Here is a 55,126-nt window from a genome sequence, read left to right on the forward strand (position 1 = left end):
CGATGGTAGTGTGGGGTCTCCCCATGTGAGAGTAGGGAACTGCCAGGCATCAAACAAGTGAAGAGGCCATCCGCAAGGATGGCCTTTTTGCGTTTCTACACCTGCTTCCTTTCCATAAACAAATCACCTATCCCCCCATATATACGGTAAACTATCCCGGTTTTTGCATCAGGATAGCGTCTATGAATCACTCCCTTAAGCCCTGGAATACCTTTGGTATTCAACGGAATGCTAATCAAATTGTACGTGCCGAAAGTGCTCAGCAGTTGCTGAATGCATGGCAAAATGCAACAGGAAACGGTGAACCCGTACTTATTCTGGGCGAAGGAAGTAATGTCCTGTTTCTCGATGATTTTGCGGGGACGGTAATCGTCAATCGCATCATGGGGATTGAGTGTAAAGAGAGCGCTGAAAGCTGGCATTTACACGTGGGTGCTGGCGAGAACTGGCACCATCTGGTGCAATATACCCTTGAAAAAGGGATGCCCGGACTGGAAAACCTGGCCCTGATCCCGGGCTGTGCAGGATCATCTCCTATTCAAAACATCGGTGCCTACGGCATCGAACTGAAACACGTCTGCGAATATGTCGATTGCATCGAACTCGCGACCGGAACGGCGAAGCGCCTGACCGCAGAGCAGTGCCGCTTTGGTTATCGCGACAGCATTTTCAAGCACGATTATCAGGATCGTTTCGTCATTGTGGCCGTTGGTCTGCGCCTGGCGAAAGCCTGGAAACCCGTTCTGACTTACGGCGATCTGACCCGTCTTGACCCGGCTACCGTCACACCGCGTGAGGTATTTGATTCCGTATGCCACATGCGCATGACCAAGCTCCCGGACCCGAAAGTCAACGGAAATGCGGGCAGTTTCTTCAAAAACCCGGTGATCAGCAGCGAAAATGCAAAAGCATTTCTCGCTGGCTGGCCAACGGCCCCGCATTATCCTCAGGCGGATGGCAGCGTGAAGCTGGCCGCAGGCTGGCTTATCGATCAGTGTGAATTAAAAGGTACTACTCTTGGTGGCGCTGCTGTTCATCGTCAGCAGGCGCTGGTACTGATCAACCAGTCCAACGCGACAAGTGAGGATGTCGTCAACCTGGCGCACCATGTTCGTCAGCGCGTGGGCGAAAAATTCAACGTCTGGCTGGAGCCTGAAGTTCGCTTTATTGGCCGAACGGGCGAAGTGAATGCCGTGGAGACCATTGCGTGAAGGACAATACTATTCCGTTAACTCTCATCGGTATCCTTGCTGATGGCGAGTTTCATTCTGGCGAGCAGCTGGGCGAACAGCTGGGCATGAGCCGCGCTGCCATCAATAAACATATTCAAACGCTCCGCGACTGGGGCGTGGATGTGTTTACGGTGCCGGGAAAAGGCTACAGCCTGCCGGAACCGATCCAGTTACTGAATGAAGAGATCATCCGCAGCCAGATTGGGCACGGTAACGTCGCGGTATTGCCGGTCATTGATTCGACGAACCAGTATCTGCTGGATCGCCTGAGCGAGCTGAAATCCGGTGATGCCTGCGTTGCCGAGTACCAACAGGCAGGACGTGGCCGCCGGGGGCGTAAGTGGTTCTCACCATTTGGCGCCAACCTCTACCTTTCCATGTACTGGAGGCTTGAACAGGGGCCAGCTGCGGCCATCGGGCTGAGCCTGGTCATCGGCATTGTGATGGCAGAGGTGCTGCACGATCTGGGTGCCGATCAGGTGCGGGTAAAATGGCCCAACGATCTGTATCTCAACGATCGGAAGCTGGCGGGGATCCTGGTCGAACTGACGGGAAAAACAGGCGATGCCGCACAGATCGTTATTGGAGCGGGGCTGAACATGGTGATGCGAAACGTGCAGAACGATGTCGTGAACCAGGCCTGGACCAACCTACAGGAAGCGGGGATCACCATCGATCGCAATACGCTTGCCGTCCGCATGATCAATGAGTTGCGTAGTTCGCTGACGCTCTTTGAACAGGAGGGGTTAGCTCCATTCCTGTCCCGCTGGGAAAAGCTGGATAACTTTATTAACCGACCGGTGAAGCTGCTGATTGGGGATAAAGAGATTTACGGCACATCACGCGGCATTGACGCGCAGGGTGCGTTGCTTCTTGAACAGGATGGTGTGATTAAGCCCTGGGTGGGCGGTGAAATTTCGTTACGAAGTGCAGAGTAACCCTCTCCCCACAGGGGAGAGGGTGTAGCAGCTCATCACTGCGGATACGGCACCCAATCCCCGGCATTCAGTCGGACATAAGGCTTATTCTGATACTGGATCACCACCGCATTGGCGTTTTCCGATACCTCCGCCGTCTGCGGCAGCCCGCTGGTGAGCTGATCCCAGTTCACGCTATCTTCCACAAACAGCTTACCGTCTACTGCGCGAGCGACCAGTTCCGAGATAGCCAGATAGCTGCTTGGCTGGGTGATCTCAACTGGCGCTCCCTGATGCGGCGCCTTCATGCCAAAGAACTTAATCCCGGCCGGAACGTTAGTGATGGACGGGCTTGGGATATCGCGCAGACCAGACACCTGCATCCTGTCGCCTTTCAACGCTCCCCCATGTTCCGGTACTACCACCACCATCACTTTGCGGCCTGATTTTTCCAGCTCGTTGAAGAACGCGTTCAGCTCGTCAAAGAACTTCTGCGCACGGGCCTTATAATCGGCCGTTTTACTCACGCCGGGATAATGGTTCCCGTCGTGCAGCGGCAGCGTGTTATAGAACGTCGCACTACGTGTCCCTTCCTCTTTGCCGACGGTATCTAACCAGCGCTGAAGCACGGCGGTATCGTCATACACCGGCGAGCCATCAAAGCCCAGCAACGTAACCGGCAGCCCTTTCTGGTCCATCAGCGGGGCCTGCATGCCACCCTGTTCACGTACTTCTTTCAGGAAGTTACCGAACTGACCGTTATGACCCATCATCAGGTGCTGGGTAAAGCCCAGTTTTGCCAGGTTATCAAACAGATAACACTGGTTAGCTGCCGGCTGGTAGAGGTTCTTATGCGAAGGCTGTCCGCAGCTGGCGCGCAGCAGGCGGATAGCCGCCGGGCCGCTGTACGACGTGGCCGAGTTGAAGTCCTTGAACTGAATATCGAAATGCGACCACAGCGGGTGCGACATCAAACCAGCCGCGTCAACGTCAGCCCAGGACAGAGAACAGATGTTAATGACCAGCAGCTCAAACGGCTGAGCATCGGCAGGCAGCGCGTCCGGGAATTTCGTCTGACGCTTATCTTCCGCAGCGTAAAAACTGGAGAGCCACGCGTTCAGGTTCGTGGATGTCGGCGGTGCAGTCTGCGCTGGAATATCCCCAACCACAGGCGTATCCCCTGCTGTCGCGACGGTCGCGGCGGCGGAACCGCCCGTGGTGGTCACGGTTGTCGTCGGCTGACCGGCTGGCCACAGCGAGAAGCTCGGGCCCGTCAGCGTCAGGACGTTAAGCCAGATCATAATCGCGACGACAAACACCGTCACCCGGATCCACTGAGACAGGAACAGCCAGGCGACCAGCAGGACAAATACCGCGCCAATCATCTGCCAGTTAATAAAGCGCTCAACCAGATCGAGCATATAGTCCGCACTGAAACCTGCGACCTGGGAGCCCTGGCTCATGATGCTTTCAGGGCCGGGCAGCCAGGTATCATGCCAGAACAGGGCGAAACCGATGGGGATAGCGACCCAGTGACGTATACGGTGCAGCCTGAGGTTCGGGATTGGCATCAGCAGGAATGCCATAAACACCAGGTTAAGCAGAGGGTGGAAATTAAGATAGCCTGCCCACAGCAGACCAAACTTCACCAGAAAGTAGAAATTCCAGCCGGACAGGCCGCGCCAGTATTGCCAGAGTGGCGATGGCGCCGAAGAGGTATAGGTAGAATTAGTCATGTTTTCGGTTTGCCTTGACGTTCGGAGCGCGACTCAGTGTTCCGGCGGGTTTAATATAGCGAGGTTTGACGAACAGTAATCTGACCGTATCGCGAATACGGCGCAGGGAATGGCGTGCATAGTAGCCAAGCGGCAAAAAAATCAGCGCGCACAGAACAACCAGTTGGATGATATCGCTGATATTCATAATGGCGCGCTCTCCTTGTTCTCATCCAGTAAGCGTAGCGGCTCAGGTACCCGACGCCAGACATGCCCGTCATGTTTCGCGTTCAAAACCGGTTTGGCACCGCTTGTCACAGGCAACGGTTTCGCCCACTTTTCAGGAGCCAGGGCACGCATCTGGACAAGCTCAGCGCTGATCAAATTATCTTCAAACCAGACCATGCGGTTCGAGAAGATATCCCCGGTAGGAAGCGGGAAGATATGGTTAAGCGCCGTATCCAGATCGTTCACCCGGCAGAAGGAGAGGAACAGCACCAGGCGGTTATCGCCAATGGTCATGATATCCCCGATACGGTTAGGGCGGCACAGAGTAAGCGCCTGCTCAACGCGAATACCCGGCACGGGGCGCAGGGCAACCATCACCCCTTTTCCGTCTGCCGGTAACAGCGTATTGCTCATCATGTTGCCCACCGCATCGCAGAAGGTGTCCCATTTCTGGTAGCCGCGCAGTTTCATCGGCTGCGTCATTGAAAGCAGGGTGCTGATATCTTCCGGAACATGTCGATTAAACTGCTGGCCCTGGATGCTTTCGATCAGCGTCAGACAGCGCGACAGGGGAGCATTCCACGGGATGACCATATTCGCGCCGCAGCCCAGTAATAAGCGCTCATCGGTGGCGCGCAGGCTGGTATTATTTTCACGCACCACAATTTTTAACGCGCTGCCGCGCTGGCGACGTAATGTGTGAATGTGCCTTGCCAGCGTTTCGATTTGGTTATTCTGGATCAACGAGAAAATAATGGTCGCCGCCTGCGTGGTGCGCGCCTCATCAAATAAGGCTTCATTGGTATCGAACAGTGACCAGTGCTCAGACAGTGCAGGCGCACCTTCCAGTACCGCAATATGGCTCAGAACGCGTTTTTCATCACTGCGTGGCTGAACTACCGTCTCTTCCTGTTGAGCAAGATGCCACTCATCCCCGACATGTTTGAGGGTAAGTTGTTGTCGGGAGCTCACCCCTTTTTCATTGCACCAGAAAGCCACGTCGTAAAGATGGCTGTCGGTCTGGACACGAATACTGGCCAGGCCATAGAGAGAACGGTATTCACTCATTAAAAGTGAAAAAAGCTTGTCATTATTACTGCCTGGGTTAACAACCAATAAGGTGCAATTTTGATTTTTTGCCCATCTGTTGATTCTTTCCAGCCATTTCAGCAGTTTTTCAGAGGGGATATTTTGCAGGCCGTTATTAGAGCATTTTAGAATCAGTAAATAGTGTTCAGGAACAATAGAACACTGAATATCGCGGGGTAAAAAGTATAGACTGTCAGCCTCCGCAGGCATGGAAAATAATCGTACTGTCTGGGGTCCACGGTCACTGTCGAGCCTGATGATTGACTTCGGCTCTTCGCCCATCGTAATTATGGCCACGCGGGAATCCTTCCCCTGCGCCGCTATCGTCTGGTTTACCAGACTGATGGCATCTTCATTACGATCCGTATTAACCCACCAGACTCCTCCGACTGGCATGTGGCGCAATTCGTCCCATAATGACTGGATGCCAATAGAAAATATGGAGTCCACGGTGTCCCTCTTTTCGTCGAATTTCTATGTCTCTCAGTTTACTAGCGAAAGCGTAGAAATAAACCTAACATTGAAATTAAAGAACATCAGATTTAGCATGTAAATGAAATTTAGTGGGCAGGACGCCTCGCTGCATCTGAATCTTATGATTTTACTCAAAGGGATGAAAAAAGAATGCAAAATAACGAACCCGCAACCCCAGTCGACTCAAGTCTGGGTTACACATTCCAGAACGATTTTTTGGCACTCACGCAGGCTTTTTCTTTGCCTGAAATAGATTACACCGATATTTCCCAGCGGGAACAGTTGGCGGCGGCTATTAAACGTTGGCCGTTATTAGCTGAGTTTGCCCAACAACAATAAGGAAGCCATTGATGGCTGTACTAGGATTACAGGGCGTCCGTGGTGGGGTGGGTACAACTTCCGTTACCGCGGCGCTGGCGTGGTCATTGCAGGTATTAGGTGAATCGGTACTGGTCATTGATGCCTGTTCCGATAATTTGCTGCGCATGTCATTCAATGTCGACTTTACGCATGCAAACGGCTGGGGACGTGCGCTTCTGGACGATAAAGACTGGCGGGATGCGGGTTTGCGTTATACCTCCCAGCTCGATTTGCTTCCCTTTGGTCAATTGACCGAAACCGAGCGCGGGAATGAAGCCGCGTACCAGCGCCTGTTCTCTCGCTTCATCACCGCATTGCAGAGCCTGAAAGAGAGCGGGCACTACCAGTGGATCCTGCTGGACCTGCCGCACGGTGCCGCGTCGTTGACCCGCCAGCTGCTGGCGCAGTGCGACCATGTGCTCTCCATCGCGAACGTAGATGCGAATTGTCATATCCGTCTGCATCAGCAGCCGATGCCTGCCAATGCCCATATTCTGATCAACGATCTGCGCATTGGCAGCCAGATCCAGGACGATCTCTACCAGGTCTGGCTCCAGAGTCAGCGCCGCCTGTTGCCGATGGTGATCCATCGTGACGAAGCGATGGCGGAGTGCCTCGCGTCCAAACAACCCCTCGGGGAGTACCGTAGCGATTCACTGGCGGCGGAAGAGATCCTGACGCTGGCCAACTGGTGTCTGCTGCACTTTGCTAAACGGCCGGAGCCTGCCGGGAGTTCAGTATGAGCCGCCTGACTAACTGGCTGCTCATTCCGCCGGTCAGTTCGCGCTTAAGTGAACGCTACCGCCATTACCGTCATCACGGCGCCTCGTCGCTGAGCGCAGCGCTGGGCTGTTTGTGGATGATTCTGGCGTGGATGTTCATCCCCCTCGAGCATCCCCGCTGGCAACGCATTCGCGCGCGCCACGGTGAACTCTATCCGCATATCAACCCTGACAAGCCGCGTCCGCTGGATCCCGCGCGCTACGCTATTCAGTCCATCTGGCTACTGACGACCTCAACGGGCGCGGAGAAAAAAACGTCCCGCTGGCGCAGCTTCGATCGTGTGCAGAACCTGCGTGAACACTACCACCAGTGGCTTGACCGGCTACCCGACCGGGTGGGCGACAAAACGGGTCATTTAGATAACCAAAAAGAGCTCGGGCACCTACACCCGGGCTTGCGGCGTTTTATTCTCGGCGTGGTTGTGGTGTTCTCGCTGATTCTTGCGCTGGTCTGTATTACCCAGCCCTTCAACCCGCTGGCGCAGTTCACCTTCCTGATCCTGCTGTGGGGCGTGGCGCTGCTGGTGCGGCGCATACCAGGGCGTTTTTCTGCCCTGATGCTGATTGTGCTATCGCTGACCGTTTCCTGCCGCTACATCTGGTGGCGATATACCTCAACGCTGAACTGGGACGATCCGGTCAGCCTGGTGTGCGGCTTAGTGCTGCTGTTTGCTGAGACTTACGCCTGGATCGTGCTGGTGCTGGGTTACTTCCAGGTTATCTGGCCGCTGAATCGACAGCCGGTGCCGCTGCCAAAAGACACGACCCAGTGGCCTACGGTGGACCTCTTCGTGCCGACCTACAACGAAGACCTGTCGGTGGTAAAAAACACCATTTACGCCGCGCTGGGTATCGACTGGCCGAAGGATAAAATCAAAATCTGGATCCTCGATGACGGTGGCCGCGCCGAGTTCCGCCAGTTCGCGGACGAAGTGGGGGTAGAGTACATCGCCCGTACCACGCATGAACACGCGAAAGCCGGTAACATCAACAATGCGCTGAAATATGCCAAAGGGGAGTTCGTCTCTATTTTCGACTGCGACCACGTGCCAACGCGCTCGTTCCTGCAAATGACCATGGGCTGGTTCCTGAAGGAGAAAGAGCTTGCGATGATGCAGACGCCGCACCACTTCTTCTCACCGGACCCGTTTGAACGTAACCTCGGTCGTTTTCGTAAAACCCCGAACGAGGGCACGCTGTTCTATGGCCTGGTGCAGGACGGGAACGACATGTGGGACGCCACGTTCTTCTGCGGCTCCTGTGCGGTGATCCGCCGGAAACCGCTGGATGAAATTGGCGGGATCGCCGTCGAGACGGTCACGGAAGATGCGCACACCTCGCTGCGTCTGCACCGTCTTGGCTATACCTCCGCCTACATGCGTATTCCTCAGGCGGCGGGGTTGGCCACGGAATCCCTGTCGGCGCACATCGGCCAGCGTATTCGCTGGGCCCGCGGCATGGTGCAAATTTTCAGGCTCGATAACCCGCTGATGGGTAAAGGGCTGAAGCTGGCGCAACGGCTGTGCTACGTCAACGCCATGTTCCACTTCCTGTCGGGTATTCCACGGCTTATCTTTCTCACAGCGCCGCTGGCGTTCCTGCTCCTTCACGCTTACATCATCTATGCGCCTGCGCTGATGATTGCCCTGTTCGTTCTGCCGCACATGATCCACGCCAGCCTGACGAACTCGAAGATTCAGGGGAAATATCGGCACTCCTTCTGGAGTGAAATTTACGAAACGGTGCTGGCCTGGTACATCGCGCCGCCAACCATGGTGGCGCTGATTAACCCGCATAAAGGGAAATTCAACGTCACCGCGAAGGGCGGGCTGGTGGAAGAGGAGTATGTCGACTGGGTGATCTCCCGGCCCTATATCTTCCTGGTGCTGCTGAATATTGTGGGCGTGATTGTTGGGATCTGGCGCTACTTCTACGGCCCGGAAAACGAAATTCTGACGGTCTTCGTGAGTATGGCGTGGGTGTTTTATAACCTGATTATCCTCGGTGGCGCGGTGGCGGTATCGGTGGAGAGCAAGCAGGTTCGCCGCGCGCATCGCGTCGAAATCAGCATGCCAGCGGCCATTGCCCGCGACGATGGACATCTCTTCTCCTGTACCGTACATGACTTTTCGGATGGCGGTCTGGGTATCAAGATCAACGGTCAGGCGAAGGTGCTGGAGGGGCAGAAGGTCAATCTACTGCTTAAGCGCGGCCAGCAGGAGTATGTCTTCCCGACGCAGGTGGTGCGTGTGAGAGGAAATGAAGTGTGTCTGCAACTGATGCCGCTGACCAAAAAACAACACATTGATTTTGTGCAGTGTACGTTTGCCCGCGCGGATACGTGGGCTCTCTGGCAGGACAGCTTCCCTGAGGATAAGCCTCTGGAAAGCCTGCTGGATATTCTTAAGCTGGGGTTCCGTGGCTATCGTCACCTTGCAGAATTTGCCCCGTCGTCGGTGAAATTAATTTTCCGGTCACTTACTTCACTGGTTTCCTGGGTCGTGTCGTTCATTCCGCGTCGACCTGAGCGAGATGAAGCGAAGCAGGCGGACCCGGTTATGGCTCAACAATGATGATAACGCGATGAAAACAAAACTTTCCTGGTTATGTGCAGTGGCAATGGGGATGAGTGCGCTCCCTGCAACAGTGGCTAACGCGGCGCCTGATAACGCAGCGACCACGCCCGCGCCAACGGTGCCTGTCGTCGCGCAAGCGACCGATCCGGCTGTGACGGCCGCGCCGGGGCAGACGGAGAACATTGTCCCGAATCAGCCGACGACGGGGAATACGCTGCCCGGCGACAACCCGGTGGTTGGGCAGGTCATGCCTGGCGTGCCGGGAGCCAGTGCGCCGGTGGTTGCCGAAAATACGCCGTCGCGTGACGTTAAGCTGACGTTTGCCCAGATCGCGCCTCCTCCGGGCAGCATGGTTCTGCGCGGCATCAACCCAAATGGCGGTATCGAATTCGGTATGCGCAGCGATGAAGTTGTGTCAAAAGCGATGCTCAACCTGGAATACACCCCATCGCCGTCGTTGCTGCCGGTGCAGTCCCAGCTTAAGGTCTATCTGAATGACGAGCTGATGGACGTCCTGCCCGTCACCAAAGAGCAACTGGGTAAGAAAACCCTGGCTCAGGTGCCGATTAATCCGCTGTTTATCACCGACTTTAACCGCGTGCGTCTGGAGTTTGTCGGCCACTACCGCGATGTCTGTGAAAACCCGGCCAGCAGCACCCTGTGGCTGGATGTCGGGCGTAACTCTTCGCTTCAGATGACCTATCAGCCGCTGGCGTTGAAAAACGATCTCTCCGCCTTCCCGGTGCCGTTCTTCGACCCGCGTGATAACCGTCCGCTGAATCTGCCGATGGTCTTTGCCGGCTCGCCGGATGTGACCGAACAGCTGGCGGCCTCTATCGTGGCATCCTGGTTTGGTTCCCGCTCCGGCTGGCGTGGTCAAAGTTTCCCGGTCATGTACGACAAAATGCCAGACAAAAACGCGATTGTGTTTGCCACCAACGCCAAACGCCCGGCATTCCTGCGTGACCATCCGGAGGTGAAAGCACCCACCATCGAGATGATCAGCCATCCGGACAATCCGTACGTGAAGCTGCTGGTGATCTTCGGCCGTGATGACAAAGATCTGGTGCAGGCGGCGAAGGGCATTGCGCAGGGAAATATCCTGTTCCGCGGTAACAGCGTTGTGGTGGATGAGGTGAAACCGCTGCTGGCGCGTAAGCCTTATGATGCGCCGAACTGGGTACGTACCGACCGGGCAATCACCTTTGGCGAGCTGAAAACCTATGAAGAGCAATTGCAGTCAACCGGGCTTGAACCTTCTCCTGTCAGCCTGTCGCTGAACCTGCCGCCGGATCTCTATCTGCTGCGCACCAACGGCATTGATATCAACCTGAACTACCGTTACACCGCGCCGGCAACCAAAGACAGCTCGCGCATGGATATCAGCCTCAACAACCAGTTCCTGCAATCGTTCAGCCTGACCAGCAGCCAGGAGACAAACCGGTTGATGCTTCGTCTGCCTGTATTGCAGGGGCTGCTGGATGGCAAAACCGATGTGTCGATCCCGGCGCTGAAGCTCGGTGCGGTGAACCAGCTGCGGTTTAACTTCCAGTATATGAACCCCATGCCGGGTGGATCGGTGGAAAACTGTATTACCTTCCAGCCGGTGCAAAACCACGTGGTGATTGGCGATGATTCCACGATCGACTTCTCGAAGTATTACCACTTTATCGCGATGCCGGATCTGCGTGCCTTTGCTAACGCCAGCTTCCCGTTCAGCCGCATGGCTGATCTCTCTGAATCGATTGTCGTGATGCCAAAAGCGGCCAACGAAGGTCAGGTTGCCACGCTGCTGGACACCATGGGCACCGTTGGGGCGCAAACCGGCTTGCCGGCTATCAACGTGACGGTGACGGATGACGGTAGTCAGATCCAGAACAAAGATGCCGATATCATGGTCATCGGCAACATTCCGGACAAGCTGAAAGACGAGAAGCGCGTCGATCTGCTGGTGCAGGCGGCTCAGTCATGGGTCAACACGCCGCTGCGTCAGACCGAGTTCCCGAGCATCATGCCGGACAGCGGCGATCGTCAGGCCAATATCAGGACGACCGTAAGTTCAACGGGTCCGATGGCCGCGATTGTCGGCTTCCAGTCGCCGTATAACGACCAGCGCAGCGTTATCGCCCTGCTGGCGGACAGCCCACGCGGCTATGAGCTGCTCAACACGGCCATGAACGACAGCGGTAAACGGGCAGCAATGTTCGGTTCCGTCTCGGTGATCCGTGAGTCGGGGGTAAACAGCCTGCGCGTGGGGGATGTCTACTACGTCGGTCATCTGCCGTGGTTCGAACGCCTGTGGTACGCCCTGTCTAACCACCCGGTGCTGCTGGCCGTGCTGGCTGCGCTCAGCGTCGTATTGCTGGCGTGGGTACTGTGGCGTCTGCTGCGAATCATCAGCCGTCGTCGTCTTAACCCGGACCATGAGTAAGCGGTGATGAAAATCTTTCGCGGGTGTGTAGTCGCAGCGTTGATGCTGACGGCGGCGAATCTTCACGCCGCCTGTCGCTGGCCTGCCTGGGAGACGTTCAAGCAGGATTATATGAGCGAAAGTGGGCGGGTCATTGATCCCAGTGACGCGCGCAAAATCACTACCTCCGAAGGGCAAAGCTACGGGCTGTTCTTTGCCCTCGCGGCAAACGATCGCAAGGCGTTCGATCTGCTGCTGGCATGGACGCGCGATAACCTTGCCGAGGGAGATTTAGCCCAACATCTCCCGGCCTGGCTGTGGGGAAAAAAGGACGACGAAACCTGGGCGGTTATCGACCCTAACTCCGCGTCTGATGCCGATATCTGGATTGCCTGGTCGCTGCTTGAAGCCGGGCGGCTGTGGAAAAATCCCGATTACACGCGCACGGGTAAGGCGCTGTTGACGCGCATTGCCAGTGAGGAAGTGGTGAAGGTGCCGGGGCTGGGTTCTATGCTGCTGCCGGGTAAAGTCGGTTTTGCCGAAGAGAGTGTCTGGCGCTTTAACCCCAGCTACCTGCCGCCGCAGCTTGCGAGCTATTTCACTCGTTTTGGCGCGCCGTGGACGACGCTCCGTGAAACTAACCTGCGTCTGCTGCTGGAGACCGCGCCTAAAGGATTTTCCCCGAACTGGGTGAAATACCAGAAAAAGGGCGGCTGGCAGCTGTCGCAGGATGCATCCCTGATCGGCAGCTACGATGCGATTCGCGTCTATCTGTGGGTAGGGATGATGAACGATAACGATCCGCAGAAAGCCCGGCTACTGGCGCGTTTCAAGCCCATGGCGACCACCACGATCAAACAAGGCTTGCCGCCGGAGAAAGTGGATGTAGCAACCGGGAAACGCACCGGAGATGGGCCGGTAGGGTTTTCTGCCTCTCTCCTTCCGTTTTTACAAAACCGGGACGCGCAGGCGGTGCAACGCCAGCACGTCGCCGATCGTTTTCCCGATAACAATGCTTATTACAGCTACGTTCTGACCCTCTTTGGACAAGGGTGGGATCAGCATCGTTTTCGTTTCACCGTGCAAGGTGAATTACTACCGGATTGGGGCCAGGAATGCGCACGTTCACACTGAATCTACTCACCTTATCGCTTGGCCTGGCGCTAATGCCCCTGGCCCAGGCCGCCAACTCCCCGCAGCAGAGACAGCTGCTGGAACAGGTCCGTCTGGGGGAATCCACCCAGCGTGAGGATTTAGTGCGCCAGTCGCTCTATCGCCTTGAGCTGATCGATCCCAACAACCCGGACGTGATTGCCGCGCGCTTCCGCTACCTGTTACGACAGGGCGATACGGCGGGCGCGCAAAAAGAGCTGGATCGCCTGAAAGGAATGGCACCCGATTCCAGTGCCTACCAGTCCTCCCGTACTACCATGCTGCTCTCCACGCCGGATGGTCGCCAGGCCCTCCAGCAGGCTCGCCTGCTTGCCACCACCGGGCACACGCAGGAAGCCATTGCCGCGTATGACAAACTGTTTGACGGTAAGCCGCCCAGCGGCGACATCGCGACGGAGTACTGGAACGTGGTGGCGAAAGAGCCAGCCCGCCGCAACCTGGCCATTAATCAGCTTAAGAAAATAAACGCCAGCAGTCCGGGCAACGTCCCGCTACAGTCCTCGCTGGCACAGCTTCTGTTCCAGAGCGGACGGCGTGATGAAGGGTTCGCGGTGTTGCAGGAGATGGCCAAATCGAATAATGGCCGCAGTCAGGCGTCGGACATGTGGTACCAGCAGATCAAAGATCAGCCGGTCAGCAGCGCCAGCGTCACCGCGCTGCAACAATACCTGAGCGTATTCAGCGATGGCGATAACGTGACGGCGGCGCGCACCCAGCTTGAAGCACAGCAAAAACAGCTCGCCGATCCGGCGTTCCGCGCCAAAGCCGAAGGGTTAGCCGCAGTGGATGCCGGGCAGGGCAGTAAAGCGGTAACGGAGTTGCAAAAAGCAGTCAGCGCCAACCACGCTGACAGTGAAGCTGTAGGCGCGCTGGGGCAGGCCTATTCTCAGAAAGGCGATCGCGCGCGCGCGGTTGCGCAGTTTGAAAAGGCGATCGCCCTCGATCCGCAGAGCGATAACCGGGGCAAATGGGACAGCCTGCTGAAGGTCAACCGATACTGGCTGCTGATCCAGCAGGGGGATAACGCCCTGAAAGCCAATAATACGACCCAGGCCGAACGCTATTACCAGCAGGCGCGCAATATCGACAATACTGACAGCTACGCGGTTCTGGGGCTCGGTGATGCGGCGGCGGCGCGCAAAGATAACGACGCGGCCGAGCGCTATTACCGCCAGGCGTTGCGGATGGACAGCGGCAACAGCAACGCGGTGCGCGGTCTCGCCAATATTTATCGCGCGCAGTCTCCGGAGAAGGCGACGCAGTTTATTCAGTCGCTCTCTGCCAGCCAGCGCCGCAGCATTGATGATATTGAACGTAGCCTGACGAACGAGCAGCTGTCAGCCCAGGCTGAACAGCTGGAAAGCGAGGGGAAATATGCGCAGGCCGCAGAAATTCAGCGCCGACGCCTTGCGCTTTCCCCGGGCGACGTGTGGATCACCTACCGACTGTCACGCGATCTGTATAGCGCGGGTCAGCGCAGCCAGGCGGATAACCTGATGCGTCAGCTGGCAAGTCAGAAACCGGGCGATCCGGATCAGGTTTACGCCAGCGGGCTGTACCTGTCCGGTAACGATCAGGACCGGGCGGCGCTGGCGCATCTGAACACGCTGCCGCGCGACAAGTGGAACGGCAACATTCAGGCGCTGGTGGACCGCCTGCAAAGTAACCAGGTGCTGGAAACCGCCAACCGCCTGCGCGACAGTGGAAAAGAGCAGGAGGCGGAAACGTTGCTTCGCCAGCAGCCTCCGTCCACCCGTATCGACCTGACGCTGGCGGACTGGGCTGAACAGCGGGGCGATCATGAGGCCGCGAAAACCGCCTACAACACCATTCTGCAACGCGAACCGCAGAACGAAGACGCGATCCTCGGCCTGACCGAGGTCTATCTTGCTCAGGGCAACAAGGACGCGGCGCGCGCGGCGCTGGCGAAACTGCCCGCGGCACAGAACGGCGAACCGCTCTCCATCAATATGCAGCGCCGGCTTGCCATGGCGCAGGCCGGACTGGGTGATCCTGCCGCGGCAGAAAAGACCTTCAACGCCATTCTTCCGCAGGCCAAATCGCAGCCGCCTTCGATGGAAAGTGCGCTGGTGATGCGCGATGCCGCCCGTTTCCAGGCACAAAATGGTCAGCCTCAGCAGGCGCTGGACACCTGGAAAGATGCGATGGTCTCATCGGGCATCACAACGACCCGTCCCACCGATAACGACAGCTTTACGCGACTCACGCGTAATGATGAGAAAGATGACTGGCTGAAGCGCGGCGTGCGCAGCGATGCAAGCGATCTTTATCGTCAGCAGGATCTGAACGTCACGCTGCAACACGACTACTGGGGCTCCAGCGGCACGGGAGGCTATTCCGACCTGAAAGCGCACACCACCATGCTCCAGGTTGATGCGCCGCTGTCGGATGGACGTATGTTCTTCCGTAGCGATCTGGTCAATATGAACGCCGGTTCCTTTGACACCGATAACGGAACTTACGATCCGACATGGGGTACCTGTGCCGAAACGCCATGTCACGGCAGCACGAACCAGTCGGCCAACGGCGCCAGCGTGGCCGTCGGCTGGCAGAACAAAACCTGGGCGTGGGATATCGGTACAACGCCGATGGGCTTCGACGTGGTCGATGTGGTGGGCAGCCTGAGCTACAGCAACGATTTAGGGCCGATTGGCTACACCCTGAACGCCCATCGCCGTCCGATTTCCAGCTCGGTGCTGGCCTTCGCCGGGCAAAAAGATCCCAATACCGACACCACCTGGGGCGGCGTGCGTGCCACCGGTGGCGGCGTGAGCATGAGCTACGACAAAGGCGAAGCTAACGGTATCTGGTCAAGCCTGAGTGCCGACAGCCTCACCGGGAAGAATGTCGAAGATAACTGGCGCGTCCGCTGGATGACCGGCTATTACTACAAGCTCATCAATCAGAACAACGAACGCCTGACGGTGGGCGTGTCCAACATGCTCTGGCATTACGATAAGGATTTAAGTGGCTATTCGCTGGGCCAGGGCGGTTACTACAGTCCCCAGGAGTATGCGTCGTTCGCCTTACCGGTGAACTGGCGTAAACGCACAGAGAACTGGTCATGGGAGCTGGGCGGCTCCGTCTCCTGGTCTCATTCAAAAACAAAAGATGTGATGCGTTATCCGTTACAGGGGCTGATCCCGGACAATGAGCCAGGCCGTTATACCGATAAAGGTGTGATGGAAACCGGAAGTAGCTCGTCAGGCACGGGTTATACCGCAAGGGCGATTGTTGAACGCCGCGTGACGTCCAACTGGTTTGTCGGTCTGGGCGTCGATATTCAGGAAGCAAAAGACTATACCCCGAGCCATGCGCTGCTCTACGTTCGGTATTCTGCCGCGGGCTGGCAGGGTGATATGGACTTACCACCGGAACCGCTGGTGCCTTATGCAGACTGGTGATCGGATTTTTACTTAATCTAATTGTAAGTCTCTCTTAAAAGTGCAGCTATCGGGTATACTCGGACGCACCAGGTTTACACCCTGGTGCGCCCTGCGCTTCGAGTTTTGTGGAGAGTCATTTTGCGTGTCAGCCGTTCCTTAACGATCAAACAGATGGCGATGGTGTCTGCCGTCACAATGCTGTTTGTCTTCATCTTCTGCGTCATTTTGCTGTTTCACTCCGTACAGCAGAATCGCTACAACACGGCTTCGCAACTGGAAAGTATTGCCCGCTCGGTGCGGGAACCCCTGTCAGCCTCGATCCTGAAAGGGGATATCCCCGAGGCGGAATCCATCCTGAAGCGCATTCAGCCCGCTGGTATCGTGAGCCGCGCGGATGTTGTACTGCCGAACCAGTTCCAGGCGCTGCGGATGAGCTTTATCCCGGAGCGTTCCGTCCCGATGATGGTGATGCGCCTGTTTGAACTGCCGGTGCAAATTTCCCTGCCTCTCTATTCCCTGGAAAGACCGGCTAACCCGCAACCGTTGGCCTACCTGGTGCTACAGGCCGACTCGTACCGCATGTATAAATTCGTCATGAGTTGGGTTGCTACATTAGTGACCACTTACTTACTTTTGACATTAATGCTGAGCGTGGCGCTGACGTGGTGTATCAACCGGTTAATTGTGCATCCGTTGCGCCGCATAGCCCGGGAGCTGAACGACCTCTCTCCACAGGAGCACATGGGGCATCAGCTTCCGTTGCCGCGCCTGCATCACGATGATGAAATTGGCATGCTGGTCCGCAGTTACAATATCAACCAGCAGCGTGTCCTGCGTCAGCAGGAAGAGCTCAGTAGCAACGCCACCCGTTTTCCGGTATCTGATCTGCCAAACAAAGCGTTTTTAATGGCCTTGCTGGAGCAGACCGTCGCCCGCCAGCAGACCACCGCGCTGATGGTGATTGCCTGCGAAACCTTGCAGGACACGGCGGGCGTGCTGAAAGAGAGCCAGCGCGAAATGCTGTTACTAACGCTGGTGGAAAAGGTGAAATCCGTTCTGGCGCCGCGCATGGTGCTCACCCAGGTCAGCGGCTATGACCTGGTGGTGATCGCGCACGGTGTTAAAGAGCCGTGGCACGCCATTACGCTAGGTCAGCAAGTACTCACTGTCATTAATGAGCGGCTGCCCATTCAGGGTATCCAGCTTCGCCCGAGCGCCAGCATCGGTATTGCGATGTACTACGGGGGGCTGACCGCCGAGCAGCTTTATCGTCGGGCTTTCTCGGCCGCGTTCACCGCGCGCCGGAAAGGGAAAAACCAGATCCAGTTCTTTGATCCGGAGCAGATGGAAAAAGCCCAGCAGCGCCTGACGGAAGAGAGCGACATTCTGACGGCGATGGACAATCGCCAGTTTGCGCTCTGGCTACAGCCGCAGGTCAATTTGCGCACGGGTGAAGTGACCAGCGCCGAAGCGTTGCTGCGTATGCAACAGCCGGACGGCACGTGGGAGCTGCCTGAAGGGATGATCGAACGTATCGAGTCCTGCGGCCTGATGGTCACCGTCGGCTACTGGGTGCTGGAAGAGTCTTGCCGCCAGCTTGCGGCCTGGCAACAACGGGGCATCACGCTGCCGCTGTCGGTGAATCTCTCTGCGCTACAGCTGATGCACCCGACCATGGTGCCGGAGATGCTTGAGTTGATCCATCGCTACCGCATCCAGCCCCACACGTTGATCCTGGAAGTCACCGAGAGCCGTTGTATCGATAATCCTGACGACGCTGTCGCCATCCTGAAACCGCTGCGTAATGCCGGGATCCGCATTGCGCTGGACGATTTCGGTATGGGGTATTCCGGCCTGCGTCAGCTCCAGCACATGAAAACGTTGCCGGTGGACGTCCTGAAAATCGACAAAACCTTTGTGGATGGGCTGCCTGAGGATTGCAGCCTGGTGCAGGCCATTATTCAGATGGCGCACAGCCTGAATCTGCACGTCATTGCCGAGGGTATTGAAACCGACGCCCAGCGTGAGTGGCTGGCTGCGGCGGGCGTAGAGAGCGGACAGGGCTTCCTGTTTGATCGCGCCGTACCGACGGATATCTTTGAGCAACGCTATCTCGCCGACGCTGGCAATAACGCAAAAGTGTAATTTTGTTGCTGGCTTGTGCGAGCCAGCTCAAAGTTCTTAACATTTGTGTTTCAAATTTGAACCCCGTTTATTTCTGTCCTGTTATGTGGGTGTTATTTTAAAGCCGCAGGTTAACCATAACCTTACAAAGCCTGTAGTTTTTCTTTCCAGGGACACCCTATGAAAACCTCACTCTTCAAAAGTCTTTACTTCCAGGTCCTGACAGCCATCGCCATCGGTATTCTGCTCGGTCACTACTACCCGGAGCTGGGCGCGCAGATGAAACCGCTTGGCGACGCGTTCGTTAAGCTCATCAAAATGATCATCGCGCCGGTCATTTTCTGTACCGTGGTGACCGGTATCGCTGGCATGGAAAGCATGAAGGCGGTCGGGCGTACGGGGGCGGTTGCCCTGCTGTACTTCGAGATTGTCAGTACCATCGCGCTGATTATCGGCCTGATTATTGTCAACGTGGTACAGCCTGGCGCGGGCATGAACGTTGACCCGGCCACGCTGGATGCGAAAGCGGTGGCGGTTTACGCTGAACAGGCGAAAGATCAGGGGATTGTTGCCTTCCTGCTGGACGTGATCCCGAGCAGCGTGATTGGCGCGTTCGCCAGCGGAAACATCCTCCAGGTACTGCTGTTTGCCGTGCTGTTTGGCTTTGCCCTGCACCGTCTTGGCAGCAAAGGCCAGCTGATTTTTAACGTCATTGAAAGCTTCTCGCAGGTTATCTTCGGCATCATCAACATGATTATGCGTCTGGCCCCGATTGGCGCCTTTGGCGCGATGGCCTTCACCATCGGGAAATACGGCGTCGGCACGCTGGTACAGCTGGGCCAGCTGATCGTCTGCTTCTACATCACCTGTATTCTGTTTGTGGTGGTGGTGCTCGGCTCCATCGCCCGTGCGACCGGCTTCAGCATCTTCAAATTTATTCGTTACATTCGTGAAGAGCTGCTGATTGTCCTCGGCACATCCTCTTCGGAGTCCGCGCTGCCGCGTATGCTCGATAAAATGGAAAAGCTGGGCTGCCGTAAGTCAGTGGTGGGGCTGGTTATTCCTACGGGCTACTCTTTTAACCTGGATGGCACCTCGATATACCTGACGATGGCGGCGGTCTTTATTGCCCAGGCCACTAACAGCCACATGGATATCTTCCATCAGATTACGCTGCTGGTGGTGCTTCTGCTCTCTTCAAAAGGGGCGGCGGGCGTAACGGGCAGCGGATTTATCGTGCTGGCGGCCACCATTTCGGCGGTGGGCCATCTGCCGGTGGCGGGCCTGGCCCTGATCCTCGGTATTGACCGCTTTATGTCTGAAGCCCGTGCGTTAACCAACCTGGTCGGCAATGGCGTGGCGACGATTGTGGTGGCGAAGTGGGTGAAAGAGCTGGATCACAAGAAGCTTAACGATACGCTGAATAACCGCACATCTGAGGACAAAACCCCCGGTTTATCCTCTTAATCCCTCATAAATGCCCGTATTCCCTTGTGGGGATGCGGGCACCTGCGCATAATAACCGTTCATACCTGTCATAATTCGACAAGATTTTTTTTGGGTATATTTCACTTCCGCCCGTGACGTTTAGCTGAACACGCTGTCTAATCGGAAGGTTTTCATCGTCATCTTTGAGTGCTCACGTCGCGAGACACTCTCTTTAACCAGGAATGTTGATCAGGGGTTCACATGCAGGGCACAAAAATTCGACTCTTAACCGGCGGTTTGCTGATGATGGCAGCAGCCAGTTATGTGCAGGCAGATGCGCTCCAGCCAGACCCGGCCTGGCAACAGGGAACACTGGCGAACGGTTTCCAGTGGCAGGTATTATCCACTCCGCAACGTCCGAGCGATCGCATTGAAATCCGTCTTTCTGTGAATACCGGCTCCCTCACTGAAAGCACCCAGCAGACCGGCTTAAGCCACTTTATTCCTCGACTGGCGCTCACCCAGAGCGGCAGTTTGCAGGCGGTTCAGGTGCGTTCTTTATGGCAACAGGCCATCGATCCGAAACGCCCGCTGCCCCCGGCTGTGGTCTCCTATGACTACACCATGTTTAACCTGAGCCTGCCCAACAACCGTAACGATCTGCTTAAAGAAGCGCTTACCTATCTATCCGATGCCACCGGCAAACTGGCGATTACGCCTGAGACCGTAAACTATGCGTTGAGCAACAGCGACATGGTGGCGACCTGGCCGACGGATACCAAAGAAGGCTGGTGGCGCTACCGCCTGAAAGGGTCCACGCTGCTTGGCCACGACCCGGCAGAACCGCTGAAACAGCCGGTGGATGCAGAGCAGGTGAAATCTTTCTACCAGCAGTGGTACACCCCGGATGCCATGACCCTCATTGTAGTGGGCAACGTGGACAGCCGTGCGGTGATAGAGCAGATCAACAAAGCCTTTGTCGATCTGAAAGGGAAGCGTGAAACGCCTGCCCCTGTTCCTACCTTGTCCCCGCTGCGTCCTGAGACGGTCAGCATCATGACGGATACCGTGCGTCAGGATCGTCTTTCAATGATGTGGGATACGGCCTGGCAGCCGATCCGCGAGTCTTCTGCGCTGCTGCGTTACTGGCGTGCGGATCTCGCGCGTGAAGCGCTGTTCTGGCACGTTCAGCAGACGCTCAGCAAGAACAACGTGAAAGATATTGGCCTGGGCTTTGACTGCCGTGTGCTGTTCCAGCGCGCCCAGTGCGCCATTAACGTGGAATCGCCGGGCGATAAGCTCAATGCCAATCTCGGCGTGGTGGCGAAAGAGCTGGCTAAAGTGCGTAAAGAGGGCCTGTCTGAAGAGGAGTTTAACGCGCTGGTGGCGCAGAAATCCCTTGAATTGCAGAAACTGTTCGCCACCTATGCCCGCGCCGATACCGATATCTTAATCAGCCAGCGCATTCGCTCCTTGCAGAATCAGGTGGTGGATATCGCGCCGGAGCAGTATCAGAAACTGCGTCAGGACTTCCTGAACGGTCTGACCGTGGAGATGCTGAATCAGGATCTGCGCCAGCAGTTGTCGCAGGATATGGCGTTGATTCTGTTACAGCCGAAAGGTGAGCCGGAATATGACATGAAAGAGTTGAAGGCCACCTGGAACGCCATCATGGCGACGGCGCCGCAGCCAGCGCAAACGGCAGCCGATGATTTACATCAGGATGCGAGCGATATTCCGCAGGGCCAGTAAGCCCTGCGTCCTCTCTCCCTGTGGGAGAGGGTTAGGGTGAGGGCATCAGCCCGCCCAGTCCTTAAGCAGGCATCGCCTCGCGCGGAATAATCGCTCCGCGATACTGAATCACCGTGCTGGCCGTTAAATGACCGCGCTGCGCCGCCGCTTCCGGCGTACCTCCCGTCAGACGTACCGCCAGATACCCCGCGCTGAAAGAATCTCCCGCCGCAGTGGTATCGATCACTTTCTCTTTCGCCAGCTTCACCGCCGGGACCTCTGTCACGGCTTCACCTGCAACCGCCACCAGGCAAGACTCCGCCCCGCGCTTGATCACCACTTCGCTGACCCCGGCAGCCTGCGTCCGGGCGATGACCTCATCAACCGGTTTTTCGCCCCACAGAGCATCTTCATCATCCAGCGTCAGGAAGGCGATATCGGTGCATTCGAGCATCTGCTGGTAGACCTGCTGCGTCTCTTCGCGGCTGGCCCACAAACGTGGACGGTAGTTGTTATCGAAAATCACCTTACCGCCATTGGCACGGCATTCGCGCAGCAGTGACAGCAGCTTTTCACGGCTCTCCTGGCTCAGGATCGCCAGGCTGATCCCGCTCAGGTAGAGATAATCGAAGGTCGCCAGTTCTTCGCAAATGGCAGCGGCGGCCTCGCTTTCCAGCCAGAATTTGGCGGCCGCTTCATTACGCCAGTAATAGAAGGTGCGCTCGCCGGTGCTGTCGGTTTCGATGTAGTACAAACCCGGCAGGCGGTTTTCCATTCGCTGGATCAGCGAGGTCCCAACGTTTTCACCCTGCCAGGCTTCCAGCATCTGCTGGCTGAAGCTGTCCGTTCCCAGCGCGGTAACGTAGCTCACGCTCAGCGCGTCGGGGGAGACCTGACGGGCAATGTAAACGGAGGTGTTCAATGTATCGCCACCAAAACCGCGGCTGACTTCCGCGCCTTTCTGGGACAGCTCAATCATGCATTCGCCAATCACGGCAATTTTTTTAGACATAGTCGTGAACCTGAACAAAGTAATTAAGGGTAGTGTGCGCTGTGTGTTTTTTATGGTCAACTATATTAAAACGACGTTCCATTATTTTTTTTGAGCCAGCGCGTATTCCGGCATATTTCTGTCATCTTAATTTCATTTTCCCGGTGAATTGAACATAAAGTTCTCACCTGGCGGGCCGATAACTCAGTGACGAGTCCAGAAAGGCTATCCCATACAACAGGACATCCGAAATGAAGTCAGAGCAGGTTATCCAGCGGCTGAGCACTACGCCTGAGGCAAGTATTGAGAACTTGCAGGAGCATCGCTACTGGCTGCAATGTGAGCGAGCGTACACCTATCAGCCCATCTACCGTACCGACGGTCGGTTAATGGCGATTGAGGTGTTAACGGTCGTCACTCATCCATCGAATCCTTCAAAGCGTATTGCACCGGACCGCTATTTTGCGGAGGTTGCCGTGCGTCAGCGTATCGACGTGCTGGAAGAGCAGCTGAGAATGCTGGCGACGAAGCAGGCGTTCTTCGAGCAGCACGGTATTCTGGCGTCGGTGAACGTGGATGGCCCCACCCTGATGGCGTTACGTCAGAATGCGACGTTGCAGGCGCTGATTGCTACCTTGCCGTGGATGCGCTTCGAGCTGGTGGAACATGTTCAGCTGCCGCAGGACTCCTCGTTTGCCTCGATGTGTGAGTTTGGCCCGCTGTGGCTGGATGATTTCGGTACCGGTATGGCCAATTTCTCCGCCCTGAGCGAAGTGCGTTATGACTACATCAAAGTGGCCCGCGATCTGTTTATCATGCTGCGCCAGACGCCGGAGGGACGGAACCTGTTTACGATGCTCCTGCAACTGATGAACCGCTATTGCCAGGGCGTCATTGTGGAAGGCGTAGAAACGCTGGAGGAGTGGCGCGACGTGCAAAATTCCCCGGCAGCGGCGGCACAGGGTTATTTCCTCTCTCGTCCTGTCCCCATGGATACCCTGGAAAAGGTGATAACCAGCCTCTGATCTGCCCGCTTCCCTTTGTCTGAACTATAGTTTTAGAGGCAAGTTCATCAGGAAAGGGGACAACAATGACAAAAACAACCAGGGTGATTTCCTGGACAGCAGGGATTTTCTTGTTGCTGATCGTGGTCTTAATCATCATTATCGCCACGTTTGACTGGAACCGCCTCAAACCGACCATCAACCAGAAAGTCTCAACCGAGCTGAACCGCCCCTTCGCAATACGTGGCGATTTGGGCGTCGTGTGGGAGCGCCAGAAAGAGGAAACTGGCTGGCGGAGCTGGGTGCCCTGGCCGCACGTTCATGCCGACGATATTATTCTCGGTAACCCGCCCGACATCCCCGAAGTAACCATGATCCACCTGCCGCGAGTGGAAGCCACGCTGGCGCCGTTAGCCCTGTTAACCAAAACGGTGTATCTGCCGTGGATCAAACTCCAGCAGCCCGACGCGCGGCTGATTCGCCTGTCAGAGAAAAACAACAACTGGACGTTCGATCTCGCCAGCAGCGGCGATAAAGATCAAAATGCGCAGCCCTCTTCGTGGTCTTTCCGCCTCGACAATATTCTGTTCGATCGGGGGCGGATCGCCATTGACGATAAAGTGAGTAAGGCTGACGTGGAGATCCTCGTCGATCCGCTGGGCAAGCCGCTGCCGTTTAGCGAAGTCACGGGCAGCAAAGCCAAAGGCGATGACAGCAAAGCGGGCGATTACGTCTTTGGCCTGACGGCGAAAGGGCGCTACAACGGCCAGCCGCTCACCGGTAAAGGCAAAATCGGCGGCATGCTGGCGCTCAGGAGCGAGGGCACGCCGTTCCCGGTGCAGGCGGATTTTCGCTCCGGCAATACCCGCGTGGCGTTCGTGGGCACGGTTAACGACCCGATGAACATGGGCGGCGTCGACCTCCAGCTTAAGTTTGCCGGTGATTCGCTGGGGGAACTGTACGATCTCACCGGCGTACTGCTGCCGGATACTCCGCCGTTTGAAACGGACGGGCACCTGGTTGCCAAAATCAACACCGAAAAATCGTCCGTCTTTGACTACCGTGGATTCAACGGCCGCATCGGCGACAGCGATATCCACGGCACGCTGACCTACACCACCGGTAAACCGCGCCCGAAACTGGAGGGGGACGTTGAATCCCGCCAGCTGCGTCTGGCCGATCTTGGTCCGCTGATTGGCGTAGATTCGGGCAAAGGCACGAAGTCTAAAGAGGTTAAAAAGGACGTTCAGCCTGCGGGTAAAGTGCTGCCCTATGACCGCTTCGAAACCGACAAATGGGACGTGATGGATGCGGATGTGCGCTTCAAAGGACGTAAAATCGAGCATGGCAGCACGCTGCCGCTGAGCAACCTCTCGACCCATATCATCCTGAAAAACGCCGACCTGCGCCTGCAACCGCTGAAGTTTGGCATGGCCGGGGGAACCATTTCATCGAATATCCACCTGGAGGGGGATAAAAAGCCGATGCAGGGAAGGGCGGAGATCCAGGCGCGTCGGCTGAAGCTGAAAGAGCTGATGCCGGACGTGGAGCTGATGCAGAAAACCCTCGGTGAGATGAACGGCGACGCGGATATTCGCGGCACGGGTAACTCCGTAGCGGCGCTGCTGGGCAGCGGAAACGGCAACCTGAAACTGCTGATGAACGACGGGCTGGTGAGCCGTAACCTGATGGAGATCCTGGGGCTGAACGTCGGGAACTTTATCATCGGGCAAATCTTCGGTGACGACGAAGTACGCGTTAACTGCGCGGCGGCAAATCTGGATCTGGTCAACGGCGTGGCGCGTCCGCAGATCTTCGCCTTCGACACGGAAAACGCGGTTATCAACGTCACCGGTACCGCCAGCATGGCGTCCGAGCAGCTCGATTTAACCATCGATCCGGAAAGTAAAGGCATTCGTATCATCACCCTGCGCTCGCCGCTGTACGTTCGCGGAACCTTCAAAGATCCGCAGGCGGGCGTGAAGGCTGGGCCGTTGATTGCGCGTGGTGCGGTCGCCGCCGCGCTCGCTACGCTGGTGACCCCTGCGGCGGCGCTGCTGGCGTTGATTTCGCCGTCAGAAGGCGAAGCGAATCAGTGTCGGACGATTTTGTCGCAGATGAAGAAGTAGTCCCGTTTCTCCCTCTCCCTGTGGGCTGAGGGATCCCCACAAAATAATGCCTGCACAGACGGCCCCCTCTCCCTTGAGGGAGAGGGCTGGGGTGAGGGGGAACATACGGCTCTGGTGGTCATTCCGTTCACTTTATGTTCCTTGCTACTCTGTCACGACATGACCGGTGAACGTGCCAGGGTGGCTCAGTCGCCACCACCCTGGCGACCCGCCCTCTCGGCGCATCCCCGCGCCTCGCCCCGGCATTCACTTACAGCGCCTGATGCTTCGTCTCATGCGTCAGCAGCAACGCAATCAGCGTCAGCGCTGCCATTGCTGCCAGATAGACACCCACATAGAACAGGCCATAGTTCGCCTGAAGCCAGGTGGCGATATACGGGGCTACCGAGGCGCCCAGAATCGACGAAACGTTATAGGAGAACGACGCGCCGGTGTAACGCACTTCAGTCGGGAACAGCTCCGGCAGCAGCGCGCCCATTGGGCCAAAGGTCAGCCCCATCAGGCTCAGGCCAATCAGCAGATACGCCATCACCAGCGCAGGGCTACCTGAACCCAGCAGCGGCGGGAAGACAAACAGCGCGAACAGAATAATCAGGGAGGTGATGACGATCATGCTTGAACGACGGCCAAATTTATCCGCCAGCAGGCCCGCGATAGGCACCATCACACCAAATCCGATGACCGCCATCATCAGCATCCACAACACTTCGTTACGTGGCAGGCCCAGGCCGACCGGCGCGGCGGCAGTACTGAAGGTCATGGAGTAAACGGTCATGATGTAGAACAGCGTGTAGGTCGCCAGCATGATGAACGTGCCCAGCACGGTCACGCGGAGGTGTTTGGTCAGCAGCGTCCCCAGCGGAACTTTAACCTGCTTTTTCGCCGCGGCGACTTTAGCAAAGACCGGCGTCTCGTGCAGCGACACGCGCACGTACAGGCCAATCAGCACCAGCACGGCAGAGAAGACGAACGGAATACGCCAGCCCCAGCTCATGAACTGTTCATCGGTCAGCAGCCAGGAGAGGAGCAGGAAGGTGCCGTTAGCGAAGAAGAACCCAATCGGTGCGCCCAGCTGCGGGAAAGAGCCATACAGGGCACGCTTGCGCGCCGGAGCGTTTTCGGTCGCCAGCAGTGCCGCGCCGCCCCATTCCCCGCCCAGCCCCAGACCCTGACCAAAGCGCGCCAGCGCCAGCAGCACAGGCGCCAGAATGCCGATAGTTTCATAGGTCGGCAGCAGGCCGATGGCGACGGTGGAGATCCCCATCGTCAGCAGCGAGGCAACCAGCGTGACTTTACGGCCAACGCGATCGCCAAAATGCCCAAAGACCGCTGAACCAATCGGACGCGCAACGAAGGCGATAGCAAAGGTGGCTAAAGACTGTAGCGTGGCTGCCGTCGGGTCGCCCTGAGGGAAAAAAATATGCGGAAAGACAATGACCGCAGCGGTGGCGTAAATATAAAAGTCGAAGAACTCAATGGCGGTGCCAATCAGCGATGCGACGACGACTTTATTGCGCGAGTTGACCGGAACGTGTTCCGCCCCTTCGTTAAGTGTGGTGGCTGTTGCTTGCATAATATTTTCTTATTTTTGGACGAACGAAGGGCCATATTAGGCATAGCAAAAGCGACATTTCAATCTGTAACAAAGGCGTGGCGTGGTCATAAAAGCAACAAAAAGCGGATAATTTTCAGACCAGCGAAAACACTTCTATGAAATGCTTCACACTTTTTAAATATTAGTCATTAAAACTGGTTTTGCGTTAAATAAAAGTTACGGACTGGATTTATATGCTGAAATGGCGGATCGGGCTGAAATATCAGCCCGACAGGACATCAGCGGTGGGTTTTACCCGGCATGCGCGGGTCATCTTTATACTCAGCCGTGGCGATCCACGCGGCGCAGAACAGCGTCAGGCGAGCGAAGAAATAGAAGAAAGCCATCAGCCCCAGCACCGAACCAAAGGCCGCGCCGGAGGGCGACTTCACCAGCGACGGAAGCGTATAGGTCATCACAATTTTGATCACTTCAAAGCCAATGGCGGCAATCAACGTCCCACGGATCAGCGCCTTCTTGCGCGGCCGATGGCGGGGCAAACGCCAGAAGATCCAGAAGAAAAGCAGGTAGTTAGCAAAGATGGAGATGGCAAGCCCTATACCGCGCCAGGCCGGTTTCAGCCATTCAATGTAATCCAGGTACAGCGCGGAGATAATCATCTGCTGCGCGGAACCGGCGACCGAGGTGATAGAGAGCGTGATGACCAGCGCCACCAGCAGCCCAATCAGCGAAATAAAGTCGCGCAGATACTTCACCCATATCTTCTCCTGATCCTGCGGCCTACGCTCCCAGACGTCACGCGACTGGGCGCGAATAGCCTCACGCAGGTTGCCCATCCAGTTCACCCCGGAATAGAGCGCAATCAGCAACCCGACGATACCCACGGTGGTACGCTGCTGCACGGCGGTATTGATGGTGCTTTTGAGCGTTGTGGCGAGCGTCTGGTCGCTGACGTTGGTCAGGATCTTATTGAAGATGTCCTGCAACAGCGTCGGGTGAGACGCCAGCACAAAACCGGCGGCGGCAAATGACACCATGAGGATGGGGATCATCGACAGGAACGAGAAATAGGTAATCGCCGCGCCAAACTGATTTCCCATGCGGTCGTTAAAGCGCTCAGCGGCGCGTATCAGGTGAGCAATCGCGGGTATCTGCTGAATTTTTTCGGCTATGCCGGTCACGGTGCCCAGCGCTTTGCTGGCCGTTCCAGGCTCTTTCGGCGCTTCAGGCTCGTTATCCATCTTTTTGATGGGTTCATAATCTAAATGTTGAGTCGGTCGTTGCGGGTTATTTTCCGGCGTCACGCGCATTTTCCTTTTCGTTGAGCTGGATGTTACTGAATTATAGCTTGCGACTAGTCCACGTAACCTTTTGTGAGTTCGGTAAGCCACTCCATAAACACATGCACCCGACGGGAGAGGTTACGGCGGTGGGGATAAATGAGGGAGACGGGCATTGGTTCAGCCCGATATTGCGGCAGGATCTCAACGAGTTTTTTCGTGCGCAGGGCATCACGCACCCCGACGCGCGGGACCTGAATAATCCCAAGCCCGGCGATACAGGCGGCCTGGTAGGTTTCTGTGCTGTTAACCGACAATACGCCTCCCGTTTTTACCCACCGGGTCGCGCTGCCGTTGTAATACTCAAAACCCTGCGGACGGGTGCCCAGCGTGGCGGAGTAGTGAATGAGGGCATGCGAAGCCAAATCGTCCAGCGTCTCAGGGTAGCCAAATCGCGTCAGATAATCCGGGCTGGCGCAATTAATCACCGAGAGCTTCCCAAGCGGCCGGGCGATAAGCCCGGAGTCCTTTAAGTTTCCCACGCGAACCACGCAGTCAAATCCTTCGCGGATGACATCGACCAGACGATCGCTGCTACTCAGCTCCAGTTCAATGCCGGGAAACTGTTGTAAAAATGCAGGCAGTTTCGGAATGACGACATTTCGCGCAATGGCAACGGGCATATCCACACGTAGCCGACCGCTGATGGTTGAAGGGTCGTGCAGGAACATGCCGTCCAGTTCGTCCAGATTCATCAGCAGATCTTTGGCGCGCTCGTAATAAACCATGCCGTCCTGCGTCAGGCTGACGCGGCGGGTAGTGCGGTGCAGCAGCTGCGTGCCCAGCGCGTTTTCCAGTGCCTGGATCTGTCGCGATACGCTCCCCTTCGGCAGGCTTAACGTCTCCGCCGCGCGGGAAAAACTCTCCAGTTCCGCGACCCGAAGGAAAAGCTGCATTGCGTGTATTTTATCCATAGATGTTGGTCATTGTTGTTAAGAATGAAACAGTGAAGCGCTCACGGCACTATTTATTGATTTTCTACCATCTAATAAGCTCTTTCTCAATCTTCATCACAGCCGAAACGAGGTGAATTATGAGTGAACGTATTGCTTTAGTGACGGGCGGTAGCCGCGGCCTGGGTAAAAATGCCGTTTTGAAGCTGGCCGCGGAAGGGACAGGCATTATCCTCACCTGGAACAACAGCCAGCAGGAGGCGCAGGAAGTTGTGCGCGAAATCGAGGGAAAAGGCGGAAAAGCGGCAGCATTGCAGCTCAACGTCGGCGATACGGCAAGCTTTTCGCGCTTTGCTCAAAAGGTGAAAGATACCCTTAAACACGTCTGGCAACGTGACACCTTTGACTATTTAGTGAACAACGCAGGTACAGGGTTATATGCACCCTATACCGAGACGACCGAGGCGCAGTTTGATGATGCGATGAACATTCACTTCAAAGGACCGTTTTTCCTCACGCAACAGCTGCTGCCGCTCATAAAAGACGGAGGGCGGATCCTGAACGTCTCCAGCGGACTGGCCCGTTTTACTCAGCCCGGTTCAGGAACCTACGCGGCAATGAAAGGGGCGATGGAGGTGCTGACCCGCTATCAGGCAAAAGAGCTTGGCGCGCGCGGAATTTCCGTCAATATCATCGCGCCCGGCGCGATTGAAACCGACTTTGGGGGCGGGCGAGTGCGGGATAATGCGGAGCTTAACCAGCTGCTGGCCTCGCAGACAGCGCTGGGACGCGTGGGCCTGCCCGATGATATTGGTGACGCCATTGCGGCGTTGCTCAGTGACAAACTGGGCTGGATGAATGCGCAACGTATTGAAGTTTCAGGCGGTATGTTTCTGTAATGTTCAGTCTTAAGGGGAAGGAACCCTCTTAAGGAAATCCTTAAAACAGGTATGTCTAAATGCTGGAAGATATAAAGAGAGCTGGGTGATTTGTAACCTCTCCATTCATTGAGTTTTTTCTTAAAAAATGCCTCTGTAGAATCCCCCTTCGCTATTCTCAGAGGAGTAAAACGATGCGAGTAATCATGTTTGACAGGCAGTCATTATTTATTCATGGAGCGATGTATAGTTTGCAGAAGTTAATTCCGAAAATAGATATGACAGGAACTCGTCAGACTGATGAATTATGGGCGCAATTATCCGCGTCACCCTCCGCTATCGTCATGATAGATGGGTATTTAATTCGTGATAATGGTGTGGCTTTACTGGAAGAGATTATGGATCGCTTTCCAACGTCGCGCGTGGTGTTGGTGTTAACGAAAAAAGAGCGGCGTTGGGTTGAGCAAATGTTTCAGCGCAACGTGGTGGCGATAATTCCTCGCAATGCGAATCCCGAACGCTTTTCCGCAGTGCTGGATTCTGTATCGCGAGGAATGGTCTGTTTTCCCGGCGAGTGGCTGAAGCAGCACACCTCTCAGGATGAACTGGCAGTGTTAAGCGAGCGCCAGCGTGAGGTATTGAAGTTACTGGCGGCCGGAGAGTCCAATAAAGAGATTGGACGTAATCTCAATATCAGTGCGGCAACGGTAAAAGCCCATCTTGAGACGCTTTTCCGGCGTCTTGATGTCAAAAACCGGACGCAAGCTGCGATGTACTACACCCGGGCGACGGCCTGAAGGATCTTCTCTGGCAGAGGGGACTCTTCCCCAAAACTGAAGAGGGTTAATATCAGTGCGTCATGCTGCTGTTGGGTTAATGGGCGTTTGTTCATTTCCCGCAGCAGCGCCTCACATAATTGAATATCATTACAAAGCAAATTCTCCGCCTCAGTCGGCGTGATGAGACCGTTAAATTTTTCCCACTGGCGAATTACGTGACCATAACCTATAACCCATATTCCCTTTTCGTCACGGTATTTCTCCAGGGAAAGACCCTGTTGTTTTTTAATTAATGCGATTGCAGCAGAAGATATCTGCATTGCATAACCCGTCATAAGCGTTTCCTCTTAATGACGCGACTATAGAGGAAACGCCGCCGGGGAAATATCCGCCAAATGGCTGTTGATCAGGTTTAACTGAACGGGAATTCCTTTTTCAGTAAACCGAATAGCCAGTCGTTATGCCATTGCCCTGAAAGGAAATAACTCTCGCGCAACTCACCTTCCAGCTGAAAACCTGTTTTTGCCAGCAGTCGCCTGGAGGCGATATTTCCCGCCGTCACGGTCGCGGTGAGCCGACGGATATTGCCCTGAGTCAGCGCAAAATTACACACAGCCCGCAGAGATTCAAAGCCGTAACCTTTCCCCTGCGCAGAAGGCGCAAAGAGAAAACCGACTTCTGCACAATCTGCTTCCCGGTGCACATATCCGGTTACGCCCAGCGGCGTATGGCTGGCCGTCTCACGCACCATAAGGCAGAGCCAGTGCGAACTGCCCGGCGTCCACGGCAACAGACGAGACTCAAAGGCTTCCCGAATGTCCGCCTCGCTACGCGCAGGGGCGACATAACGCATTACCTCAGGATTTTGCTGTAGCGACAGAAAAAAGGGCCAGTCTTGCTCTTGCAGCGGCGAGCAGGTGAGACGCGCGGTGGTTAAGGCGGGCATGACGATCCTCCGGAGACATTGCAAATGATTATAAGGTTGTCACTTTATTTCAACAGAAAGTCAGGTATGTTTAACCTCATATAAATAAAAAGAAAAACGACTTTTAATGCCGCTTTAGCGGTACTCATTGTCTCTCAAGGAAAACAATGATGATTAGCTCATCGCATCATACCCGCGAACAGTTTGAACACTGTCTGGCGGCGATCCGTCAGGCGTCTGTTGAAATTTTACTTCTGTTGAATGTACATGTTTCTGAAGGAAAAGATCCACGCTGGTTTCTGGAGCAACTTGATAGCGCCCGCCTGGGGCTGGGCGGGTGGGGCGCTGTAGCCAGGAAGCTGAACCTGAATGATGCGGAAATGACAGCCTTTACGCTGCAATTACGCTTGCTTCAGCAGCGCGTTCCCCAGTATGAAAGCGGGCAGGATGTCAGCGAAAACCAGCTGATTGCGGCGATGCGCTTCGTCACCTCCCTTGAATATCTGCGTCTGCAACAGCCCCTCCTGACCTACGAAACCGGGAGGATGCCAGAGAAGGAGAGCCAGCTTCAGGCGCAGAAACAGGTGCGTGCCATTGAGCTGATGATTAGAGGGCTGATACAGCAGGCGTGGCCCGATCCGGTGCGGCTGAATAATCATCTTAAGACGTTGTTTAACGCTGAACGCGTGCGTCGCTGGCTGAAAAACGGTGAAATTAATGATGTTCTGAGCGGCATGTTATTCAGCGAACTGGCCCAGCTGCTGGTGGATAAAAAAGAATTTAGCCGCTACTACGCGCCGCTGTTTAACGCCCCGGACATGCTGACGCTGCTGGTAGAGCCCCGCAAAACCCTGCAAACCTTCCTCGAAGATATTCGACAAATTCGCAACAGCATCACCGTGCAGCAACCGTTAAGCGGAGCGCAAATCCAGCTGCTCGACTGCTATTACACGCAGATCACCCGCTCCGTTCAGCGCGCGTTTGAGGAAGGGCGGACACGCGTTAACCCGGCGGCGCTGATGGCGGTGGACGAAAGCGAGCTGCACGCGTTCTGGGAAAAGGCGCAAAAAATGGACCGCACCACAGGCGGCGATCTTTTTGAAGTGCGCGACAGTATAGAAAAACCGACTCAGCGTGCCACGCGTACGCCAGAGCAGCGCGAACAGCTGATTTCCGGCGTGCTGTGGGGAGCGGTTGGCGTGATGGTTATCGCGATTGTCGTGGGGGGATTCTGGCTGGTGACCAGCAGTAAACCGCAGCCGGCTGTGGCCAGTACGGCATCTCCCGCACCGGTGCAGGAGATGCGCGAAACGCCTTCCTCGCGAGAAACGCTGACGCGGATGGGTGTCACCTGGGATGAAAACAACTTCCGTTCAGCGATTAGCCGCAACGATACCCGGGTGGCGCTCCTGTTTTTGCAGGGCGGGATGGACTGGAAAATGTCATGGACGGAGGAGGCGTTGTCGGCAGGCTACGACGGTGTGCTGGAAGTAATGTTGCGCTACCGCCTGCAAATGACAGAGCAAAAGCCCTGCCGACGCTTTATTAATACGCTTAGCCATGCGATGGCGAACGGGGAATCGCTGACGCCTATGCGTAAGCAGTACCTGAAAGCATTCTGTACCGTCCCTGCGGTGGTGAAACGCCAGCAGCACGACGCCGATATGGCAACGCGCCGCGCGAAGACGCAGCCCGATGCCAGCACAAAAAAATGGCAGTCCATCCAGACTGCCATTTATGAGGTGATTCGTTAACTTTTCCCTCTCCCCTCAGGGGAGAGGGTTAGGGTAAGGGGCAAGGCTCAAGGTTCACCATATAACCCAATCAACCGCCGCACCACGCCATTCGTCCAGCCGAAGCCATCCTGCAACGGATACTCCCCCCCGCCACCTTCGCGTGGCGTGCTGCTGGCGATGTGGTACTTCTCAATCAGCTTATGATGGGTTTTGTAGTAATGGTTCACCGTGTGCAGCCAGCTCCAGGCGATCTCATCTCCCAGCGAGTCGTTGCCGTACTGCTTGAACCCCTGGATCGCCATCCACTGGAGCGGCGCCCAGCCGTTCGGCTTATCCCACTGCTCCCCGGTTTCATATTCGGTGGCGAGAATACCGCCCGGCGTGAGCAGACGGGCTTTAACGGCATCGGACAGCCGTTCAGCCTGCTCATGCGTCGCCATGCCCACATACAGCGGCACAATGCTGGCCGCAGAGAACAGCGCCAGGGCTTCACGCCGCCAGTCGTAATCACGATAACAGCCGTTCTCTTCGTCCCACAGATAGCGGTTTACCGCCGCGCGCCGGTCGCTGGCTTTCTGGCGGAACAGATCAGCCGTCTCTTTATCCCCTTTCGACGCGGAGATGTTGGCGATAGCGCTCTCCAGTTTGAACAGGAATGCGTTCAAATCGATGGGGATAAATTGTGTTGTGCGGATGCTGGCCAGCCGCGCAGGATCGCGCAGCCAGCGGGATGAGTAATCCCATCCTGAGGCTGCCCCGGCACGCAGGTCACGGTACACCTCGTTCGGCGGACGACCAGAATGACGGGCAGTTTCAACGTCCTCAATCCACGATTCATCCCGCGGCGTATCGCGATCGTCCCAGTAACGGTTGAGCAATGAGCCATCCGGCATACGAACCGCACTGCGATAGGCCTGATTGAGCAGCAGCGATTCCGCCCCGTCCATCCAGAAGGCGTACTCCATCTTGAGGTGCTCAAGATAGCGCTTCGCCCCGCGCACGCCGTCCTCTTCAAACAGCTCCACCATCAGGGCAAAAACGGGCGGCTGGGAGCGGCTGAGATAGTAGGTGCGGTTGCCGTTCGGGATATGGCCGTAGCGCTCAATCAACCAGGCGAAGTTATCGGCCATACATTTCAGCAGATCGTTACGACCGCTTTCTGCCAGCCCCAGCATGGAGAAGTAAGAGTCCCAGTAGTAGGTCTCGCTGAATCGCCCGCCGGGCACAATATAGGCCTGCGGCAGCGCCAGCAGCGACGACCACGGGATGTGATCCTGCGGCTCGCGCGTCAGCACCGGCCACAGATTATCGATATGTTCTTTCAGGGACAGGCCGGGATCAGAGACGTACTCTTTGCTGTAGTCCTCCGGTAGCCAGAAGTGATTCTCTACAAAGCGCGCCAGGTCAAAATCACGGTGGCGACGCACCTTGCGATAGCGGATCAAAATATCCAGCGGATCCATCTTCGGCGCGCAGTCGGGAAAGGTTTTGCTGTCCGCAAACAGCCGCGACGACTGGACGTGTTCAAACAGTTCAAGGTAGCGGTCAGCGGGCGTAAGGGCATCGGACGCCGGCAGCCCTTCAATCATTTCCGGTTCCGGCTCTGCCTCGATCATCTCATCCAGTTTTAACTCACAGGGATCGGTTTCATAGCGCAGCTCTTCTGCAATATCGAACTCGATATCCTCGGCAGTCTGTAGTTTCTGGTTGAACATGGTGTTCAGGACCTCCGGTTTTTGTCGTAACAAATACGGGTTTTTCCCGGCTATCTTTTAAGCGTAGACATTCGCTTCGGTTAATGCGGTGCGAAGTGTGCGGTAGATCACGCTTTCAAAATGGATTTAAACACGCTGAAAATCAGATATCCCTTTGATTATGAAATCATTAAATCAGAATCTTTGGAAACAGAGCAGGAATAAAATTCAGAGCATTCGGTATTCTGCATATACGCAGGGATTAATGTGCCTGACGCGCATTGCCTTGAAGGCTGTTGGCGGTTTGATTGGCTTTCTGGCTGGCGCCTTCGCTTTTATCCATCGCCTTGCTGGCCGCTTTTTCTGCATGGGCGGCGCTGTACGCAGCCAGATGGGAAATCACGATAGCGTAAATGCTCATTAACGACACCCACAGAATGCTGTTTTTCCACCACAGCAGGGTAGGAATAGTCAGTATCGCCCATACCAGCGCGAGAACAAGGTGCATTTTGGCCATCAGTTTTGCGGTGATCTTTACGTGCATTTTCATATCTCTAATCTTTTTCCGTAGTAACAGGCGAACGCGTAGCGCTTTCTAAGATTAGTTAATTCCACCGCGGGTAGCGGGTTATTTTGTTACCGTTTGTACACCCGTTGGGTTTACCTGCCCAGGGCATAAAAAAACCGGCCAGTTGGCCGGTTTTGTTGCGGATCAGACCGATCAGCGCATGGTCACAAATTCTTCCGCCGCAGTCGGGTGGATTGCCACGGTGTTATCGAAGTCTTTCTTCGTTGCGCCCATCTTCAGCGCCACCGCGAAGCCTTGCAGAATCTCGTCCATGCCGAAGCCAATGCCGTGGATGCCGACGATCTTCTCTTCCGGGCCCACGCAGACCAGCTTCATGCGGCACGGCTGACGGTGCGAGGTGACCGCGGTATACATCGCGGTAAACGCCGATTTATACACTTTCACCTGATCATCGCCGTACTGCTCACGCGCCTGCGGCTCGGTTAAGCCGACGGTACCGATTGGCGGGTGGCTGAAGACCACGGTCGGAATGTTGCTGTAATCCAGATGTTCGTCCGGCTTGTTGTTAAACAGACGCTCGGAAAGACGACGCCCCGCCGCCACGGCAACCGGCGTCAGCTCTACGGCACCGGTGTTATCACCGACGGCATAAATGCCCGGTACGCTGGTGTTCTGGAATTTATCAACGACAATGTAGCCTTTTTCATTGGTTTTCACCCCGGTTGCGGCCAGGTTGAAGTTGTCGGTGGCCGGTTCACGGCCAATCGCCCAGATCAGGCAGTCAACGGTCTGGCTGCGGCCATCTTCCAGCTCCAGCGTCAGGCTACCGTCCGCATTTTTCACCACCGCTTTTGGCACGGCGTTGGTGTGCAGGGTTGGGCCTTCGGCGTTCATCACCTCGACCAGCGTGTCGACGATCAGCGGGTCAAAGCTGCGCAGCGGCGCGTGTTTACGCACGAACAGGTGCGCTTCCGCCCCCAGGCCGTTAATCACGCCGGCCAGTTCAACCGCAATGTAACCTGCGCCCACAATGGCAACGCGTTCTGGCAGAGCAGGCAGCTCGAAGAACCCGTCGGAGTCAATACCGTATTCCGCGCCCGGAATGTGCGGGTGGCTCGGACGGCCGCCGGTGGCGATCAGGATGTGATCGGCGGTGATCGTCTCGCCGTTCACTTCGATCGTCTTCGCATCCACGAAACGGGCAAAGCCGCGGATCACGTCGACGTTATTCTTGCCCAGCACGTTATCGTACGAGGTGTGAATACGGTCGATGTAGGCGGTACGGCTGGCGATCAGTTTATCCCAGTCGAAGTGGTTGATGGTGGTGTCAAAGCCGTAGTCCGGGCCATACATATGGATAGCTTCACGGATTTGCGCGGCATGCCACATCACTTTCTTCGGTACACAACCCACGTTCACGCAGGTGCCGCCGAGTTCTTTGGCTTCAATCAGCGCACACTTCTGGCCGTACATGGCTGCACGGTTGATGGAGGCGATGCCGCCGCTGCCGCCGCCGATTGCGATGTAGTCATAATGCTTAGTCATAGCGTTGTCCTTAATCGTGAATTGCCGCGATTGTATACCTGAAATCAATAGTTTCCACCGATGGCTGCGATTACTCCGGCACGATCCAGCTCACGGTGGCGTGACCCGTACCGGCTGGCACCAGCGTTTTGTGCAGCCACGGCAGCACGTTGTTCATCTGTGCTTCGAGCTTCCACGGCGGGTTAATGACGATCATGCCGGACGCGGTCATGCCGCGCTGGTCGCTGTCAGGGCGCACCGCCAGCTCAATTTGCAGGATTTTGCGAATGCCCGTCGCTTCGAGGTCTTTGATCATGCGTTTAATTTGCGCGCGCAGCACTACCGGATACCACAGAGCATAGGTGCCGGTCGCAAAGCGTTTGTAACCTTCGTTAATGCCGGTCACCACCGCCTGATAGTCGGTTTTGATTTCGTACGGTGGGTCAATTAGCACCAGGCCGCGACGGGAAACCGGCGGCAGTTTGGCTTTCAGCTGCTGGTAACCATCGGCTTTGTCTACGCGGGCGCGGTTATCTTTCTGAAACTCAGAACGCAGCAGCGGGAAGTCGCTCGGGTGCAGCTCGGTTAACTGGAGGCTGTCCTGCTCGCGCAGCAGCTGGCGGGCAATCAGCGGGGAGCCAGGGTAGTAACGCAACTGGCCGTTGCGGTTGAAGTGATTCACCACGCCAATGTACGGCTCCAGCTCGGCAGGCAGATCGTCCTGCTGCCAGATACGCGCAATCCCTTCCAGATATTCACCGGTACGCTCAGCATGCTCGCCGCTCAGCTGATAACGGCCCGCGCCCGCGTGGGTGTCCAGATAAAGGAACGGTTTATCCTTTTCTTTAAGCGATTCGATGATCAGGCTCTGAACGGTGTGTTTGAGGACGTCGGCGTGGTTGCCTGCGTGGAAGCTGTGGCGATAACTGAGCATGGGTAATGATATTCCGCTGAATTGACGATTTGCCACAGTTTACAGCAGAACGGCACAGATTACCCGCAGGCCCGGTAAGCGCAGCGCCACCGGGCTCTTTTCCGCCACGTCTGGCATTGAAATCCTCTACACTTAACCCCATTACTGAACAATATGCACAGCGCCGGATGCGCGCTTCATTCACCTATTTCAACAGGACAGCGTTTATGACCAATCCATTACTGACGCCTTTTTCGTTGCCACCGTTTTCTAAAATCCTCCCTGAGCATGTGGTTCCAGCGGTTACGCAATCGCTGGACAACTGCCGCGCGGCGGTAGAAAGCGTGGTCGCGCAGGGCGGGCCGTACACCTGGGAAAATCTGTGTCAGCCGCTGGCCGAAGTGGACGACGTGCTGGGGCGCATCTTCTCCCCGGTGAGCCACCTGAATTCGGTAAAAAACAGCCCGGAGCTGCGTGAAGCCTACGAGCAAACCCTGCCGCTGCTCTCTGAGTACAGCACCTGGGTCGGCCAGCATGAGGGGCTCTACAAAGCCTACCGCGACCTGCGCGACGGCGACCACTATGCCGAACTGAACACGGCGCAGAAAAAATCGGTCGATAACGCCCTGCGTGATTTCGAACTGTCCGGGATTGGCCTGCCAAAAGAAAAACAGGTTCGCTATGGTGAAATCGCTGCGCGCCTGTCCGAGCTGGGTAATCAGTACAGCAACAACGTCCTCGACGCCACCATGGGCTGGACGAAGCTGATTACCGATGAATCTGAACTGGCGGGCATGCCGGAAAGCGCGCTGGCGGCGGCAAAAGCCCAGGCCGAAGCGAAAGAGCAGGAAGGCTTCCTGTTAACGCTGGATATCCCAAGCTATCTGCCGGTGATGACCTACTGCGACAACCAGGCCCTGCGCGAAGAGATGTACCGCGCCTACAGCACCCGCGCCTCCGATCAGGGGCCGAATGCGGGCAAATGGGATAACAGCCCGGTGATGGCGGAGATCCTCGCCCTGCGCCACGAGCTGGCACAGCTGCTGGGCTTCGACAGCTACGCGGATAAATCCCTCGCCACCAAAATGGCCGAGAACCCACAGCAGGTGCTCGACTTCCTGACCGATCTGGCGAAACGCGCCCGTCCGCAGGGTGAAAAAGAGCTGGCTCAGCTGCGCGCCTTTGCGAAAGCGGAGTTCGGCGTAGACGAGCTTCAGCCGTGGGATATCGCGTACTACAGCGAAAAACAGAAACAGCATCTCTACAGCATCAGCGACGAACAACTGCGTCCGTACTTCCCGGAAAACAAAGCCGTTAACGGCCTGTTCGAGGTGGTGAAACGCATCTACGGCATTACCGCGAAAGAGCGTACCGACATCGACGTCTGGCATCCGGACGTGCGCTTCTTTGAGCTGTATGACGAGAAAAATGAACTGCGCGGTAGCTTCTACCTCGATCTCTACGCGCGTGAGAACAAGCGCGGCGGGGCGTGGATGGACGACTGCGTGGGCCAGATGCGTAAAGCGGATGGTTCCCTGCAAAAACCGGTCGCCTACCTGACCTGTAACTTCAACCGTCCGGTGAGCGGCAAACCTGCGCTGTTTACCCACGATGAAGTGATCACCCTGTTCCACGAGTTCGGTCACGGCCTGCACCACATGCTGACCCGCATCGAAACCGCTGGCGTCGCCGGTATCAGCGGTGTGCCATGGGATGCGGTCGAGCTGCCTAGCCAGTTTATGGAAAACTGGTGCTGGGAGCCGGACGCGCTGGCGTTTATCTCCGGTCATTACGAAACGGGTGAACCGCTGCCGAAAGAACTGCTGGATAAAATGCTGGCAGCGAAAAACTACCAGGCGGCGATGTTTATCCTGCGCCAGCTGGAGTTCGGCCTGTTCGACTTCCGCCTGCACGCCGAGTTCAGCCCGGAGCAGGGGGCGAAAATCCTCGAAACCCTGGCTGAGATTAAAAAGCAGGTTGCCGTTATTCCAGGGCCAACCTGGGGACGCTTCCCGCACGCGTTCAGCCATATCTTCGCAGGCGGGTACGCCGCAGGCTACTACAGCTACCTGTGGGCCGACGTGCTGGCGGCGGATGCCTTCTCGCGCTTCGAAGAAGAGGGGATTTTCAACCGCGAAACCGGTCAGTCGTTCCTCGACAACATCCTGACCCGCGGCGGTTCAGAAGAGCCTATGGAGCTGTTCAAACGCTTCCGTGGCCGCGAGCCGCAGCTGGATGCGATGCTGGAGCATTACGGAATCAAAGGCTGATTGCTACGTGAAGATCTGCTTAGTAAATGAAACAGGCGCCGGGGACGGCGCCTTATCTGTTCTGGCGGCCCGCTGGGGGCTGGAACATGATGAAGACAACCTGATGGCGCTGGTGATGACGCCGGAACATCTGGAGCTGCGCAAGCGCGATGAGCCAAAGCTTGGCGGGATTTTTGTCGATTTTGTCGGCGGCGCGATGGCGCACCGGCGTAAGTTCGGCGGCGGTCGCGGCGAAGCGGTGGCCAAGGCGGTTGGCATTAAAGGGAACTATCTTCCGGACGTGGTGGACGCCACGGCGGGGCTGGGGCGCGATGCGTTTGTGCTGGCCTCGGTGGGCTGCCGGGTGCGGATGCTGGAGCGTAATCCGGTTGTCGCCGCGCTGCTTGACGACGGGCTGACGCGAGGCTATGCGGACCCGGAAATCGGCTCGTGGTTACAGGAACGTTTGCAACTTATTCATGCCTCCAGCCTGACGGCGCTCACCGACATCACCCCGCGCCCGCAGGTGGTTTATCTCGACCCCATGTTCCCGCATAAGCAGAAAAGCGCGCTGGTGAAGAAAGAGATGCGGGTGTTTCAGTCGCTGGTGGGGCCAGATTTAGATGCCGATGGCCTGCTGGAACCGGCTCGTCAGCTGGCGACGAAGCGTGTGGTGGTGAAGCGGCCGGACTATGCGCCGCCGCTGGCGGACGTTGCGACCACTAACGCGGTGACCACGAAAGGGCACCGGTTTGATATTTATTCGGGTACGCCGGAATAGAAAAAGCCGGGTGGCGGCTTCGCCTTACCCGGCCTACATCCTCGATCTATTCCCTCTCCCTTTGGGAGAGGGTTAGTGAGGGGAATTTAACGCACTTACTCGTCTTCTTCGTCACGCAGTGGAACAATCAGCATATCCACGTGAACGGTGTTAATCAGCTGGCGCGCGGAAGACATCAGTTTGCTCCAGAAGTCCTGATGGTGACCACATACCACCAGGTCCATATCGTATTTCTTAATCGCATCAACCAGCACCTGGCCCAGATCGCCGCTACCGCTTAAGGTTTCAGTGATCGGATAGCCCGCGTTGGTAGAAAGCTCGCTCAGCGCGTGGTGAGTCTCTTCGGAGATGCGTTTCTGCATATCGCCGAGATTCACGTCGATCAGACCGGTGTAGAGGTCGGAGTAATTCACATCAACGTGAATCAGCGAAACTTTCGCGTTGTAGGGACGTGCCATGGATACTGCTTTATCAACCAGCACTTTACTCTCCGGGGAGAGGTCTACCGCGATAAGAATGTGTTTGTAAGCCATAGTGTTACTCCTTCCTTAAGTTATCGATGACTAAATGGGAAAGCCGTCGTCTGATGCTTTCATTACGGCCCAGTTAAACATATTTTTCAAGCTTTGGTGTTGATAACGATTAACCTTGTGGCAAAAAAATTAACGGATCTCCTACACTATTTAATGAGCCGTTCGGATATTAAAACGCGAACCGGATCGACTTTTGGTCATTCTTTCACTGAACTGTCTGTCAGGGCATTGGGGTGCGGTAGCTCAGGAGCCTTGCTTCGTGGGCGGACGCCGGGGAGGATGTATGATTAGCACCGTCGCATTGTTTTGGGCGTTATGCGTGGTTTGCATAGTGAATATGGCGCGCTACTTCTCATCGTTACGTGCGCTGTTAGTGGTACTTCGTGGTTGCGATCCGTTGCTTTATCAGTATGTGGACGGTGGAGGGTTCTTCACCTCGCACGGACAGCCCAGCAAGCAGATGCGTCTGGTGGGGTATATCTACTACCAACGCTACCGCGATCACCACGATGAAGAGTTTATCCGTCGCTGCGAGCGCCTGCGTCGTCAGTTCATTTTGACCAGCGCCCTCTGTGGTCTGGTTGTGGTGAGTATGATTGCGCTGATGATTTGGCACTGAGCATAAAAAAAGCGGGCCAGTTTCCTGACCCGCTTTTTTGTCGCCTTCAGCCGATTAAATCAGCTTCAGCGAAATCCAGTACAGACCGCCAGACAGCAGGATGGACGCCGGGAGGGTGAACACCCAGGCCATCAGGATGTTGGTCACGGTTTTACGCTGCAAACCGCCGCCGTCAACAATCATTGTACCTGCCACGGACGAAGAGAGTACGTGGGTGGTGGAGACTGGCATACCGGTGTAACTCGCCAGACCGATAGATACCGCTGCCGTCATCTGCGCGGACATACCCTGCGCATAGGTCATGCCTTTCTTACCGATCTTCTCGCCGATGGTGGTCGCCACACGACGCCAGCCAATCATCGTACCGATACCCAGCGCCAGCGCGACCGCCATGATGATCCAGATTGGCGCGTACTCAATGGTATTGAGCATATCGCCTTTCAGTTTCTTCAGCAGACGTTGGTCGTCAGCATTAACCTCTGGCAGCTTCGCGACTTTATCGGTCACGTCGGAGATACAGAGCATGATGCGACGCAGCTGACCACGCTGTTCAACAGCCAGTTTGTCATAGCTTTCGATATCGGCCAGCATGCCTTTCGCACGTTCCAGCGCGTTAATCGCGTTTGCCGGATGGCAATGGAACTCGCCCGGTGCCGTCGTTGCGCCTGACTCCGGAGAAGGAATCAGCTGGTCCACGCCGGTCGCTTTCTTCAGCAAATCAGGATGCTGCTGGAAGTAAGTCTCAACGTTGTTTACCGCATCACGGGTACGGGTGATTTCGTAACCGGAGGCGTTCATGTTAACCACGAAGCCCGCCGGTGCGACGCCAATCAGAACCAGCATCACCAGGCCGATACCTTTCTGACCATCGTTCGCGCCATGAGAGAAGGCGACGCCGATAGCGGAAATGATCAGCGCGATACGCGTCCAGAACGGCGGCTTTTTCTTGCCGTCTTTCTTCTCACGCTCTGCTGGCGTCAGGTGGATACGCGCACGTTTTTTCGTGTTGCTCCAGTAGCGACGCAGGATGAAAATCAAGCCACCCGCCACCACCAGACCGACGATAGGGGAGATGATCAGAGAGCCGAAAATGCCGAGAACTTTCGGGATATTCAGCGCATCAACGACGGAGGTCCCGGTCATCAGGGCATTGGTTAACCCGATACCGATAATCGCGCCGATGAGGGTGTGAGAGCTGGATGCCGGCAGGCCGAAATACCAGGTACCGAGGTTCCAGATAATCGCAGCAAGCAGCATAGAGAACACCATGGCCAGGCCATGACCGGAACTCACGTTAAGCAGCAGATCCGTTGGCAGCATATGCACAATGGCATACGCAACGCTCAGTCCGCCCAGGAGGACACCAAAAAAGTTAAATACCGCCGCCATAACAACCGCAAGCTGCGATCGCATTGCGCGAGTGTAGATAACCGTTGCTACTGCGTTTGCAGTGTCGTGGAAGCCGTTGATCGCTTCGTAAAACAGCACAAAAACCAGAGCAAGCAATAATAAAAGCCCGGTATGTAAATCCAGGCCGGCAAACAAATGTAGCATAGGACGTTACGCCATTTTGAGGACATGAACGCGGCGCATTATCCAGGACAAATGCGCAACGGGCAAAGTGAAATATAGACTTTTTTTGACATACCACCTGATTTGAGAAATGTGCCTTAAAGGATAATCTTTAAATATCAATGAAATGGCTTTGTAATATCTTTTTACGCTGGTGCGACCACTGAGGAAACTTTACAATCCGCGGCAGTTAACGAAGAGGATTTTGACGTGGAAAGGTTTGATGCCGTAGTTATTGGCGCCGGTGCGGCGGGTATGTTTTGTGCGGCGATGGCCGGACAAGCGGGTCGTCGCGTGCTGCTGCTGGATAACGGAAAAAAGCCTGGCCGCAAGATCCTGATGTCTGGCGGTGGGCGCTGCAACTTTACTAATCTTTATGTCGAGCCTGCGGCCTATTTGAGCCAGAACCGCCATTTTTGCAAATCTGCGCTGGCGCGCTATACCCAGTGGGATTTTATCGAACTGGTGGGTAAACACGGTATCGCGTGGCATGAGAAGACGCTGGGACAGCTGTTCTGCGACGACTCCGCGCAACAAATCGTTGATATGCTGGTGGCCGAGTGCGAGAAAGGCGGCGTAGTAATGCGCCTGCGCACCGAAGTGCTGGACGTCGCCCGTGACGAGCAGGGCTACACGCTGCAACTCAACGGTGAGACCGTCAGCGCCGATAACCTGGTGATCGCCAGCGGCGGCCTCTCGATGCCGGGGCTGGGCGCCTCACCGTTCGGCTATAAAATTGCCGAGCAGTTTGGCCTGAAGATACTGCCCACCCGCGCCGGGCTGGTACCGTTCACGCTGCATAAGCCGCTGCTGGAGCAGCTTCAGACACTCTCCGGCGTGTCTGTACCGTCGGTCATTACGGCCGAAGACGGCACGGTGTTCCGCGAAAACCTGCTCTTTACCCATCGTGGACTCTCGGGGCCGGCGGTATTGCAGATCTCCAGCTACTGGCAGCCGGGGGAGTTTGTCTCCGTAAACCTAGTGCCGGACTGCGATCTGGACGCCTTCCTCAACGAGCAACGCGCCGCGCACCCGAATCAAAGCCTGAAAAATACCCTGGCGATGCAGTTGCCGAAGCGTCTCGTGGAGTGCTTGCAGGTGTTAGGGCAAATTCCGGATGTTGCGCTCAAGCAGCTCAACAGCCGTGAGCAGGAAACGCTGGTGGAGACGCTGACGAACTGGCGCTTACAGCCAAACGGCACCGAAGGCTACCGCACGGCGGAAGTGACGCTGGGCGGCGTGGATACAAACGAACTCTCATCCCGCACGATGGAAGCCCGCAACGTGCCGGGTCTTTATTTCATTGGTGAAGTGATGGACGTGACCGGCTGGCTCGGCGGGTATAACTTCCAGTGGGCGTGGGCCAGTGCCTGGGCATGCGCGCAAGCGCTGGCTGATGTCCGAGGACAATAAAGTTGTACACAAAGCACTAAAGTTGTAACCATTCTCAAAAAACGACGCTAATGTTGTATACTTACTGAATGTGTGGTTATAGGTTGGAGACTATAAAATGCACATATAGGTACGTATCAATGTCGTTTTTAGGGTACGATCATGGCTAGGGGTAGGCGTCTCAAATCCTATTTGGATTATGAAAATGCGCTAGGTGACGGCATAGGAGTGGGCTATGGCCAAAGTTATCAGCCCTGGCTTAGAGCTCAGGACGTTAAATCCCGTGGAAACCGTTCGATAGTCTTTGGCCTTAAGACGTTTCGAAACCATCATCTCCTTTCTTCTGTCGAAAGTAACTTTTTCTATCTGGCTGAGTTTAATGACTCGGTGATTGATATCCGGGAACAATTCCCACTCTTTCCTCTCCGGCTTACCCAACAAATAGCAAATCATCTACATTTTCAACATCCTATGGTGAGGGGAGTAAGAGGAGTACCTGTCGAAGTTCTGAATGTTATGACAACCGATTTTTTACTGACCTTGAGAACTCCTGAAGGCGGACTTCGATACAAAGCTATAGCAGTAAAACATAACGAGAGCATACCTGAACGCGAAGCCCAAAAACTTGAAATAGAGAGGATGTTTTGGCAGTTGATTGATGTTGAGTTTCAAATTTATGTTGGCTCGGAACTCAATAACGTCGTCGGTAAAAACATTTGCTGGGCTACTTCTGTATTAAGAGATGGTTCTGAATTTTATGATAAATATCCTCTTGATAAAATCCTATGGAAGCTTAAACCAGATGTTTATCCCATAGTAGGACTACGTGCAATGATTTCATCAATCTTTGGGGTAGACGCACAAGAAGCGATGATGTTATTGCAGGCAATGATTGGATTAAAAATGATAAATGTTGATTTATCATATCCAATACTCGAAACCGGTCTGATAAAGATAATTTCCAATGACCACTATATAGGACTGAACGCAAATGGATATTATTAGGAATTCAGTCTGGCTCTCTCAAGGCACTGATTTGCTTGCAGAGGGACTTTACCGTGTTTTGGATTTTGACAGAAAGGTCGATTTGTTAATTTTGTTTAAAATAAAATCAGAAAGAACGGGTAAGCCAATCCCTTTCTCATTTTCAATGTTTAAATATTATATTGAATCAAATAGCATAACTTGTAAAGATTATATATATCCTTCATATATGTTAGTAGATGAGAAAGAATTAACAGATAAAGACAGAGGAAGGCGAGATGAAAATTACAATATCATTAAAGATCTTGTAGATGACAGAATGTTTCTGTTCGACTATGCATTACATAAAAAGTCGCACCTTTTAATGGATTACTCAAGAAATAAAAAAATATCACAATATACTATCAGAACGCTTCTGGCGTTGTATTGGCGACATGGGCAGGATATTTATGCATTGCTACCCGCATTCTCGAACTGTGGCGCCGCTGGGAAAAGTAGAATCAAACATGAAATTAAACTTGGGAATTCCAAAAAAAACAGAGCATTACCTAATGAACGATCACGTGTTTTCATTCTTAATGAAAGAGATATAAATAATATTAGAAAATCTCTCATTACGTATCATTATAAAGTTAACGGAGATACGATAAAGAAAACATTAGAGAGACATATTGATTTGTATTTTAGGGATGAAATTAAAACAGCAAACCTAGAAAATAGAGCTCCATATGTTCCTTCTTTAAAACAATTTTCATACTGGAATAAAAAACTCTTCACTAAAGATTTCTCGATAAATAAGAAGAACACGAAAAAAGAAATAGACCTCAAAATGCGGGCGCTTTTAGGTAGTGTGGCTAATACAACTGTTTTGCCGGGTGATGTTTTCGAAATAGACTCAACTGTCGCTGATGTACATCTTATTTCGAGTTTAAACAGACGAAAAGTCATTGGGCGTCCTACTATTTATACAGTGGTGGATCGTGCAACAAGAATGATTGTTGGCCTTCATGTTTCTTTATACCATGCTTCATGGCGAGCCGCCCGACAAGCGTTAGCAAATTGCTTTATGCCAAAAAAAGAATATTGTAGATTATTTGGAATCTCTATTACTGATGATGATTGGCCTTGTTCTCACATTCCATTAACATTGATGTGTGACAACGGGGAGATGATTGGTCTTAAACCTCAGGAAGAGATGACCCCCCTGACAAAACTTGAGTTTGCGCCAGTCGGTAGAGGCGACAGAAAAAGCATTGTTGAACGCTGTTTCGGCATTCTGAATGATGAGGTTATTCATAGGCTTATTGGAACAACACGAAGGGGAAAGATTGTTAAAGGAGAGCCAACACCGCAATCCAGGGCTTGTTTAACGATTCAGGAGGTCACGTCTTTACTGATTCGGGAGATACTTGCACATAATCAGAGAACGTATGAGGAACTGGCTTATATCAATCCCTTACTGATTGAAAATGATCTCGTAATATCACCAAAAAATAGTTGGATGATAAGCTTAAAGCACGGGAGATTCAGCGCAAGAGCCGTTGGGGCCGACGAAGTGATCGCACGATTGTTAATCCCTGTGAACGCTAACATTACCGCCGGTGGGATTCAGTACAATAATCTTTTTTATGAATGTGATCCTGAAATTGCATCAGGTGTCAGAGTATTTGGAAGAACCACTTGTGAAGCAAGAATAGATGACAATTGCGTAGATTATATATATGTAAGATTTGACAAAAATAGCATTTTCAAAAAACATTACCTACTTAAGAAAAGAGATGTATTTAAAGGGAAAGCTCATCTTGATACAGATGTAATGGCTGATTGGGTAGATACTCAAAAAGAAATTAATTTATTTACTCTGGATTCGCTCAGCAATATCAATAATAAAGATGAATTTAACAGGAAAGGTAACGAAAGATTAAATGAAATATACGAATCTCGCCGGGTACATGGTAAAGATATTAAAAAGAACAGGAAAAATGAACTTGATTCATTAGGGCGAACTCATGTTGCTAATGGAAGATCTGAACCCCTACTTCCTTCATCCAGTAATGTTCTGCTTTTGCCTGGCCGGGAGGAGAAACAAAGATGGTTAAAAGGTAAGAAGAAGACTGAGGACGCAGAATAATGAATCTTATACGGCGCGTTTCAGCGATATATAAAGAACAGGAGTTACCTGAGTATCGTGGCAATCCCTTAATTGAAGCACTTCCTGAAGCGCTTACGGAAGATGAAGTACTTCTGGAAATGAGTTATTTCCCCGAAATTGACGAAAAAATCCGCTGGACTGCCCCGGCGAATGTTAGAGAGCAGTATGTCGAACGTATAAAGAAATTCCGTTGCCCTCAAACCAATCTTATCCAGGCTTATAAGATGATCTTACGGGCACTTAGGGAAAGCTATGCAGCTCGTAATCCTTTAAAAAGCGGAACAATTCAATATCTTCATTACTATGGAAATGAGCGTCCTGATATTGAGCCAGAAAGTGGATATTTTAAATCCCAGGCTGAAACTATTACGATAGTTGGAATGAGTGGTTCTGGAAAAACTACCATGATTGAGCAAGTCATGGATCATTTCCCTCAGATTATAGAACACAGCAGCTATAAAGGAGTTTTTCCCGGCTTCAGTAAGCAAATTGTATGGGTAAAGATTAATTGTCCATACAATTCAAGTGTGAGAGACCTTTGTGAAGAGATTTTACAAAAATTAGATGATGCAATTGGTATTGAACGAACTACACCTGAGATTAGAAATGGTGCTCTGGCTCGCCAGATTGCACAAAGAATTAAATCATCATTTTTGGGTATCCTTGTTATTGATGAAATGCAGAGGCTTAAATTTTCAAGAACCGGGGGTGAGAGTAAGTTGATTGATTTTTTACATGAAATTGTAGATTCCATGGGGGTATCTATGGTTTTTTGTGGAAATCATCCTTTTGACGAGACGCTGACAAAGAAAATGAGAATTGCCAGGCGGGCAGAGTCTGGTGGTTACATGAAAATTAAGAATGTTAGATACGATTCACAAGACTGGCAATCGTTTATTCATTATTTATGGCCATTACAATGGACAAATGTTGAAACTCCATTAAATGATGAGTTAAACGAAAAATTATTCATTTTATCTAAAGGCAATATTGGATTGGCTCAGATGATTTATCGGGGGGCACAATTAAAGGTTATCGGTAGCGGCAATGAAATCATCACTGGCGCAGTCTTGTCGGCCTCTGTACCGGTACTCGTGAGTCATACGGAGGAATATAAGGATACTCCACTCCCGGGGGCCGCGACTGAAGATGAGGAAGCTAAATGGCTCTCTGCATCTAATGAGGGTGATGCTTCGGCTAAAATCATGGCAGAGAAGTCCCTAAAGTCTTTGATCCCTGGGGATATAGACAGGCCACAGCACAAGGAATTCGTAGGAAAAATAGACGAGGTTTTGCGCAATTTCGACGAGAAAATACTGTCTCTTGACCACGATCTTGTTATCAACAGAACAGCTGAAAAGAAAAATACCTACGATGCTCTTCAGCGTTGCGGGCTTATAAATATAGATCCACTTAATAAATTGTAATGAGGTAACAGTTCGTAACGGTCAAAGAGAGGTGTGGGAAATGAGAATGTTGCCTGTTTTGCCTGATGAATCCTTGTTCAGCCGGTTTTGTCGGACAACTACCGTGTACGGTATGTCCCCATCTTCTCTGTTAACGATCATTTTCAACAAACCTGATATGAACGTCCATCCAATTCTCAATTCAGGATTAAAGGCTATTTCTCTTCATACATCCGAAAGTGCAGATCAGCTCTGGCATGAACAGACTTTACTCCCTCTTTTTGCCTGGGCACTACCAATCAGTCGTAATGAAATTATGGATTTCAACACGACCCCTGCCAGGCTTAATCGATTGTGCCGCCTTAGTAATTTTTCACTAGGGCAGCGCACACTATTGAAGTTTTGCCCGGTTTGCGCTCGTGAAGATACTTTTCATTATGGTGTTACTTATTGGCATCTGGCGCATCAGCTTCATGGGGTTACAACCTGCCATCGGCATCCGGTAGCGCTTGAAAGCATCCATGTCCCCTCTTCACCGCACATACGTATTGGACTGATGCCTCCTGTTTCGTATACAGAACAACTTAGCAATGAGATAGACTTCGATTTTGCTAAGTTTTGTTATGAGTCCCTAAATATAATCAGAAGAAAAGATATTACACACCCCAATTACATGGATGTACTTAAAAAGTTGAATTTATTATCATTGGATGGAAATTTAAAGAAAAATGTATTCTACGCACATGTTTATGCTAAGTGCCAGTTATTTGGGGAGGGTTCATCGGGACTTATACCAACATCCCTAACTGATTATCATTACTGGGAGCCTATACTCAAAGACAAATGTTGTCAGCATCCCACAAAGCATCTTTTGCTTTGTTATTGTTTGTTAAATACTTGCTGGCCAACGTATGCAGGAAGTCGTACTAATAAAAAGAAAGAAATCTTTAAAAGTCATAAGAAATACAGTTTTCATATAGTTGAAAATAATACTAGTGTTAGCAACCTTGGGAAGGAATTTAGTCGCAGCAGATGCTACATTAAAACACTTATTTATAAAAAATACCTGAGGGCGTTTAAGCGAAACACAAAAATTAATATATTCACTGAATTGCTTATCAAGTCTATGGCTGTAAGGGGGTTTAGTCTGGCATCCATAGCTGAGAAAAACTCATTATCGGAAGGAGCTGTATCCTCTGTAATTTCATCTTGTTACGGTTTATGCTCATGGCGTAAAAAATGTAAAAAAGATTCTTTAAGACGGCGTCATAAGCAGAAAATATTAAGATTTATACATAATCAATCCGTTTCTATAACACGAAAGTTAGTCAAAGAAAGTTGTTATGCAAGTTTCTATTGGCTAAATAAACATGAATGTGACTGGCTTAATTCCTGTCTTCCTAAAACAATACGATGCTATAAAAATAAAAGAGTAGACTGGAGCGAGAGAGATATTATCTCATCATCATTAATAAATGATGTTTTATCTCAGGGGCAGTACTCGATGTCACTTACAAGTCTAGATGCTTTACTGGGGGGCATGGCTGGCTTTTGAAATACAGAGATAAACTACCAATGACAATGATACTTCTCAGAAAAATGGAACTAATTAAATAAGAGGGAGTTATATGGTTTACGAAAATGAATTGTGGCACAGTTTTCTTCTGCGTTCACAGATAATGTATAACTTATCCAATTGCAGGAACATAATATCAAAGCATGGCGCACTAAGGTACGATGCCTTTCCTCGTTTCGAACTGATTGATATGTACAAATTGCATAGCTTGCAGGATATATATGACATTCTTGCCACTAGAAATGGTTATATACTAACTTCCAATATAGTGTCGTTATCTTCTGGTGTTTACGGGTATTTTAACGCTGTTGAAGATGCCTGTCGGAAAAATTTTCACATAACTAATTCATATCCATTGGTAAACATCTCAAACATTCGTTACTGTCACAAATGTATTGTTGAAGATATACACTCTAAAGGCATTGGTTATCTGCGTCATAGATGGTTGTTTGAATCTAAATGTGCAGTTCATAGTACCAGTTTATATGAGGTTTGTTTTGATAACTATTTGAATGCAGTGAAAGGACTTAGTGACTTAATTATAAGTGGAATAAATCCTCATGGTTATTGTTCCCTTGTGGTTGACGTTTCAAACCCTTTCAAAAATCCAGTGTATATATTACCATGTGCACGTAATAAAATTTTAAAATGGATTTCGGACAATAAAAATATGCTGATTTACTTTCTCTTTGATCTCTTCAAATGTAAGTCGCATTCAAGTTTATCTAAGGTTATCGAAGTCAAGATAATGCATGATAGATATATTTCTGCGGTGTTCAAGATGTTAAGTGAAGTTAATTTTTGTAATTTCAACTCATTTATTTCTGATATTTTTGAGGACGTAAGTTATGCCTCTATCGGACTTGATGATTATTCTGTTAATGTGCATTTTCTCAGGCTAAGGGCTGCAGATTGTAAATTTTGCCAGTTGAATGGTAAATATTTTTGCTCACTTTACAATGTAAAACTTCTTCGCTAATTTCACTTCATTTATAAAATACTAAGAAAGCTAGTTAGATAAGGTTTTATATTTTGACTGGGGCAGGAATAAATTATCACTCATAGAGTTTCCCTGGGGGTTACCACCTGTGTATGATGCCGGTTAGCAACAACGTCTAAAAGACCTGCGATCACGTGGGTCCCTCTCCAGCAAAGGGGCAAGGGGTGCTATATAACGGTGTACTGCTTACCCAATACGGCCTTGTATTTGAAAGATGCCGCATCTTGGCAGGATTCGTATTACAGCCTATAGTCTGTTAATGAGCATTACAGCCTATATGCTGTAAATCCCTGCGTTATGCTTGTTAACTCGTCGATACGGAAGGTCACTTATGAACACTCAATACGCTTTGAAGACTTTGAATCAGTTACGTCCTGTTTTAATCGGCTTTCGCAAAGCCAATGGACTGACGCAAAAAGATGTTTCTGAACGTTTGGGTATAACACAGCATACTTATGCCCGACTAGAGGCCAACCCTGCAAGTGCGGGTTTTGAGCGTTTGTTTAGGGTGTTCAGCGTCCTTGGAGTGGAGATCGTACTTTCATCCAGGGAACCATTGTCAGATGCAAAGCCCGAATACGGAGCTATGCACAATTATTCTTCACTTCCAGCCAGGCGGGAGAAATGGTGACGCCTGGCGCTTCCCGGTCTAATTTTTCTTCAACAAGATTAACCCCTTAGCGGCCTGAAGTATCAGGTTGCGATAGAGCCTTTCATTTCTTCTGTTATGTTAAATACACCATTTTGAGCTATTTCGCTCGGCCTTAAATTATCTCTTCATTCTTCAGTGAAAATTTTATGTCGATCACATTATCGATGAATTTAGGAAATAATCCGTAAATGAAAATCTATCTTCTTTTAAATTCATCAGTGTCAGTAGCAAATATTACGCATAAAAGAATGGTTATTATTATCATTTAAATTATAAAGCTCATGAGTCAATTCCAAAAAATATAATAAGCATTGAAATCATTACCCGTGATTCTGGAGTTTTAACTTTGCCATGTAACCAACCACAAGTTAGTTTCCGGTGTTTTGAGGGGCAGTAAAGTTCTGAAAGCGCGACCAGATCATAATCCCGAAATGTCGTTAAGATATTCTGAATAACGGTTATCCCTGCTTGTTGGCAGGCATTTGAAAATATATTTTGTATTCAGGTTGCAGCAAAACGCTTTCTTACACACAGGACTTCATATGCGGCTCAGAAAATTAAAACTGAAAAACTTCAGAGGCTACAGAAACTCTACTGAAATCATTATTGATGAAAGCATGACGGGTATTGTCGGTCGTAATGACTTTGGGAAATCAACGCTTCTGGAAGCGCTGGCTATTTTTTTTGAAACAGAAGGAATGAAGGCTGACAAGAATGACATGAACTGTTTCAGCCTAAGAGAAGGGGACGGCCGTTTTGAAATAGCCTGTGAATTTGATGACCTGCCCGATTTTATCATGATCGACGACAGGGTGCAGACCACGCTCGCCTCAGAACATCTGCTGAATGAGGACGGCAATTTTGAAATCGTCAAAACGTTTAAAGCAACGACCTCAGGAAAACCGGAGCAGACCTGCATCCGCTGCATCCACCCGGATGAGGAGCCCCTGAGAAATTTACTGGGCATGAAAATTTCTGAGCTCAAGGCGGTGGGAAAAGAAGTTGAAAAAAATGTGGCGGATAAACGCACTGCATCGTTATGGCGTCAGGCCATCAGGGAAGCCGCAGCCCCCTATACCTGTTCGGAAATTATGCTGGATGTCGATAAAGAGTTCGGAACCGACACAAAATCATTATGGGGTAAGATCCTCGATTTGCTGCCCACGTATGCGATTTTCAAAGCCGACAGGGAAAGCAGCGACGGGGATTCCGAAGCTAAAAACCCCTTACAGCAGGCCGTAAAAGACGCTCAGGCTGCGCTGCAGGACAAAATTACAGCGCTGGAAAATGAGATTCAGGACAGCGTCCTGGATGTCGCACAGAGAACGCTGGATAAATTACGTGAAATGGCCCCCGAACTCGCCAGTGAACTGACTCCACGATTTAAGGAGAAACCCAAGTGGACCTTCAATTTCATCCTGGACGGGGAAAATGGCATCCCCATCAATAAGCGCGGCAGCGGGATAAGGAGGCTTATCCTGTTGAATTTTTTTCGGGCTGAGGCTGAAAAGAATGTCGCGGGGACGCCCAGAAATGTGATTTATGCCATAGAGGAGCCTGAAACGTCACAGCATCCGAATGATGTAGCCCCCTGAAACACCGGACAGTAGCTGTATCTCCAGATAAGAGATAGGCTTGAATATATGTCTAACACTAACGCCAATTTTGAGATGA

Annotated in this window: 40 protein-coding genes and 2 pseudogenes; 27 read left to right on the top strand and 15 right to left on the bottom strand. The window is 53.2% G+C overall.

Annotated elements, in window-relative coordinates; all coding sequences use genetic code 11:
• Positions 1-182: 182 nt before the first annotated feature.
• Together murB and birA are read left to right on the top strand one after the other, a co-directional pair.
• Positions 183-1,211 carry a UDP-N-acetylmuramate dehydrogenase gene (gene murB / locus ACOTXL_RS22015; RefSeq protein ID WP_022652019.1) on the top strand — a complete coding sequence of 343 codons (1,029 nt, stop codon included), beginning with the start codon at positions 183-185 and terminating at the stop codon, positions 1,209-1,211.
• Positions 1,208-2,170, top strand: a complete 963-nt coding sequence (gene birA / locus ACOTXL_RS22020; protein ID WP_003861169.1) for a bifunctional biotin--[acetyl-CoA-carboxylase] ligase/biotin operon repressor BirA — start codon at positions 1,208-1,210, stop codon at positions 2,168-2,170. The genes murB and birA overlap by 4 nt, the downstream gene beginning before the upstream one ends.
• A gap of 35 nt (positions 2,171-2,205) precedes the next feature.
• Here birA and bcsG read toward each other — a convergent pair whose 3' ends face one another.
• Genes bcsG through bcsE form a run of 3 tightly spaced genes read right to left on the bottom strand, consistent with a single transcriptional unit; the run spans position 2,206 to position 5,631 of the window.
• A complete protein-coding gene (gene bcsG, locus ACOTXL_RS22025; protein WP_023315007.1) occupies positions 2,206-3,885 on the bottom strand; it encodes a cellulose biosynthesis protein BcsG in 1,680 nt (559 codons plus the stop codon).
• Positions 3,878-4,072: a cellulose biosynthesis protein BcsF gene (bcsF, locus tag ACOTXL_RS22030; RefSeq protein ID WP_003861172.1), complete on the bottom strand. Its 195-nt coding sequence runs from the start codon at positions 4,070-4,072 to the stop codon at positions 3,878-3,880. The genes bcsG and bcsF overlap by 8 nt, the downstream gene beginning before the upstream one ends.
• Positions 4,069-5,631, bottom strand: coding sequence for a cellulose biosynthesis c-di-GMP-binding protein BcsE (bcsE, locus tag ACOTXL_RS22035; RefSeq protein ID WP_022652017.1), 1,563 nt, complete (start codon positions 5,629-5,631; stop codon positions 4,069-4,071). The genes bcsF and bcsE overlap by 4 nt, the downstream gene beginning before the upstream one ends.
• A 174-nt stretch (positions 5,632-5,805) precedes the next feature.
• Between bcsE and bcsR the strand changes: the two genes are divergently transcribed.
• The 9 genes from bcsR to ACOTXL_RS22080 all read left to right on the top strand — a co-directional run bounded on the left by bcsR (position 5,806) and on the right by ACOTXL_RS22080 (position 21,667).
• A complete protein-coding gene (gene bcsR, locus ACOTXL_RS22040) occupies positions 5,806-5,994 on the top strand; it encodes a cellulose biosynthesis protein BcsR (protein WP_003861175.1) in 189 nt (62 codons plus the stop codon).
• An 11-nt stretch (positions 5,995-6,005) separates the two neighbouring features.
• A complete protein-coding gene (bcsQ, locus tag ACOTXL_RS22045) occupies positions 6,006-6,758 on the top strand; it encodes a cellulose biosynthesis protein BcsQ (protein WP_003861177.1) in 753 nt (250 codons plus the stop codon).
• Positions 6,755-9,370 carry a UDP-forming cellulose synthase catalytic subunit gene (bcsA, locus tag ACOTXL_RS22050; RefSeq protein WP_410031846.1) on the top strand — a complete coding sequence of 872 codons (2,616 nt, stop codon included), beginning with the start codon at positions 6,755-6,757 and terminating at the stop codon, positions 9,368-9,370. Before bcsQ ends, bcsA begins: the two co-directional genes overlap by 4 nt.
• A gap of 10 nt (positions 9,371-9,380) precedes the next feature.
• Positions 9,381-11,804 (top strand): cellulose biosynthesis cyclic di-GMP-binding regulatory protein BcsB, encoded by a 2,424-nt coding sequence (bcsB, locus tag ACOTXL_RS22055; RefSeq protein WP_072051124.1) that lies wholly within the window; start codon positions 9,381-9,383, stop codon positions 11,802-11,804.
• A 6-nt stretch (positions 11,805-11,810) separates the two neighbouring features.
• Positions 11,811-12,917 (top strand): cellulose synthase complex periplasmic endoglucanase BcsZ, encoded by a 1,107-nt coding sequence (bcsZ, locus tag ACOTXL_RS22060; protein ID WP_022652013.1) that lies wholly within the window; start codon positions 11,811-11,813, stop codon positions 12,915-12,917.
• Positions 12,899-16,381: a cellulose synthase complex outer membrane protein BcsC gene (gene bcsC / locus ACOTXL_RS22065; protein WP_045350964.1), complete on the top strand. Its 3,483-nt coding sequence runs from the start codon at positions 12,899-12,901 to the stop codon at positions 16,379-16,381. The genes bcsZ and bcsC overlap by 19 nt, the downstream gene beginning before the upstream one ends.
• Before the next feature lie 120 nt (positions 16,382-16,501).
• Positions 16,502-18,508, top strand: coding sequence for a biofilm formation regulator HmsP (hmsP, locus tag ACOTXL_RS22070; RefSeq protein ID WP_045350963.1), 2,007 nt, complete (start codon positions 16,502-16,504; stop codon positions 18,506-18,508).
• A 159-nt stretch (positions 18,509-18,667) separates the two neighbouring features.
• Positions 18,668-19,954: a C4-dicarboxylate transporter DctC gene (dctA, locus tag ACOTXL_RS22075; RefSeq protein WP_015571524.1), complete on the top strand. Its 1,287-nt coding sequence runs from the start codon at positions 18,668-18,670 to the stop codon at positions 19,952-19,954.
• A gap of 222 nt (positions 19,955-20,176) precedes the next feature.
• Positions 20,177-21,667: a M16 family metallopeptidase gene (locus ACOTXL_RS22080; RefSeq protein WP_045350962.1), complete on the top strand. Its 1,491-nt coding sequence runs from the start codon at positions 20,177-20,179 to the stop codon at positions 21,665-21,667.
• A gap of 61 nt (positions 21,668-21,728) precedes the next feature.
• Here ACOTXL_RS22080 and ACOTXL_RS22085 read toward each other — a convergent pair whose 3' ends face one another.
• Positions 21,729-22,658, bottom strand: coding sequence for a sugar kinase (locus ACOTXL_RS22085; RefSeq protein ID WP_003861191.1), 930 nt, complete (start codon positions 22,656-22,658; stop codon positions 21,729-21,731).
• A gap of 230 nt (positions 22,659-22,888) precedes the next feature.
• Here ACOTXL_RS22085 and pdeH point away from each other — a divergent pair, with 230 nt between their 5' ends.
• Entirely contained in the window at positions 22,889-23,662 is a 774-nt protein-coding gene (pdeH, locus tag ACOTXL_RS22090) for a cyclic-guanylate-specific phosphodiesterase (protein ID WP_023314999.1), read from the top strand.
• Positions 23,663-23,727: 65 nt separating this feature from the next.
• Positions 23,728-25,770, top strand: a complete 2,043-nt coding sequence (locus ACOTXL_RS22095) for an AsmA family protein (protein WP_017693812.1) — start codon at positions 23,728-23,730, stop codon at positions 25,768-25,770.
• Between the two features lie 250 nt (positions 25,771-26,020).
• Here ACOTXL_RS22095 and ACOTXL_RS22100 read toward each other — a convergent pair whose 3' ends face one another.
• The 3 genes from ACOTXL_RS22100 to ACOTXL_RS22110 all read right to left on the bottom strand — a co-directional run bounded on the left by ACOTXL_RS22100 (position 26,021) and on the right by ACOTXL_RS22110 (position 29,579).
• On the bottom strand, positions 26,021-27,343 hold the full coding sequence (locus tag ACOTXL_RS22100) for an MFS transporter (protein ID WP_003861198.1): 1,323 nt from the start codon (positions 27,341-27,343) through the stop codon (positions 26,021-26,023).
• Positions 27,344-27,603: 260 nt separating this feature from the next.
• Complete coding sequence (gene yhjD / locus ACOTXL_RS22105) at positions 27,604-28,629, bottom strand: inner membrane protein YhjD (protein WP_003861199.1); 1,026 nt, start codon at positions 28,627-28,629, stop codon at positions 27,604-27,606.
• Between the two features lie 50 nt (positions 28,630-28,679).
• Positions 28,680-29,579 (bottom strand): LysR family transcriptional regulator, encoded by a 900-nt coding sequence (locus tag ACOTXL_RS22110; RefSeq protein WP_032608090.1) that lies wholly within the window; start codon positions 29,577-29,579, stop codon positions 28,680-28,682.
• Positions 29,580-29,698: 119 nt separating this feature from the next.
• Between ACOTXL_RS22110 and ACOTXL_RS22115 the strand changes: the two genes are divergently transcribed.
• Together ACOTXL_RS22115 and ACOTXL_RS22120 are read left to right on the top strand one after the other, a co-directional pair.
• Positions 29,699-30,457, top strand: a complete 759-nt coding sequence (locus ACOTXL_RS22115; protein WP_023323855.1) for an SDR family NAD(P)-dependent oxidoreductase — start codon at positions 29,699-29,701, stop codon at positions 30,455-30,457.
• 173 nt (positions 30,458-30,630) lie between these two features.
• Entirely contained in the window at positions 30,631-31,233 is a 603-nt protein-coding gene (locus ACOTXL_RS22120) for a helix-turn-helix transcriptional regulator (protein ID WP_003861204.1), read from the top strand.
• Here ACOTXL_RS22120 and ACOTXL_RS22125 read toward each other — a convergent pair.
• Together ACOTXL_RS22125 and ACOTXL_RS22130 are read right to left on the bottom strand one after the other, a co-directional pair.
• Positions 31,212-31,550 carry a lysozyme gene (locus ACOTXL_RS22125; protein WP_003861206.1) on the bottom strand — a complete coding sequence of 113 codons (339 nt, stop codon included), beginning with the start codon at positions 31,548-31,550 and terminating at the stop codon, positions 31,212-31,214. The genes ACOTXL_RS22120 and ACOTXL_RS22125 overlap by 22 nt on opposite strands.
• Before the next feature lie 77 nt (positions 31,551-31,627).
• The gene (locus tag ACOTXL_RS22130) at positions 31,628-32,161 is read right to left on the bottom strand and encodes a GNAT family N-acetyltransferase (RefSeq protein ID WP_045350961.1); all 534 of its coding nucleotides are present in this window, start codon (positions 32,159-32,161) and stop codon (positions 31,628-31,630) included.
• 146 nt (positions 32,162-32,307) lie between these two features.
• On the opposite strand from ACOTXL_RS22130, the gene ACOTXL_RS22135 reads away from it, so the two are divergent.
• Positions 32,308-33,894 (top strand): STY4199 family HEPN domain-containing protein, encoded by a 1,587-nt coding sequence (locus ACOTXL_RS22135; RefSeq protein WP_045350960.1) that lies wholly within the window; start codon positions 32,308-32,310, stop codon positions 33,892-33,894.
• Between the two features lie 47 nt (positions 33,895-33,941).
• Here the strand turns inward: ACOTXL_RS22135 and ACOTXL_RS22140 are convergent, their stop codons facing one another.
• From ACOTXL_RS22140 to ACOTXL_RS22155, 4 genes are all read right to left on the bottom strand, one after another.
• On the bottom strand, positions 33,942-35,591 hold the full coding sequence (locus ACOTXL_RS22140; protein ID WP_003861211.1) for an alpha,alpha-trehalase: 1,650 nt from the start codon (positions 35,589-35,591) through the stop codon (positions 33,942-33,944).
• 241 nt (positions 35,592-35,832) lie between these two features.
• Complete coding sequence (locus ACOTXL_RS22145; RefSeq protein ID WP_003861213.1) at positions 35,833-36,120, bottom strand: hypothetical protein; 288 nt, start codon at positions 36,118-36,120, stop codon at positions 35,833-35,835.
• Positions 36,121-36,291: 171 nt separating this feature from the next.
• Positions 36,292-37,644: a glutathione-disulfide reductase gene (gene gorA / locus ACOTXL_RS22150; RefSeq protein ID WP_003861215.1), complete on the bottom strand. Its 1,353-nt coding sequence runs from the start codon at positions 37,642-37,644 to the stop codon at positions 36,292-36,294.
• A gap of 70 nt (positions 37,645-37,714) precedes the next feature.
• Entirely contained in the window at positions 37,715-38,557 is an 843-nt protein-coding gene (locus tag ACOTXL_RS22155; RefSeq protein WP_006808562.1) for a 23S rRNA (adenine(2030)-N(6))-methyltransferase RlmJ, read from the bottom strand.
• 206 nt (positions 38,558-38,763) lie between these two features.
• On the opposite strand from ACOTXL_RS22155, the gene prlC reads away from it, so the two are divergent.
• Positions 38,764-40,806 carry an oligopeptidase A gene (prlC, locus tag ACOTXL_RS22160; protein ID WP_022652005.1) on the top strand — a complete coding sequence of 681 codons (2,043 nt, stop codon included), beginning with the start codon at positions 38,764-38,766 and terminating at the stop codon, positions 40,804-40,806.
• 7 nt (positions 40,807-40,813) lie between these two features.
• Positions 40,814-41,566, top strand: coding sequence for a 16S rRNA (guanine(1516)-N(2))-methyltransferase RsmJ (rsmJ, locus tag ACOTXL_RS22165; RefSeq protein WP_045350959.1), 753 nt, complete (start codon positions 40,814-40,816; stop codon positions 41,564-41,566).
• Between the two features lie 95 nt (positions 41,567-41,661).
• On the opposite strand, the gene uspA is transcribed toward rsmJ, so the two are convergent.
• On the bottom strand, positions 41,662-42,099 hold the full coding sequence (uspA, locus tag ACOTXL_RS22170; protein ID WP_003861223.1) for a universal stress protein UspA: 438 nt from the start codon (positions 42,097-42,099) through the stop codon (positions 41,662-41,664).
• A 283-nt stretch (positions 42,100-42,382) separates the two neighbouring features.
• Between uspA and uspB the strand changes: the two genes are divergently transcribed.
• Positions 42,383-42,718, top strand: coding sequence for a universal stress protein UspB (uspB, locus tag ACOTXL_RS22175; protein WP_003861224.1), 336 nt, complete (start codon positions 42,383-42,385; stop codon positions 42,716-42,718).
• A 54-nt stretch (positions 42,719-42,772) separates the two neighbouring features.
• Here the strand turns inward: uspB and pitA are convergent, their stop codons facing one another.
• Positions 42,773-44,272, bottom strand: a complete 1,500-nt coding sequence (pitA, locus tag ACOTXL_RS22180) for an inorganic phosphate transporter PitA (RefSeq protein ID WP_003861225.1) — start codon at positions 44,270-44,272, stop codon at positions 42,773-42,775.
• A 228-nt stretch (positions 44,273-44,500) separates the two neighbouring features.
• On the opposite strand from pitA, the gene ACOTXL_RS22185 reads away from it, so the two are divergent.
• The 8 genes and pseudogenes from ACOTXL_RS22185 to ACOTXL_RS22220 all read left to right on the top strand — a co-directional run.
• Positions 44,501-45,703 carry an NAD(P)/FAD-dependent oxidoreductase gene (locus ACOTXL_RS22185; protein WP_086531983.1) on the top strand — a complete coding sequence of 401 codons (1,203 nt, stop codon included), beginning with the start codon at positions 44,501-44,503 and terminating at the stop codon, positions 45,701-45,703.
• A gap of 141 nt (positions 45,704-45,844) precedes the next feature.
• Positions 45,845-46,687, top strand: a complete 843-nt coding sequence (locus ACOTXL_RS22190) for a TnsA endonuclease N-terminal domain-containing protein (RefSeq protein ID WP_000090707.1) — start codon at positions 45,845-45,847, stop codon at positions 46,685-46,687.
• On the top strand, positions 46,674-48,797 hold the full coding sequence (locus tag ACOTXL_RS22195) for a transposase (RefSeq protein ID WP_000351437.1): 2,124 nt from the start codon (positions 46,674-46,676) through the stop codon (positions 48,795-48,797). Before ACOTXL_RS22190 ends, ACOTXL_RS22195 begins: the two co-directional genes overlap by 14 nt.
• Positions 48,797-50,245, top strand: coding sequence for an ATP-binding protein (locus tag ACOTXL_RS22200; RefSeq protein WP_001049180.1), 1,449 nt, complete (start codon positions 48,797-48,799; stop codon positions 50,243-50,245). Before ACOTXL_RS22195 ends, ACOTXL_RS22200 begins: the two co-directional genes overlap by 1 nt.
• A gap of 40 nt (positions 50,246-50,285) precedes the next feature.
• A pseudogene (locus tag ACOTXL_RS22205) lies at positions 50,286-51,841 on the top strand (TnsD family Tn7-like transposition protein).
• Between the two features lie 11 nt (positions 51,842-51,852).
• Positions 51,853-52,779, top strand: a complete 927-nt coding sequence (locus tag ACOTXL_RS22210) for a hypothetical protein (RefSeq protein WP_000262423.1) — start codon at positions 51,853-51,855, stop codon at positions 52,777-52,779.
• A 352-nt stretch (positions 52,780-53,131) separates the two neighbouring features.
• Complete coding sequence (locus ACOTXL_RS22215; protein ID WP_045350957.1) at positions 53,132-53,431, top strand: helix-turn-helix domain-containing protein; 300 nt, start codon at positions 53,132-53,134, stop codon at positions 53,429-53,431.
• Positions 53,432-53,994: 563 nt separating this feature from the next.
• Positions 53,995-55,032, top strand: a pseudogene (locus tag ACOTXL_RS22220) (ATP-binding protein); the annotation flags it as partial.
• Positions 55,033-55,126: the final 94 nt, after the last annotated feature.

The organism is Enterobacter cloacae complex sp. IR5402, from assembly GCF_049238125.1.
GTDB classification, from domain to species: Bacteria; Pseudomonadota; Gammaproteobacteria; order Enterobacterales; family Enterobacteriaceae; genus Enterobacter; species Enterobacter hormaechei_C.

Coding starts and splice junctions, on each gene's coding strand:
- ACOTXL_RS22115 (WP_023323855.1), top strand. CDS start 29,699: ATGAGTGAACGTATTGCTTTAGTGACGGGCGGTAGCCGCGGCCTGGGT.
- ACOTXL_RS22100 (WP_003861198.1), bottom strand. CDS start 27,343: ATGCAAGCAACAGCCACCACACTTAACGAAGGGGCGGAACACGTTCCG.
- ACOTXL_RS22145 (WP_003861213.1), bottom strand. CDS start 36,120: ATGAAAATGCACGTAAAGATCACCGCAAAACTGATGGCCAAAATGCAC.
- ACOTXL_RS22155 (WP_006808562.1), bottom strand. CDS start 38,557: ATGCTCAGTTATCGCCACAGCTTCCACGCAGGCAACCACGCCGACGTC.
- ACOTXL_RS22125 (WP_003861206.1), bottom strand. CDS start 31,550: ATGACGGGTTATGCAATGCAGATATCTTCTGCTGCAATCGCATTAATT.
- ACOTXL_RS22110 (WP_032608090.1), bottom strand. CDS start 29,579: ATGGATAAAATACACGCAATGCAGCTTTTCCTTCGGGTCGCGGAACTG.
- bcsG (WP_023315007.1), bottom strand. CDS start 3,885: ATGACTAATTCTACCTATACCTCTTCGGCGCCATCGCCACTCTGGCAA.
- ACOTXL_RS22140 (WP_003861211.1), bottom strand. CDS start 35,591: ATGTTCAACCAGAAACTACAGACTGCCGAGGATATCGAGTTCGATATT.
- bcsR (WP_003861175.1), top strand. CDS start 5,806: ATGCAAAATAACGAACCCGCAACCCCAGTCGACTCAAGTCTGGGTTAC.
- uspB (WP_003861224.1), top strand. CDS start 42,383: ATGATTAGCACCGTCGCATTGTTTTGGGCGTTATGCGTGGTTTGCATA.
- dctA (WP_015571524.1), top strand. CDS start 18,668: ATGAAAACCTCACTCTTCAAAAGTCTTTACTTCCAGGTCCTGACAGCC.
- bcsQ (WP_003861177.1), top strand. CDS start 6,006: ATGGCTGTACTAGGATTACAGGGCGTCCGTGGTGGGGTGGGTACAACT.
- ACOTXL_RS22215 (WP_045350957.1), top strand. CDS start 53,132: ATGAACACTCAATACGCTTTGAAGACTTTGAATCAGTTACGTCCTGTT.
- ACOTXL_RS22120 (WP_003861204.1), top strand. CDS start 30,631: ATGCGAGTAATCATGTTTGACAGGCAGTCATTATTTATTCATGGAGCG.
- bcsF (WP_003861172.1), bottom strand. CDS start 4,072: ATGAATATCAGCGATATCATCCAACTGGTTGTTCTGTGCGCGCTGATT.
- pdeH (WP_023314999.1), top strand. CDS start 22,889: ATGAAGTCAGAGCAGGTTATCCAGCGGCTGAGCACTACGCCTGAGGCA.
- bcsZ (WP_022652013.1), top strand. CDS start 11,811: ATGAAAATCTTTCGCGGGTGTGTAGTCGCAGCGTTGATGCTGACGGCG.
- ACOTXL_RS22095 (WP_017693812.1), top strand. CDS start 23,728: ATGACAAAAACAACCAGGGTGATTTCCTGGACAGCAGGGATTTTCTTG.
- ACOTXL_RS22195 (WP_000351437.1), top strand. CDS start 46,674: ATGGATATTATTAGGAATTCAGTCTGGCTCTCTCAAGGCACTGATTTG.
- ACOTXL_RS22135 (WP_045350960.1), top strand. CDS start 32,308: ATGATGATTAGCTCATCGCATCATACCCGCGAACAGTTTGAACACTGT.
- ACOTXL_RS22085 (WP_003861191.1), bottom strand. CDS start 22,658: ATGTCTAAAAAAATTGCCGTGATTGGCGAATGCATGATTGAGCTGTCC.
- ACOTXL_RS22190 (WP_000090707.1), top strand. CDS start 45,845: ATGGCTAGGGGTAGGCGTCTCAAATCCTATTTGGATTATGAAAATGCG.
- pitA (WP_003861225.1), bottom strand. CDS start 44,272: ATGCTACATTTGTTTGCCGGCCTGGATTTACATACCGGGCTTTTATTA.
- bcsA (WP_410031846.1), top strand. CDS start 6,755: ATGAGCCGCCTGACTAACTGGCTGCTCATTCCGCCGGTCAGTTCGCGC.
- ACOTXL_RS22200 (WP_001049180.1), top strand. CDS start 48,797: ATGAATCTTATACGGCGCGTTTCAGCGATATATAAAGAACAGGAGTTA.
- bcsC (WP_045350964.1), top strand. CDS start 12,899: ATGCGCACGTTCACACTGAATCTACTCACCTTATCGCTTGGCCTGGCG.
- murB (WP_022652019.1), top strand. CDS start 183: ATGAATCACTCCCTTAAGCCCTGGAATACCTTTGGTATTCAACGGAAT.
- gorA (WP_003861215.1), bottom strand. CDS start 37,644: ATGACTAAGCATTATGACTACATCGCAATCGGCGGCGGCAGCGGCGGC.
- uspA (WP_003861223.1), bottom strand. CDS start 42,099: ATGGCTTACAAACACATTCTTATCGCGGTAGACCTCTCCCCGGAGAGT.
- ACOTXL_RS22210 (WP_000262423.1), top strand. CDS start 51,853: ATGGTTTACGAAAATGAATTGTGGCACAGTTTTCTTCTGCGTTCACAG.
- ACOTXL_RS22080 (WP_045350962.1), top strand. CDS start 20,177: ATGCAGGGCACAAAAATTCGACTCTTAACCGGCGGTTTGCTGATGATG.
- bcsB (WP_072051124.1), top strand. CDS start 9,381: ATGAAAACAAAACTTTCCTGGTTATGTGCAGTGGCAATGGGGATGAGT.
- ACOTXL_RS22130 (WP_045350961.1), bottom strand. CDS start 32,161: ATGCCCGCCTTAACCACCGCGCGTCTCACCTGCTCGCCGCTGCAAGAG.
- prlC (WP_022652005.1), top strand. CDS start 38,764: ATGACCAATCCATTACTGACGCCTTTTTCGTTGCCACCGTTTTCTAAA.